At 71.6% G+C, this 56,065-nt stretch carries 54 protein-coding genes, 2 tRNA genes and 1 riboswitch (1 of these 57 cut by a window edge); of the genes, 32 read left to right on the forward strand and 24 right to left on the reverse strand.

Annotated elements, in window-relative coordinates; all coding sequences use genetic code 11:
• The first annotated feature begins 282 nt into the window (after positions 1-282).
• The 4 genes from ACIBCT_RS21765 (at position 283) to ACIBCT_RS21780 (ending at position 3,827) form a co-directional block, all read left to right on the forward strand.
• Positions 283-1,065 (forward strand): phosphotransferase enzyme family protein, encoded by a 783-nt coding sequence (locus tag ACIBCT_RS21765; protein ID WP_399191167.1) that lies wholly within the window; start codon positions 283-285, stop codon positions 1,063-1,065.
• 147 nt (positions 1,066-1,212) lie between these two features.
• A complete protein-coding gene (locus ACIBCT_RS21770) occupies positions 1,213-1,599 on the forward strand; it encodes a TraR/DksA family transcriptional regulator (protein ID WP_399191169.1) in 387 nt (128 codons plus the stop codon).
• A gap of 153 nt (positions 1,600-1,752) precedes the next feature.
• Positions 1,753-3,036, forward strand: coding sequence for an FAD-binding protein (locus ACIBCT_RS21775; RefSeq protein ID WP_399191171.1), 1,284 nt, complete (start codon positions 1,753-1,755; stop codon positions 3,034-3,036).
• Positions 3,037-3,275: 239 nt separating this feature from the next.
• The gene (locus tag ACIBCT_RS21780) at positions 3,276-3,827 is read left to right on the forward strand and encodes a hypothetical protein (RefSeq protein WP_399191173.1); all 552 of its coding nucleotides are present in this window, start codon (positions 3,276-3,278) and stop codon (positions 3,825-3,827) included.
• A gap of 105 nt (positions 3,828-3,932) precedes the next feature.
• Here ACIBCT_RS21780 and ACIBCT_RS21785 read toward each other — a convergent pair whose 3' ends face one another.
• Both ACIBCT_RS21785 and ACIBCT_RS21790 read right to left on the reverse strand, forming a co-directional pair.
• The gene (locus ACIBCT_RS21785; protein ID WP_399191175.1) at positions 3,933-4,100 is read right to left on the reverse strand and encodes a hypothetical protein; all 168 of its coding nucleotides are present in this window, start codon (positions 4,098-4,100) and stop codon (positions 3,933-3,935) included.
• 124 nt (positions 4,101-4,224) lie between these two features.
• Positions 4,225-4,926, reverse strand: a complete 702-nt coding sequence (locus tag ACIBCT_RS21790) for a TetR/AcrR family transcriptional regulator (protein ID WP_399191177.1) — start codon at positions 4,924-4,926, stop codon at positions 4,225-4,227.
• Positions 4,927-5,100: 174 nt separating this feature from the next.
• Here ACIBCT_RS21790 and ACIBCT_RS21795 point away from each other — a divergent pair, with 174 nt between their 5' ends.
• Positions 5,101-6,045 carry an NAD-dependent epimerase/dehydratase family protein gene (locus ACIBCT_RS21795; RefSeq protein WP_399191179.1) on the forward strand — a complete coding sequence of 315 codons (945 nt, stop codon included), beginning with the start codon at positions 5,101-5,103 and terminating at the stop codon, positions 6,043-6,045.
• A 114-nt stretch (positions 6,046-6,159) separates the two neighbouring features.
• Positions 6,160-7,047, forward strand: coding sequence for a Gfo/Idh/MocA family protein (locus ACIBCT_RS21800; protein WP_399191181.1), 888 nt, complete (start codon positions 6,160-6,162; stop codon positions 7,045-7,047).
• An 86-nt stretch (positions 7,048-7,133) separates the two neighbouring features.
• On the opposite strand, the gene ACIBCT_RS21805 is transcribed toward ACIBCT_RS21800, so the two are convergent.
• Positions 7,134-8,018 carry a DUF2382 domain-containing protein gene (locus ACIBCT_RS21805; RefSeq protein ID WP_399191183.1) on the reverse strand — a complete coding sequence of 295 codons (885 nt, stop codon included), beginning with the start codon at positions 8,016-8,018 and terminating at the stop codon, positions 7,134-7,136.
• A 634-nt stretch (positions 8,019-8,652) separates the two neighbouring features.
• On the opposite strand from ACIBCT_RS21805, the gene ACIBCT_RS21810 reads away from it, so the two are divergent.
• Positions 8,653-10,260 (forward strand): alkaline phosphatase D family protein, encoded by a 1,608-nt coding sequence (locus tag ACIBCT_RS21810; RefSeq protein WP_399191185.1) that lies wholly within the window; start codon positions 8,653-8,655, stop codon positions 10,258-10,260.
• A gap of 44 nt (positions 10,261-10,304) precedes the next feature.
• Here the strand turns inward: ACIBCT_RS21810 and rocD are convergent, their stop codons facing one another.
• From rocD to ACIBCT_RS21835, 5 genes are all read right to left on the reverse strand, one after another.
• Positions 10,305-11,516: an ornithine--oxo-acid transaminase gene (gene rocD / locus ACIBCT_RS21815; RefSeq protein ID WP_399191187.1), complete on the reverse strand. Its 1,212-nt coding sequence runs from the start codon at positions 11,514-11,516 to the stop codon at positions 10,305-10,307.
• On the reverse strand, positions 11,513-12,352 hold the full coding sequence (ddaH, locus tag ACIBCT_RS21820; protein WP_399191189.1) for a dimethylargininase: 840 nt from the start codon (positions 12,350-12,352) through the stop codon (positions 11,513-11,515). The genes rocD and ddaH overlap by 4 nt, the downstream gene beginning before the upstream one ends.
• A 133-nt stretch (positions 12,353-12,485) precedes the next feature.
• Entirely contained in the window at positions 12,486-12,983 is a 498-nt protein-coding gene (locus ACIBCT_RS21825) for an Lrp/AsnC family transcriptional regulator (RefSeq protein ID WP_399191191.1), read from the reverse strand.
• Positions 12,984-13,098: 115 nt separating this feature from the next.
• Positions 13,099-13,806 (reverse strand): DUF5941 domain-containing protein, encoded by a 708-nt coding sequence (locus ACIBCT_RS21830; protein WP_399191193.1) that lies wholly within the window; start codon positions 13,804-13,806, stop codon positions 13,099-13,101.
• Positions 13,803-15,380, reverse strand: a complete 1,578-nt coding sequence (locus ACIBCT_RS21835; RefSeq protein WP_399191195.1) for a CDP-alcohol phosphatidyltransferase family protein — start codon at positions 15,378-15,380, stop codon at positions 13,803-13,805. The genes ACIBCT_RS21830 and ACIBCT_RS21835 overlap by 4 nt, the downstream gene beginning before the upstream one ends.
• A 169-nt stretch (positions 15,381-15,549) precedes the next feature.
• Between ACIBCT_RS21835 and recO the strand changes: the two genes are divergently transcribed.
• Positions 15,550-16,287, forward strand: a complete 738-nt coding sequence (gene recO / locus ACIBCT_RS21840) for a DNA repair protein RecO (protein WP_399191197.1) — start codon at positions 15,550-15,552, stop codon at positions 16,285-16,287.
• Positions 16,284-17,099, forward strand: coding sequence for an isoprenyl transferase (locus tag ACIBCT_RS21845; protein WP_399191199.1), 816 nt, complete (start codon positions 16,284-16,286; stop codon positions 17,097-17,099). The genes recO and ACIBCT_RS21845 overlap by 4 nt, the downstream gene beginning before the upstream one ends.
• Before the next feature lie 134 nt (positions 17,100-17,233).
• Here the strand turns inward: ACIBCT_RS21845 and ACIBCT_RS21850 are convergent, their stop codons facing one another.
• The 6 genes from ACIBCT_RS21850 to ACIBCT_RS21875 all read right to left on the reverse strand — a co-directional run bounded on the left by ACIBCT_RS21850 (position 17,234) and on the right by ACIBCT_RS21875 (position 21,703).
• Entirely contained in the window at positions 17,234-17,782 is a 549-nt protein-coding gene (locus tag ACIBCT_RS21850) for a CGNR zinc finger domain-containing protein (RefSeq protein WP_399191201.1), read from the reverse strand.
• Between the two features lie 170 nt (positions 17,783-17,952).
• On the reverse strand, positions 17,953-18,363 hold the full coding sequence (locus ACIBCT_RS21855) for a Fur family transcriptional regulator (RefSeq protein WP_399191203.1): 411 nt from the start codon (positions 18,361-18,363) through the stop codon (positions 17,953-17,955).
• Positions 18,360-19,193: a metal ABC transporter permease gene (locus ACIBCT_RS21860; RefSeq protein ID WP_399191205.1), complete on the reverse strand. Its 834-nt coding sequence runs from the start codon at positions 19,191-19,193 to the stop codon at positions 18,360-18,362. The genes ACIBCT_RS21855 and ACIBCT_RS21860 overlap by 4 nt, the downstream gene beginning before the upstream one ends.
• The gene (locus ACIBCT_RS21865; protein WP_399191281.1) at positions 19,190-19,942 is read right to left on the reverse strand and encodes a metal ABC transporter ATP-binding protein; all 753 of its coding nucleotides are present in this window, start codon (positions 19,940-19,942) and stop codon (positions 19,190-19,192) included. Before ACIBCT_RS21865 ends, ACIBCT_RS21860 begins: the two co-directional genes overlap by 4 nt.
• A gap of 36 nt (positions 19,943-19,978) precedes the next feature.
• Positions 19,979-20,959, reverse strand: coding sequence for a metal ABC transporter substrate-binding protein (locus ACIBCT_RS21870; RefSeq protein ID WP_399191207.1), 981 nt, complete (start codon positions 20,957-20,959; stop codon positions 19,979-19,981).
• 354 nt (positions 20,960-21,313) lie between these two features.
• Positions 21,314-21,703: a DUF6703 family protein gene (locus ACIBCT_RS21875; RefSeq protein ID WP_399191209.1), complete on the reverse strand. Its 390-nt coding sequence runs from the start codon at positions 21,701-21,703 to the stop codon at positions 21,314-21,316.
• 140 nt (positions 21,704-21,843) lie between these two features.
• On the opposite strand from ACIBCT_RS21875, the gene ACIBCT_RS21880 reads away from it, so the two are divergent.
• From ACIBCT_RS21880 to ACIBCT_RS21935, 12 genes are all read left to right on the forward strand, one after another.
• Positions 21,844-22,179 carry an antibiotic biosynthesis monooxygenase family protein gene (locus ACIBCT_RS21880; RefSeq protein WP_399191211.1) on the forward strand — a complete coding sequence of 112 codons (336 nt, stop codon included), beginning with the start codon at positions 21,844-21,846 and terminating at the stop codon, positions 22,177-22,179.
• Between the two features lie 339 nt (positions 22,180-22,518).
• Positions 22,519-23,904, forward strand: coding sequence for a glycine--tRNA ligase (locus tag ACIBCT_RS21885; RefSeq protein ID WP_399191213.1), 1,386 nt, complete (start codon positions 22,519-22,521; stop codon positions 23,902-23,904).
• A 258-nt stretch (positions 23,905-24,162) separates the two neighbouring features.
• Positions 24,163-24,330 carry a hypothetical protein gene (locus ACIBCT_RS21890; RefSeq protein ID WP_399191215.1) on the forward strand — a complete coding sequence of 56 codons (168 nt, stop codon included), beginning with the start codon at positions 24,163-24,165 and terminating at the stop codon, positions 24,328-24,330.
• On the forward strand, positions 24,327-25,379 hold the full coding sequence (locus ACIBCT_RS21895) for an AAA family ATPase (protein ID WP_399191217.1): 1,053 nt from the start codon (positions 24,327-24,329) through the stop codon (positions 25,377-25,379). The genes ACIBCT_RS21890 and ACIBCT_RS21895 overlap by 4 nt, the downstream gene beginning before the upstream one ends.
• Positions 25,379-26,299, forward strand: coding sequence for a DUF58 domain-containing protein (locus ACIBCT_RS21900; RefSeq protein WP_399191219.1), 921 nt, complete (start codon positions 25,379-25,381; stop codon positions 26,297-26,299). Before ACIBCT_RS21895 ends, ACIBCT_RS21900 begins: the two co-directional genes overlap by 1 nt.
• Positions 26,296-27,234: a VWA domain-containing protein gene (locus ACIBCT_RS21905; protein WP_399191221.1), complete on the forward strand. Its 939-nt coding sequence runs from the start codon at positions 26,296-26,298 to the stop codon at positions 27,232-27,234. Before ACIBCT_RS21900 ends, ACIBCT_RS21905 begins: the two co-directional genes overlap by 4 nt.
• Positions 27,235-27,334: 100 nt before the next feature.
• Positions 27,335-28,150, forward strand: coding sequence for a S1C family serine protease (locus tag ACIBCT_RS21910; protein ID WP_399191223.1), 816 nt, complete (start codon positions 27,335-27,337; stop codon positions 28,148-28,150).
• A 168-nt stretch (positions 28,151-28,318) separates the two neighbouring features.
• Positions 28,319-28,990 (forward strand): response regulator transcription factor, encoded by a 672-nt coding sequence (locus ACIBCT_RS21915; RefSeq protein ID WP_344898446.1) that lies wholly within the window; start codon positions 28,319-28,321, stop codon positions 28,988-28,990.
• Positions 28,991-29,083: 93 nt separating this feature from the next.
• Entirely contained in the window at positions 29,084-30,361 is a 1,278-nt protein-coding gene (locus ACIBCT_RS21920) for a sensor histidine kinase (protein ID WP_399191225.1), read from the forward strand.
• A 236-nt stretch (positions 30,362-30,597) separates the two neighbouring features.
• Positions 30,598-33,240, forward strand: coding sequence for a pyruvate, phosphate dikinase (ppdK, locus tag ACIBCT_RS21925; RefSeq protein ID WP_399191227.1), 2,643 nt, complete (start codon positions 30,598-30,600; stop codon positions 33,238-33,240).
• 183 nt (positions 33,241-33,423) lie between these two features.
• On the forward strand, positions 33,424-34,656 hold the full coding sequence (locus ACIBCT_RS21930; protein ID WP_399191229.1) for a deoxyguanosinetriphosphate triphosphohydrolase: 1,233 nt from the start codon (positions 33,424-33,426) through the stop codon (positions 34,654-34,656).
• 61 nt (positions 34,657-34,717) lie between these two features.
• On the forward strand, positions 34,718-35,236 hold the full coding sequence (locus ACIBCT_RS21935) for a hemerythrin domain-containing protein (RefSeq protein ID WP_399191231.1): 519 nt from the start codon (positions 34,718-34,720) through the stop codon (positions 35,234-35,236).
• Between the two features lie 102 nt (positions 35,237-35,338).
• Here the strand turns inward: ACIBCT_RS21935 and ACIBCT_RS21940 are convergent, their stop codons facing one another.
• On the reverse strand, positions 35,339-36,217 hold the full coding sequence (locus ACIBCT_RS21940) for a peptidoglycan DD-metalloendopeptidase family protein (protein WP_399191283.1): 879 nt from the start codon (positions 36,215-36,217) through the stop codon (positions 35,339-35,341).
• Between the two features lie 166 nt (positions 36,218-36,383).
• Between ACIBCT_RS21940 and dnaG the strand changes: the two genes are divergently transcribed.
• From dnaG to ACIBCT_RS21960, 4 genes are all read left to right on the forward strand, one after another.
• A complete protein-coding gene (gene dnaG, locus ACIBCT_RS21945) occupies positions 36,384-38,234 on the forward strand; it encodes a DNA primase (protein WP_399191233.1) in 1,851 nt (616 codons plus the stop codon).
• Positions 38,235-38,419: 185 nt separating this feature from the next.
• Positions 38,420-39,523 (forward strand): RNA polymerase sigma factor RpoD, encoded by a 1,104-nt coding sequence (gene rpoD / locus ACIBCT_RS21950; protein WP_344898432.1) that lies wholly within the window; start codon positions 38,420-38,422, stop codon positions 39,521-39,523.
• A 335-nt stretch (positions 39,524-39,858) separates the two neighbouring features.
• Entirely contained in the window at positions 39,859-41,163 is a 1,305-nt protein-coding gene (locus ACIBCT_RS21955; RefSeq protein WP_399191236.1) for an MGH1-like glycoside hydrolase domain-containing protein, read from the forward strand.
• Complete coding sequence (locus ACIBCT_RS21960; protein ID WP_399191238.1) at positions 41,160-41,621, forward strand: hypothetical protein; 462 nt, start codon at positions 41,160-41,162, stop codon at positions 41,619-41,621. The genes ACIBCT_RS21955 and ACIBCT_RS21960 overlap by 4 nt, the downstream gene beginning before the upstream one ends.
• Positions 41,622-41,769: 148 nt before the next feature.
• On the opposite strand, the gene ACIBCT_RS21965 is transcribed toward ACIBCT_RS21960, so the two are convergent.
• A complete protein-coding gene (locus ACIBCT_RS21965) occupies positions 41,770-42,081 on the reverse strand; it encodes a YtxH domain-containing protein (protein ID WP_344898427.1) in 312 nt (103 codons plus the stop codon).
• Positions 42,082-42,253: 172 nt separating this feature from the next.
• Here ACIBCT_RS21965 and ACIBCT_RS21970 point away from each other — a divergent pair.
• From ACIBCT_RS21970 to ACIBCT_RS21980, 3 genes are all read left to right on the forward strand, one after another.
• A tRNA-Asn gene (locus tag ACIBCT_RS21970) sits at positions 42,254-42,329 on the forward strand.
• A 245-nt stretch (positions 42,330-42,574) separates the two neighbouring features.
• The gene (locus tag ACIBCT_RS21975; protein ID WP_399191240.1) at positions 42,575-43,795 is read left to right on the forward strand and encodes a nitric oxide synthase oxygenase; all 1,221 of its coding nucleotides are present in this window, start codon (positions 42,575-42,577) and stop codon (positions 43,793-43,795) included.
• Positions 43,796-43,931: 136 nt separating this feature from the next.
• Positions 43,932-44,705 (forward strand): enoyl-CoA hydratase, encoded by a 774-nt coding sequence (locus tag ACIBCT_RS21980; RefSeq protein WP_344898423.1) that lies wholly within the window; start codon positions 43,932-43,934, stop codon positions 44,703-44,705.
• A gap of 160 nt (positions 44,706-44,865) precedes the next feature.
• Here the strand turns inward: ACIBCT_RS21980 and ACIBCT_RS21985 are convergent, their stop codons facing one another.
• Positions 44,866-45,387, reverse strand: coding sequence for a DUF402 domain-containing protein (locus tag ACIBCT_RS21985; protein WP_399191242.1), 522 nt, complete (start codon positions 45,385-45,387; stop codon positions 44,866-44,868).
• A gap of 52 nt (positions 45,388-45,439) precedes the next feature.
• Positions 45,440-45,551, forward strand: a riboswitch (SAM riboswitch).
• A 35-nt stretch (positions 45,552-45,586) separates the two neighbouring features.
• Here ACIBCT_RS21985 and ACIBCT_RS21990 point away from each other — a divergent pair.
• A complete protein-coding gene (locus ACIBCT_RS21990; RefSeq protein ID WP_399191244.1) occupies positions 45,587-46,660 on the forward strand; it encodes a hypothetical protein in 1,074 nt (357 codons plus the stop codon).
• 102 nt (positions 46,661-46,762) lie between these two features.
• On the opposite strand, the gene ACIBCT_RS21995 is transcribed toward ACIBCT_RS21990, so the two are convergent.
• Positions 46,763-48,019: an MFS transporter gene (locus ACIBCT_RS21995; protein ID WP_399191245.1), complete on the reverse strand. Its 1,257-nt coding sequence runs from the start codon at positions 48,017-48,019 to the stop codon at positions 46,763-46,765.
• Positions 48,020-48,095: 76 nt separating this feature from the next.
• On the opposite strand from ACIBCT_RS21995, the gene ACIBCT_RS22000 reads away from it, so the two are divergent.
• On the forward strand, positions 48,096-48,689 hold the full coding sequence (locus ACIBCT_RS22000) for a MarR family winged helix-turn-helix transcriptional regulator (protein ID WP_399191247.1): 594 nt from the start codon (positions 48,096-48,098) through the stop codon (positions 48,687-48,689).
• 183 nt (positions 48,690-48,872) lie between these two features.
• On the opposite strand, the gene galK is transcribed toward ACIBCT_RS22000, so the two are convergent.
• A complete protein-coding gene (galK, locus tag ACIBCT_RS22005; protein ID WP_399191249.1) occupies positions 48,873-49,994 on the reverse strand; it encodes a galactokinase in 1,122 nt (373 codons plus the stop codon).
• Positions 49,995-50,155: 161 nt separating this feature from the next.
• Between galK and ACIBCT_RS22010 the strand changes: the two genes are divergently transcribed.
• Positions 50,156-50,229 (forward strand) — tRNA-Ile (locus ACIBCT_RS22010).
• A gap of 79 nt (positions 50,230-50,308) precedes the next feature.
• Here ACIBCT_RS22010 and ACIBCT_RS22015 read toward each other — a convergent pair.
• The 3 genes from ACIBCT_RS22015 to ACIBCT_RS22025 form a co-directional block, all read right to left on the reverse strand.
• Positions 50,309-51,433 (reverse strand): serine hydrolase domain-containing protein, encoded by a 1,125-nt coding sequence (locus ACIBCT_RS22015; protein WP_399191251.1) that lies wholly within the window; start codon positions 51,431-51,433, stop codon positions 50,309-50,311.
• Between the two features lie 74 nt (positions 51,434-51,507).
• Complete coding sequence (locus ACIBCT_RS22020; protein WP_399191252.1) at positions 51,508-52,197, reverse strand: DUF4097 family beta strand repeat-containing protein; 690 nt, start codon at positions 52,195-52,197, stop codon at positions 51,508-51,510.
• Between the two features lie 678 nt (positions 52,198-52,875).
• Positions 52,876-53,733 carry an SAM-dependent methyltransferase gene (locus tag ACIBCT_RS22025; RefSeq protein WP_399191254.1) on the reverse strand — a complete coding sequence of 286 codons (858 nt, stop codon included), beginning with the start codon at positions 53,731-53,733 and terminating at the stop codon, positions 52,876-52,878.
• Positions 53,734-53,968: 235 nt separating this feature from the next.
• On the opposite strand from ACIBCT_RS22025, the gene ACIBCT_RS22030 reads away from it, so the two are divergent.
• Positions 53,969-54,493, forward strand: coding sequence for a hypothetical protein (locus ACIBCT_RS22030; protein WP_399191256.1), 525 nt, complete (start codon positions 53,969-53,971; stop codon positions 54,491-54,493).
• Between the two features lie 98 nt (positions 54,494-54,591).
• Here the strand turns inward: ACIBCT_RS22030 and ACIBCT_RS22035 are convergent, their stop codons facing one another.
• Both ACIBCT_RS22035 and ACIBCT_RS22040 read right to left on the reverse strand, forming a co-directional pair.
• The gene (locus tag ACIBCT_RS22035; protein WP_399191258.1) at positions 54,592-55,359 is read right to left on the reverse strand and encodes a sulfite exporter TauE/SafE family protein; all 768 of its coding nucleotides are present in this window, start codon (positions 55,357-55,359) and stop codon (positions 54,592-54,594) included.
• 367 nt (positions 55,360-55,726) lie between these two features.
• A protein-coding gene (locus tag ACIBCT_RS22040; RefSeq protein ID WP_399191260.1) for a hypothetical protein crosses the window boundary here: on the reverse strand, positions 55,727-56,065 show its 3' end. 951 nt of this gene lie beyond the right edge of the window; the window shows 339 of its 1,290 coding nt (coding positions 952-1,290); the start codon falls outside the window, past its right edge; the stop codon is at positions 55,727-55,729.

Genomic DNA, 56,065 nt, shown 5'->3' on the forward strand with positions numbered 1-56,065 from the left:
CTCGCGAGGTCCTGATCGCCGTCCTGCCGCCCGCCCCCGCCCCGCCCCCGGCCCCCGCGCCGCCCCCCCCCCCCCCCCCCCCCCCCCCTTCTCCGCGACGGCCTTCTCCGCGACGGCCTTCTCCGCGACGGCCTTCTCCGCGACGGCCTTCTTTGCGAAGGGCCGGCCGCGTGCGGTCCCGCGGGTGCCCGGTGCGCCCGCGGGTGCCCGGCGTGATCGGTCTGGTTGCTGCAGAATCATCCGTGTACGCGAAAAGCGGGGAAACACGGAGGAAGGCGGCGGATGTCCGATCGGGAGGTTCTGACCGGCGGTGGCGTCAACGAGGTGGTGAGGATCGGCACGACCGTGCGCCGTCCGACCGGGCCGTGGTCACCCGCGGTCCACGGTCTCCTGCGGCACCTGCGGGCGCGGGGCTTCACCGCGTCGCCCGCGGTCCACGGGGTGACCGACGACGGCTTCGAGATCCTCGACTTCCTGCCGGGTGAGGTCAGCAACTACCCGGTCACCCCCGCGGCCGCGTCCACCGAGGCACTGGAGAGCGCCGCCGAGCTGCTGCGCTCCTACCACGACGCCACCGTGGATCACGCCCGCGACGTGACCGGCGGCTGGATGCTGCCCGCCCGCGCGCCCGTCGAGGTCGTCTGCCACGGCGACTACGCCCCGCACAACTGCGTCCTCGACGGCGACAGGGTGGTCGGGATCATCGACTTCGACACCGCCCACCCCGGCCCCCGGCTCTGGGACGTCGCCTACGCCGTCTACCGCTGGGCCCCCGTCACCGCGCCCGCCAACACCGACGGCTTCGGCACCGCGGCGGAACAGGCCCGCCGCGCACGCCTGTTCTGCGACCGCTACGGGCTCGACGCGGCCGGCCGGAGCGGCCTGGTCGACACCGTCATCGCCCGCCTGCACGCCCTGGTGGACTTCATGCGGGCCCGGGCCGACGCCGGTGACGCGGCCTTCGCGGGCCACCTGGCCGACGGGCACCACGTCCAGTACCTCGCGGACGCCGCCTACCTCGACGAGCAGCGGGCCGTCTTCGACCGCCTGCTCGGTCCCGGATGATCCCGGACCATGTCGGTTCCGTGGACCGCGATGTCCCTCGAAACCTCGTAAACTGCAGGGAGCCGCAGGTCAGCGGCTTTTCATCGGAGCCGGGCCGGTTCCCCAGGGAACCGGATCCGCATCGGGATCGGACGGGACGGGACGGCGATGGGCGAACCTCCTTTCGAAGCCGCGCTGTCGCCCGCGGAACAGGCCGCCATGGGCGAGCTGCTGGCCGCCGAGCGGGAGAGCACGCTCTCCCAGATCGCGGCGCTGACCCGCGACTGGGACGATCTCGTCGCCGCGTCGGCGATGGTGGCCAACGACGACGAGCACGACCCCGAGGGGGCGACGATAGCCTTCGAGCGCTCCCACCTGCAGGCCCTGCTCGACCGGGCCCACGCCCACCTCGGCGAGCTCGACGAGATGACCGAGCGGCTCCGCCGCGGCACCTACGGCGTGTGCGACGGCTGCGGGCGGCCCATCGCGCCGGAGCGCCTGCGGGCCCGCCCGGTCGCGCGCACCTGCATCCGGTGCGCGGGACGCGGACGCTGACCGGCCCCTCGCAGACGCGCCCGGGGGCCCCGTGCACGTCAGGCGGGCCGCGGGGTCCCGGGGACTCCCGGACCACCTCCCGGGGCACCCCCCCGCGCTCGCGGCACCGGCCGGGGGCGCATAGCCTTGCCTGAGTCGTAGGGAGGGCACATCTTGACCGGGCGGCCGACGAACTGGGCGGGCAACATCACCTACGGGGCGGCGCGGTTCCACCGCCCGGCGACCGTCGAGCGGCTCCAGGAGCTGGTCGCCTCGAGCGACGCGATCCGGGCGCTCGGCACCCGGCACTCCTTCAACGAGATCGCCGACCGTCCCGGCGGGGACCTCGTCTCCCTGGAGGACCTGCCCGGCACCCCGGAACTCGACCCGGCACGCGGCACGGTCACGGTCGGCGCCGGCGTGCGGTACGGGGAGCTGAGCCGGTGGCTGCACGGCGAGGGGTACGCGCTGCACAACCTCGGCTCCCTGCCGCACATCTCGGTCGCCGGCGCCTGCGCCACGGCCACGCACGGCTCCGGTGACGCCAACGGCAACCTGGCCACCGCGGTGTCCGGCCTGGAACTGGTCACCGCGGACGGCGAGATCACCGTTCTGGACCGGCGGCGGGACGGCGACCGCTTCGCCGGCGCGGTCGTCGGGCTCGGCGCCCTGGGCGTCGTCACCCGGGTGGTCCTCGACGTCGTCCCCGCCTTCGAGGTGCGGCAGTACGTCTACGAGAACCTGCCCTGGGCCTCCCTGGAGGAGCACTTCGAGGAGATCACCTCGGCCGCGTACAGCGTGAGCATGTTCACCGGGTGGAACGACCGCGTGATCGACCAGGTCTGGGTGAAGCGGCGCGACGGCGGGACGGGGTCGTGGGAGCCCTCGCCGCGCTGGCTCGGCGCCGTGGCCGCCCCGGCCGACCGGCACCCCCTGCCGGACATGTCCGCGGTCAACTGCACCGCGCAGATGGGCGTGCCCGGCCCCTGGTACGACCGGCTGCCGCACTTCCGCCTGGGGTTCACGCCGAGCAGCGGGGAGGAGCTCCAGTCGGAGTACCTCCTGCCGCGCCGGTACGCGCTCGCCGCGCTGCGCGCGCTGGACGGGATCAGGGAGACGGTGGCCCCCGTCCTGCAGATCTCGGAGATCCGCACCGTCGCCGCCGACGATCTCTGGCTGAGCCCCTCGTACGGACGGGACGTCGTCGCCGTCCACTTCACCTGGAAGCAGGACTGGCCCGCGGTGCGCCGGGTGCTCGCCGTGGTCGAGGAGGCGCTGGAGCCGTTCGAGGCCCGCCCGCACTGGGGCAAGCTCTTCCTCACGCCCCCCGGCCGTCTGGCCTCCCTGTACGAGCGGTTGCCCGACTTCCGGAAGCTGGCCGCAGACCTCGACCCCGCGGGCAAGTTCCGCAACCCGTTCCTGAACGATCACCTCTTCGCGGGGGACGTCCCCTCCTGAGGGAGGGTGCCGGGAGGCGGTGATCCCCGCGGGATCGGCCCGGCACCCCGGTCGGCAGCCGTCGACCGGCGACCGGGTTCACCGGTTCCTGACCGGTCACAGCCACAACCTTGATCTGCGCATCGGCGCATCAGCGGATCGCATGAGCAGATTCGGGTAGCTAACTCCCATCACGGTGGTAACAGCGCGATATCCACCATAGAGATCGCGAACGAACACGTGTGACGAGGGGGAAACGCATGAAACGCAATACCGTCGTGCGGGCGATGCACGACGTCGGACTGGCCGCCTGGTTCGGAGGCTCGCTGATGGGCGCGGTGGGCCTCAACGGCGCCTCCGGTGTGGTCAGCGACAGGAACGAGCGGCTGCGGGTGGCGAACTCCGGCTGGATGCGGTGGAAGCCGGTGAACGCACTGGGAATCGGCCTGCACCTGGTCGGCGCCGTCGGCCTGCTCGGGGCCAACAGCAGCCGGGTGGCGCACCAGAAGGGGGTGGGGGCGAGCACCGCGGTCAAGGGGGCACTGACCGTCGCGGCGCTGGCCGCGACCGCCTACAGCGGGGCGCTCGGCACCAAGCTGGAGAACGCGGGCGACGTACCGGCGGAGAGCGGGGTCAAGCCCGAGAAGGAGACCCCGCAGGACGTCGCCAAGGCACAGCAGCAGCTGCGCGTCATGCAGTGGGTCATCCCGGCCGTCACGGGGACGCTTCTCGTCCTGACCTCCCTGCACGGGGAGCAGCAGCGGCCCGGCGAGGTCCTCCGGGGTGTCATACGCAAGACGTTCACCAAGTAGGGCGAGGGGCCGCGGGCGGACACCCGGCCGTACCGGGCCACCCTCGATCGGAACGGCATGGCTCTCCCGGACAGGGGAGGGCCATGCCCGCCCGGGCGTCCCGGGTCACGGACGACGATCGGGGACGGGCCTGCCCGTCTCGTCCGTACGCGACGTCAGGCGCCTGCCCAGTCGTTGCGCGGGAGCCTCCACGAGACGCCAGGTCGGCGCGCTGAGCCCGAGCAGTGCCGCCACCACGGCCGCCAGGGCCGCCAGCCGCGCCCCCAGCGGCACGGCCTGCGGTTCGGGCCAGAAGCGTTCGGTCGCGGGCCGGAAGGACGGCTCGTCCGGGAGCCGCCCGTCTCATGTGTCACGGCGGACGCGTACGTGCTGCCCGTCGCGACGACATCGTGACGTATCAGGCGGGCAGTCCCAGCGTGCGCGCCTGGAGGCGCATGACGTGGTCGAAGGCGGCCGACCGGTCGAGGATCGTGTTGTCGAACTGGCCGAACATCTCGAAGCTGACCCAGCCGAAGAGCCCGGTCCAGGCGATCAGGCTGCGGACGATCACGTCGTCGGGCACGCCGGGCATGAGCTCGCGCACGCGTGCCGCGTCGTCGTGGAAGGACGCGGGAACGGGCGGCTGGTCTTCGTCCGGGGGGTTCAGGGCCCCGGCCCGATGGGCGTCGGAGACGATCCTCCCGTAGACGACGGTGTCGCGGATCGCGGCGGAGACGGTGTCCTGCGGCGCCTTGTAGCCGGGGACGGGGGAGCCGTACAGCAGGGCGTACTCGTGCGGGCGGGCCAGCGCCCAGTCCCGTACGGCGTGACAGACCGCCGTCCACCTGCCGGCGTGGTCCTCGCGCGGCACGGCCGCGTCGGCGTTCTCCACGGCCTCGCCGAGGGCGTTGTAGCCGTCGATGATCAGGGCCGTGAGCAGGTCGTCCCGTGAGGGGAAGTAGCGGTAGATCGCCGAGGAGGCCATGCCCATCTCGCGGGCGACGGCGCGCAGCGACAGGCCGCTCGCGCCGTCGACGGCCAGGTGCCTGCGGGCGACGTCGGCGATCTCGCGGGTCAGCTCGGCCCTGACCCTCTCTCGCGCGGTGCGACTCGAACTCATGCCCCGACCATATCAGAGCACCCGAAAGAAACGAGAGCACTGCTCTTGACGAACCATGCTCTTTTGAGAGAGCATTGCTCACAGAACGGAACACCAATCTCTGAAGAAGTCGTCCCCGGCTCGTCCGGACCCGGTGGGCCCGCACCGCCGATCATCAGTGAGGAAAGAGGCATCATGGCCAAGCACGTCATCGCCGGAGCCGGTCAGGTCGGCTCGGAGGTCGCCCGGCTGCTGGCCGGGCAGGGACACGAGGTCGTCCTTCTCAGCCGCTCGGGTTCGGGTCCCGACCTTCCGGGCGTCCGCAGGGTCGCCGCCGACGTGAGCGACCGCGAGCGGCTGACCGCCCTGACTCAGGGCGCCATGGTCCTCTACAACTGCGTCAACCCGCGTTACCACGAGTGGGCGCGCGACTGGCCGCCGCTCGCCGCGTCGCTGCTGGGAGCCGCCGAGACCACCGGTGCCGGGTACGTCATCCTCGGCAACCTCTACGTCTACGCGGCCCCCGACCGGCCGATGCGCGAGGACGACCCGCTGGAGGCGCCCAGCGCCAAGGGCGCGATTCGGGCCCGGGTGTGGCGACAGGCCCTGGCCTCGCACGAGGCGGGCCGTTCCAGGGTCACCGAGGTGCGCGGCTCCGACTACTTCGGCCCCGGCTGCCTCGACCAGTCGCACCTGGGGGAGAGGTTCGTCCCCGCCCTGCTGTCCGGCAGGCCCGTCCGCTTCGCCGGGGACCCCTCCCAGCCGCACAGCTGGACCTACGTGCCCGACGTCGCGCGGACGCTGATCGCGGCGGGCGAGGGCGACCGTGCCTGGGGCCGCGCGTGGCACGTCCCGACGAACGAGCCGATGACGGCACGCGAGGTCGCCGCGCGCCTGTGCGCGCTCGCCGGGGTCCCCGACCCGGGGGTCAGGGCCATGCCCCACCTGCTCCTGCGCGCCGCCGGGGTCTTCTCGCCGATGCTCAGGGAGCTGGAGGAGCTGCGCTACCAGTTCGTCCGCCCGTTCGTCCTCGACTCCACCGCGACCCGGGAGGCGTTCGGGATCGAGCCGACACCGATGGACGAGGCGCTGACCGCGACGCTGGCGTGGTGGCGCGCGCGCCTGGCCGCCGCGGCGTAGGACGGCGCGTGACCGGCCGCCGTGACGTAAGCCCGCGCGTGAGCGGTCGCGGTGACGCGGGAGCGCGTGACCGGCCGCCGCGGTGCCGGAAGGCGCACCCCGTACCCTCGGAGCATGAAGATCGCCGTCATCGGCCTCGGGGACATCGCGGAGAAGGCGTACCTGCCCGTCCTCGGCGCGACCCCGGGCCTCGACCTGCACCTGTGCACCCGCGACCGCGCCAGGCTCGACCGGCTCGGCGACGCCTACCGGATCGGGCGGCGGTTCTCCTCGGTGGGGGAGGTGATCGACGCGGGCGTCGAGGCGGCCTTCGTGCACGTGGCGACCGCGGCGCACCCGGAGGTCGTCGAGCCGCTGCTGCGCGCGGGCGTCCACGTCTACCTGGACAAGCCGATCGCCCACACCCTCGCCGAGTCCGAACGGCTGGTGGGGCTGGCCCGGGAGAACGGGCGGTCGCTGCTCGTCGGTTTCAACCGGCGCAGGGCACCGGGCTACGCCGCCCTGCGGGACCTTCCCCGCGATCTGGTGGTGATGCAGAAACACCGGGCCCGCCACCCGGCCGACCCGCGGACCGTCGTCTACGACGACTTCATCCATGTCGTGGACACGCTCAGGTTCCTGGTGCCCGGCGAGGTCGAGGAGACCGGCATCCGCGTCCGGGTCGTGGACGGGCTGCTGGAGCACGTGACGCTGGAACTCTCCGGGGACGGCTTCACCGCCTTCGGCATCATGAGCAGGATGAGCGGCTCGGCCGAGGAGACCGTGGAGGTGACCGGAGGCGGCACCAGGCGCCGGGTGGTCAACCTGGCGGAGGTGCTCGACCACTCCGGAGGCGAGACCCTGACCCGGCGGGGCGACTGGACCCCGGTCTCCCGGCAGCGGGGCATCGAGCAGGTCTGCCGGGAGTTCCTCGACGCGGTCGGTTCCGGCACCGTCGTGGACGCCGGTGACGCGCTGGTCACCCACGCGATCTGCGAGGACGTCGTCGCCGCCGCGACCTGACGGACGGGCGGGGCGAGGCGTGGCGGCCGGCCGCGACGGTCCGGGTCACGCCGTCCCGGTCTCCAGGTCCGGGACGGCGGCTTCCGTCAGTGGTCGCGGCCCGGCCGGCCGTCGCCCTCGTCGTCGAGGTCGACCTCCACGTGCTCCTTGCGGACCTTGCCGGAGACCCTCTCCTGCTCGGTCACCTGCTCCTTGCTCATGCGGATCTGCTCGACCGGCACCGCCTCGGTGGTGACGACCGGCCGCTCCGCGTGCAGGATGACCTCGTGCTCGGCCTCGGTGATGTCGGGGCCGCTCATCGCGTCGGCGCGGTTGGCGTCGGTGATGGGCTCACGCTCGATGCGCACCTCCTCGCGGGTGACGGGTACGGTGACCTGCTCCTCCTCGGTGACCACGTACTTGCGCAGCCGTGCCCGGCCCGTCTCCTGGGAGCGGGTGTCGACGTTGAGCTTCTCCTCGGAACGGGTCATCGCGTCGTCGTCGTGCCGGGTGTGTCCCTGCGAGCCGGTCATCGGACGGTCGGCCCCCGGACGGGGCCCCGGGCGCGGACCCGGGCCGGGAACCGGCGCGCGTCCGGTGTTCCCCTGCATGCCGGTGTTCCCCTGCATGCCCGCGTGGGTGCGGTCGCCCTGGCCGGGTCTGTCGTTCCCGCCCCAGCTGACGCCGTAGTACTCGTAGAGCCTGTGCTCCTCGTCCTGGGACAGGTGCCCGCCGGACTCGACGTCGACGTTGGGAGCGTCCTTGATGTGGGCCTTGTCGTACTCGACCTCCACGTGGTCGCCGACGACGGACGCCCGCTGGATGGGGACGAAGGTCTCCTTCATCCCGAACAGTCCGGTCTTCACGCACAGCCACTCGGGCTTGCCGGTGCTGTCGTCGAGGTAGACGTGCTTGATCTCGCCGACCTTCTGGCCTGCCGAGTCGTACAGCTGGTGGTCGATCACCATCGGGATCTGCTCTTGGGTAATCATTCGTTTTCTCCCCCTGTTGACTCCCTCACTGCCATACCTCTAAAAACACGGAAGAAACGAATCAAAGGGGCAAAAGCCCTAAAATACCTTAAAGCCGACATGGATCATCGGTGGGAGACGGAGCCGTCGCCGAGCCGGGGGACGCGGCCGGTGGGTCCCGCGGACACTCCGGCGGGTGACCTTGGAGGGGTTCGTACGGGCGTGGGAGGGAGTGCGAGGAGACAAGTGCGGATGTCACGCTTCGCCAGGTCGCGGGTAGTGTTGTGGTGCACCCGGAAATCCTGGACGGCGTCCATCCGGCCGCCCCCCGGCGGGCCGGGGCCGAGCCGGCGAACGGCGAGGAGTGGTGGGCATGGCACGCGGGCCACGGTCCGGCCGGTCGGCCGCGAGAACGGGTGTGATCGGACCGGGAGCGGGTGTGATCGGCCCGGAAGCGGTTCCCCCGCCCGTGAGGAGGCTCCCCGTGACGGCCGGTGTCACGTGCTCATGACCGATTCTCTGGCGCGTCGCGACCCCCCTACCGGGAGATACGTTGTTATCGACCGGCGTCTTCGGGCAATCGTGGAGGAACGCGCAGATCTGGCAGGGTCCGACGAGGGACGCCTGCCGTCCCGTAGTGACTGAGGGGATGAACGTGCCGGAACTTGTGGTCGGACCGATGCTGCGCTACGTCGACGAGGTGAGCGCGTCGGTGTGGATGGAGACGAGCGAGCCGTGCGAGGTGACGGTCGAAGTCGCCGGCGTGCGTTCGGAGGCCCGGACGTTCACCGTCCACGGTCACCACTACGCGATCGTGGACGTCCGCGACGGCGGGACCTACGAGGTACGCCTGGACGGCACGACGGTCTGGCCGCTGCCGGACCACCCGCCGAGCCGGATCCGCCTGCTCGGCCCCGACGGGCCGCAGAAGGTGATGTTCAGCTCCTGCCGCACCAGCGTGCCGCACGACACCCTGCACACGATCTCCCACGGGGTGGACGTGCTGCGTGCGTACGGGTGCACGCTGATGGAGGCCCCCGAGGAGCGCTGGCCCGACATGGTGCTGCTTCTGGGCGACCAGGTCTACGCCGACGAGCCGTCCTCGGAGATGCTGGAGTTCATCGCGAACCGCAGGGACAGCGACCCCAAGAAGGAGATCGCCGACTTCGAGGAGTACGCCGAGCTGTACCGGATCGCGTGGACCGATCCGGAGATCCGCTGGATCCTCTCCACCGTGCCCACCGCGATGATCTTCGATGACCACGACCTGCGCGACGACTTCAACACCTCCATCTCCTGGCGTACGGCGATGGAGAAGGTCCCGTGGTGGCGGCACCGGGTGATCTCCGGACTCGGCGCCTACTGGGTCTACCAGCACCTGGGCAACATGTCACCGGACGAGCGCGCCGCCGACGAGGTGCTGAGCAAGGTGTGCGCGGCCGAGGGGGACGGGGCCGAGATCCTGGACGCGTTCGCCGAGCACGCCTACGACGTGCCCGCCGACAGCCGGTGGAGCTACGCCCGCGACCTCGGGTCCACCCGCCTGATCATGCTCGACTCCCGGTGCTCCCGGCAGCTCGACCCGGGCGACCGGCGCATGCTCGACCCGGTGGAGTGGGAGTGGCTCACCGAGCAGCTGCGCAGGGAGGGCGCGGAACGTTTCGTGATCGGCTCGTCGGTGCCGTTCCTGCTGCCCGCGGGCATCCACCACATCCAGAACTGGAACGAGGCGCTGGCCCAGGGGGCCTGGGGCAAGGGCGTGGCGCGCGTGTCGGAGATGCTGCGCCAGGCCGTCGACCTGGAGCACTGGGCGGCCTTCCGCCGCTCCTTCGAGGACCTTTCCAGGCTGCTGGCCGGGCTGGGCAAGCCGGTGATCGTGCTCTCCGGCGACGTGCACTACTCCTACGTCGCCAAGGCCCGTGAGCTGCCCATCCACCAGCTGGTCTGCTCCCCGATCCGCAACCCGCTGAGCCGTACCCTCCGGCTGGCCAACATCTTCGCCCAGTTCGGCATCGCCAGCCTGGTCGGCCGCCTGCTCTCCCGGACGGTGAAGATCCCCAGGCCGCCCTTCAAGTGGCGCATCACCAACGGCCCGTGGTTCTCCAACGCGGTGGCCGTCCTGTGCCTGGACACCTCCCCGGTCTCGGTCCGGTGGGACACCGCCACCGGCACCGAGATCACCGAGATAACCACGGTGGAGCTGGAGGACGACACCCCGGCCCACCGGGCGCGGCCCCGCGAGGCCGGGCGCGTCGCGGGCTAGAGCTCCCCGGCGCCCGGTCCCGGATCGGCCGGGCGCCTGCGGGATCACCGCGCGAGCTCCTCCAGGACGGCGCCGAGCCTGCCGATCGCCCACCGCAGGTCGTCCTCGGAGACGACCAGCGGCGGGGCGAGACGGACGGTCGAGCCGTGGGTGTCCTTGGCCAGCACGCCGTGGGCCATCAGCGCCTCGGAGATCTCCCGCCCGCTCGCCAGGGACGGGTCGATGTCGACACCGGCCCACAGGCCGCGCCCGCGCACGGCCACCACGCCGTGGCCGATCAGGGCCCGCAGCTCCTCGTGCATGACCGCGCCGAGCTCCCTGGCGCGGGCCTGGTACTCGCCGGTGGCGAGCATCCCGACGACCGTGCTCGCGACCGCGCAGGCCAGCGGGTTGCCGCCGAAGGTGGAGCCGTGCTGGCCCGGACCGATCACGCCGAGCACGTCCGCGTTCGCGGTGATCGCCGAGACCGGCACCACGCCGCCGCCCAGCGCCTTGCCCAGCACGTAGACGTCGGGGACGACGCCCTCGTGGTCGCACGCGAAGGTCTCGCCGGTACGGCCGAGGCCCGACTGGATCTCGTCGGCGATCATCAGCACGTTCTCCGCGGTGCACAGCTCGCGGACCTGGGTGAGGTAGCCGTCCGGCGGGACCAGCACCCCGGCCTCCCCCTGGATGGGCTCCAGCAGCACCGCGACCGTGTCGGCGTCGATCGCCTCGCGGACCGCCTCGGCCGACCCGTACTTCACGATCCGGAAGCCGGGGGTGTACGGGCCGAAGCCGCCGCGGGCGTCGGGGTCGGTGGAGAAGCCGACGATCGTGGTGGTCCGGCCGTGGAAGTTGTCCTCCATCACGACGATGTTGGCCCGGCCGGGGGTCACGCCCTTGACGTCGTACCCCCACTTGCGGGCCACCTTGATCGCGGTCTCCACGGCCTCGGCACCGGTGTTCATCGGCAGGACCATGTCCTTGCCGGTGAGGTCGCCCAGCCCGGCGGCGAAGTCGGCGAAGCGGTCGTGGAAGAAGGCGCGGCTGGTGAGGGTGAGCCGGGAGAGCTGCTCCTGCGCGGCGGCGACGATCTGGGGGTTGCCGTGCCCGAAGTTCAGCGACGAGTAGCCCGACAGGCAGTCCAGGAACCGCCGGCCCTCCACGTCGACCACCCAGGCGCCCTGCGCCTCGCTGATCACGACGGGCAGGGGGTGGTAGTTGTGCGCGCTCCGGCGCTCGCTCAGCTCGATGAACTCGTTCGTGCCGGTCATGCGTCCACCCCTTCCGGGCCCGGGACCGCCGCGCCCGCGACGCGCTCCCTGATCTCCAGCGTGCAGCACTTGGGTCCGCCGCCGGCCTTGCGCAGTTCCGACAGGTCCACCGGGACGACCTCGAAGCCGCGGCGCTTGAGCTCCAGCTGCAGGCCCCCGGCCTCGGCGCTGATCACCACGTTGACGCCGTCGCTGACCGAGTTGAGGCCGAACGTGACCGCGTCCTCCTCGCTCGCCAGGACGGCGTCGGGGAAGAGGTTCCGCAGGACCTCCCGGCTCCCCGGGGAGAACGCCTCCGGGAAGTATGCCACGTTATGTCCGTTCAGCGGGAAGAGTGCCGTGTCCAGGTGGTAGAACCGCGGGTCCACCAGCTGCAGCGTCACCACCGGCCGGCCGAGGAACTCCTGCGCCTCCTTGTGGGCGGTGATGTTGGTACGGAAACCGGTCCCGGCCAGCACCAGGTGGTCCAGGGTGAGGAAGTCGCCCTCGCCCTCGTTGACGAAGGCCGCCTCGTGCACCCGCTCGTAGCCGTTTTCGGTGAACCACCTCAGGTACGCGGGTCCCTCGGCCTCGCGCTGGGGATAGGCGAACCGCGCGCCGTAGACCCGCCCGTCCACGACCAGCGCGCCGTTGGCGGAGAAGACCATGTCCGGCAGGCCTTCGAGCGGCTCGATCAGGCTGACGCGGTGCCCGAGGTCGAGGTAGACGTCCCTGAGCGTCTCCCACTGCCTGATCGCCGTCGCGCGGTCGGCACCGGCCTCCGGGTGCATCCACGGATTGATCGCGTACTCGACCGCGAAGTGGTCGGGCCGGCACATCAGGTAATGCCTCGTCATCGATAACCCCGTTACGAAAGGTCGTGGTGGCGGGCGCCGCCGGATCCCCGGCGGCGGCGTCATCAGCCTAGGAACGGCGTTACCGCAGGCCAAGGGGGCGTTCTTGCGTCACACCACAGGATTGCCGCGTCTGTCAGGCGAAGAACGGCGATTCGTTGTGCGGGGCGACGAACGGCTCACCGCGGGAGGTCACCAGCGGCGCCTCGATCAGCCGGGAGAGCACGATGGAGCTCTTGGTCCGCACCACGAACGGCTCGGCCGCGATGCGCTCGATCACCCGCTCCACGTGCCGCACGTCGGTCGCCCTGATGTGCAGCAGGGCGTCGGCCTCCCCGGTGATCGTGCACGCCGACACCACCTCGGGATGACGGCCGATCGCGACCCCTATCTCCGAAGGGGACGTCTTGCCCGCGCAGAACAGCTCCACGTACGCCTCGGTGGTCCAGCCGAGCGCCGCGGGCTCCACCCGGGCGGTGAAACCGGTGATGGCCCCGGTCTCGCGCAACCGGTCCACCCGGCGTTTCACCGCCGACGCCGACAGACCCACCCGCTGCCCGATCTCCGCGTACGTGGCGCGGGCGTCCTCGACGAGTGCCCCGATGATGTCGCGATCAAGCCTGTCCAGTTCCACGCAGACCTGTATACAGCCAACGGGCTCCGGGCCGTGCGGTCACCGGCCCGGGACGGCGAAGGCCGCCGGACGGATGATCCGTCCGGCGGCCTTCACAGGCTCGGGGGAGCGGGGATCAGGTCCGCTCGGCCTCGCCGGTGGCCTGCTCCTGCGCCTCCTCGGGGGAGGCCTCCAGGTCGTCGCCCGCCTGGGCGAGCGCGGTCTGCTTGTCCAGGCCGACCCAGCTCGTGATGCTCTCGACCGCGAACAGCACGCCCAGGTAGAGCGTGAGCGCGGCCAGCACCCACGTGAGCACGCCCAGCGCGGCACCCGCACCGATGATCAGGAGCCTCAGCTCCCAGCCCAGGCCCGCCCGGAACACCCAGGCGGCCGGCCAGATGCTCTGCCGCGTCCGGTACACCGTGTCGTAGGTGTGGTAGCCGATCACGTAGATCAGCACGTACAGCAGCCACTTGGGCGCCTCGGCCGCCAGGCCGATCAGGATGATCGTGAGGAACTCGGTCCCGCGGATCAGCGGCGGCACCAGCCAGTCGAGCCTGCCCAGGTGGTCGCGGGCGGCGGTGGGCAGCACCAGGACGATCATGACCAGCACCGGGGCGAGCAGGATCGGCCCGTCGTCGAGCATCCCGGTCACCGCCATGGCGACGACCGCGACCAGCGCGGCGAGCGAGGCGGGCACCGCGGGCAGGCCGGGCCCGACCCTGCCGCGCAGCAGCGTCACCAGCGGGCCGTCGTCGCGGTAGGCGAGCAGCCGCGCGGTCTGCATGCGCAGCCGCTCCTCGTACGGGTCCGGAGCGGGGACGGTCTGTGGCTGGGTGATCATGCGAAAGACCTCATCAGGCGTCCGGTGAGCGAGTAGGCGGCGCCGATGCCACCCCAGATGATCAGGGTCAGGAAGGTGATCCTGGCGTCGAACAGGGCGCTGACGATCGCGATGGCGGCGAACCGCTCACCGATGGGGAACACGATCATCTTCCGGGCCCAGTGCACGGCCCGGTACCTGCCGGCCCTGCCCCACATCCTCAGCAGGCTGCGGACCGCGCCGACCGGGGCGCTCTTGCGCTGCTCCAGCGCCTGGCGCAGGCCGGTGTCGGCGCTGACCGACAGCGACACCGAGGGCAGCGGGGACGGGGCCTTCCGCCGGTTGGCCGCGCCGTAGGAGAAGTCCAGCAGGTGCTTGATGGACTGCAGGCCGATCGCGATCAACGCCAGCGTCCAGACGTCGCCCACCCCGGAGACCGCCGCGCCGACCGCGAGGCCGGCGAAGACCACGTACTCCTTGAAGCGGTCGAAGGTGGCGTCCAGCCACGCCCCGAGCACGCCGAACTTGCGGGCGTACCGCGCGACCTGGCCGTCCACGCAGTCGAACACGAACGCGAAGTAGATCAGCACACCGCCCGCGACCATCCAGACCCGCTCGCCGGTGGCGAAGCAGAGCGCCGCCGCCACGCCCAGCGCGATCGAGATCAGCGTGACCTGGTTGGGGGTCAGCCCCCTGCGGGCCGCCCAGCGGGCGATGAACCGGGAGTAGGTGCTGACGAAGTAGGTGGTGAAGAAGCCGTCGGCGCCCTTGACCGCGTTGTTCAGCCGGGCCCGGTCCTCGTCGAAGGTGGACATCTCGGCCACGGCCTCGGCGGCCTGCGCGGGCTCGTACACCCGGCGGAAGAACAGGTCGCGGCGGCCTCGGATGCCGACCGAGACGCCCTTGCGCACCAGGCCCAGGACCAGCAGCTGGACCAGGTCGTCCTCGGGCCCCAGCAGGTGGGCCATGTCGGCCAGCTCGCGGGCGGCCTCGGCGAGGACCGGCGCGTGCCTGTGGTGCAGGTGCAGCGGGCCGAGCAGGACCGCGTTGGGCCGGGTCACCGCGTGGAAGGCCGAGCCCACCGAGATGACCCGGGACCTGCGGGCGCGGACCCGGACGGGCAGGCCCTCCAGCCAGCGGTCGCCGATCTCCGGCTGAGCCTCCTCGATCGGGACGTCGGCCACGATGACGTCGCCGTTCTCGTCCTCCTCCCGGGGCTCCTTGGTGATCAGGGCCAGGGCGCCGCGCTTCGACTTGGTGATCTGGTAGATCAGCTCGTCGTGGATCAGCGAGTTCGTCGGCAGGAACAGCAGGTTCTCGGTGGCGCCCTCGACCGCGTCGGCGATGGCGCGCAGGTCGCCCGCCAGGTCGGCGGTCTCCACCAGGAGACCGGGGAATCCCCGGTGGGCGGGGGCGTCGCCGGCGCGGACGATCGTCACCGGCTCGGGGTCGAGTGAGGCGAGCTGGCCGTGCAGCCTGCCGATCACCGTGGGGCAGCCGGGCAGCGCGGGCAGGGTCGACGCGGCGGGCGGCGTCGCCTGACCGGGAGCGGTATCGGGGCCGGGCGAAGAGCCCAGCAGGACCACGCGGGGCATGGCACCCTTTCGTGCGGAGACGGGTGTGAGGCGGTGTACCGGGGGTGGCATTTCGCCAGAGGCCAAAGTTTAGTGAGTTTTGGGTGAACAACACGCACCGGTGATCCGACCGTGTCGTTCGACCATGCTTCCACCTCTGCCGGCCCGGCGACCCCACTACACTGTGCGGGTGAGTCTGTACCGTGATGACGGCATCGTGCTGCGCACCCACAAGCTGGGAGAGGCCGATCGCATCGTCACCGTGCTGACCCGGCGGACGGGAAAGATCCGTGGTGTCGCCAAGGGCGTCCGGCGCACCATGTCACGATTCGGTGCCCGTCTCGAACCGTTCACCCACGTCGACCTCCAGCTGCACACCGGCCGCACGCTCGACGTGATCACCCAGGCCGAGACCATCCGGTCCTACGGCGGGCCGCTGGTGACCGACTACCCGCGCTACACGGCCGGCACCGCGATGCTGGAGACCGCCGACCGCCTGATCATGGGGGAGAAGGAGCCGGCGCTGCGCCAGTTCCTGCTGCTCGTCGGCGGCCTGCGCACCCTCGGCTCGGGGGAGCACGAGGCCAGGCTCGTGCTGGACGCCTACTTCCTGCGCTCCCTGGCCGTGGCCGGCTACGCCCCCGCCCTGGAGGCGTGCGCCCGGTGCAGGGCCGTCTCGGTACGGGCCTTCGCCATCGTGGCCGGCGGCGTGGTGTGCGGGACGTGCCGTCCCGCGGGCGCGGCCGTGCCCGAGGGGGAGACCCTGGCCCTGATGGCGGCGCTGCTGCGGGGCGACTGGGCCACCGCCGACGCCTCCCGCGGCCGGCACCGCGCCGAGTGCAGCGGCCTGGTCGCCGCCTATCTCCAGTGGCACCTCGAACACGGCATACGCTCTCTTCGACACGTAGAAAGGGAGCCCGTAACGTGAACGTCCGCCCGCCCGCCCCGCACCCCTCCGGCGCCGTCCCGCCCCCGATCCCGAGGGATCTCGTGCCCCGGCACGTGGCGATCGTGATGGACGGCAACGGCAGGTGGGCCAAGCAGCGCGGCCTGCCCCGCACCGAGGGCCACAAGGCGGGCGAGGCGTCGCTGTTCGACGTGATCGAGGGCGCGATCGAGCTGGGCATCCCCTACCTGTCGGCCTACGCCTTCTCCACCGAGAACTGGAAGCGCTCCCCGGACGAGGTCCGCTTCCTGATGGGCTTCAACCGCGACGTGATCCGCCGCCGCAGGGACGAGCTGCACGCGATGGGCGTACGGGTGCGCTGGGCGGGCCGCCCCGGGCGGCTGTGGCGGAGCGTCATCCAGGAGCTGCGCGACGCCGAGGAGATGACCGAGCGCAACTCCACGCTGACCCTGCAGTTCTGCGTCAACTACGGCGGCCGCGCCGAGATCGTCGACGCCGCCCTGCGCCTGGCCCAGGACATCGCCGACGGGCGGGTCAAGCCGGGACGGGTCCGCGAGGAGACCTTCGCCCGCTACCTGGACGAGCCGCAGATCCCCGACGTGGACCTGTTCGTGCGCTCCTCGGGGGAGCAGCGCATCTCCAACTTCCTGATCTGGCAGACGGCGTACGCCGAGATGGTCTTCCTCAACCGCCTCTGGCCCGACTTCGACCGCCGTGACCTGTGGGAGGCCTGCGAGACCTTCGCCAAGCGCGACCGCAGGTACGGCGGCGCCGTGCCCAACACGCTGCCCGACGACGGGCCCCGTGACCTGCCGGGCCCGGCGGCCCCGTAAGGACCCGTGGAACCCGAAGAACCCGTGGAGACCGGTGACCCGCCGGGTCCCGCCGGTCCTGCGGGCCCGTGATCCTGCGGGGCCCCGTGTCCCGGCGCCGGGGACCGCGGGGCCGGTTCTTCCCGCGGGCGGGCTCAGACCCGCCGTCGCGCCCGGTAGGCGGCGACGTGCATCCGGTTGCCGCAGGTGCGGCTGTCGCAGTAGACCCGCGAGCGGTTGCGGGACTCGTCCACGAAGACGTGCTCGCAGTCGGGGGCCGAGCAGGTGCGCAGGCGTTCCCACTCGTTCTCGACCAGCAGGTGGGCCAGGGCGACCCCGATGTCGGCCGCCAGGTGGTCGTGGAGCGAGGCGTCCGGGGCGAAGTAGTGGACGTGCAGGGGATGGCCGTCGTGCTCGGTCAGGCGCGGGGTGATGCGGGTCCGGCTGAGCAGGCTGTTCAGCCGGACGACCGCGGTGGGCTGGTCGGGGGCGGTGAAGACCTTGTGGAAGGCCTCGCGCAGGGCGCACACCTCGCCGAGGTCGGCGGCGCTCACCTCACCGACCCCGCTGATCTCCCAGCGTGCCACGAAGTCACCGAGTTCTCGCAGGTCGGTCAGGGTGTCCCGGCCCCCGGTGGAGGGGGAGGTGTTGACCAGGTCGACCGCGGTGGCGAGTGAGTGCACCATGTCATGTCCGAATGGCATGTTGCCTCCAGTAGAGGACGGTCGCGACGTGAGGACGCGTACGGCGGCTCGCCGTGTCGGAAGCGTATATCCCCGGCGGACCCGTGGCGCCCTCTCGCGCGTCACCCCCCGTCCACCTCCCGCCCACGCCCGTCCCACGCCTCGCGCGATCCCGGGCGGGAGCGGGGCCCTCAGGCGCGGCTCGGGGTCCGGGCCTGCCCGGCGGTGGCGGCCGAGCACGAGGCGCAGGTGCCGAAGATCTCCACGGTGTGGGTGACGTCGGTGAAGCCGTGCTCGGAGCCGATCGTCTCGGCCCACCGCTCCACCGCGGGCCCGGCCACCTCGACCGTACGGCCGCAGACGCGGCAGACCAGGTGGTGATGGTGGTCACCGCTGGCGCAGGCCCGGTAGACCGACTCACCGTCGTCGGTCCTCAGCGTGTCCACGCGGCCGGTGTCGGCGAGCGCCTGCAACGCCCGGTAGACGGTGGTCAGTCCGATCTTGGCGCCTTCCGCGCGCATCTCCGCGTAGACGTCCTGCGCGCTACGGAAACCCTCGCTCTGGCGGAGGACCGCGTGGACGGCATCACGTCTGTTGCTCATGGGCTGGACTCCTGAGGTCGGCTTCGCCGTACGAATCTACCGAGCCCGAGGGCGAGGACGAATCCCACCAGGGCGACGACCACAATGATCGCACCCGGCGGGACCTCGACGTAGAAGGAGGAGGTCAGGCCGCCGACGGTGGCGATCATCCCGAAGACCATGGACAGGAACATCGTGCTCATGAACCCCCGGGTGAGCTGCTGGCTCGTCGCCACGGGCACCACCATCAGCGCGCTGACCAGGAGCAACCCCACGACCCGCATGGCGATGACCACGGTCAGCGCGGCCGTGACGGCGATCAGCAGGCTGAGGAAGCGGACCGGCAGGCCGGCGGCCTTGGCCACCTCCTCGTCCTGGCAGAGCACGTACAGCTCCCGCCCGAACACGGCCACCACGCCGAGCACCGCCACCGCCAGCAGGCCGATCACCCACACGTCCTGGACGGTGACGCTGCTGATCGACCCGAACAGGTAGGACATCAGCGTGGCGTTGCTGCCGCCGGGGGCCAGCGAGATCAGCAGCACGCCCCCGGCGATGCCGCCGTAGAACAGCAGCGCGAGCGCCACGTCCCCGCTGGTCCTGCCGCGCGCGCGGACCAGCTCGATGGCCACGGCGCCGAGCACCGAGACCAGTACGGCGGTCAGCACCGGGGCGGTCCCGGTGAGGAAGCCCAGCGCCACCCCGGTGAGGGCGACGTGCCCGATGCCGTCTCCCAGCAGGGCCAGGCGCCGCTGGACCATGAACGTGCCGATGGCCGGGGCGGCCAGGCCGACCAGCAGGGCGGCGATCAGCGCCCGCTGCATGAAGTCGAAGCGCAGAAGCTCGATCACGACGTGGGCCTCCAGTCGAGCGGGCCCACGGGCGCCTGCTCGGCGTGCGGGTGTACGTGGTCGTGGCCGGGGAGCGCGTGCGTGCCGACCGCCCGCGGCGGGGGACCGTCGTGGCAGACGAACCCGTCCCGCAGGACCACCGCCCGGGTGATCAGCGGCTCCAGCGGGCCCAGCTCGTGCGCGACCAGCAGGACCGTCTTGCCCCGCGCGACCAGCACGGACAGGGTCTCGGCCAGGAGCAGCTGGCTCTCGGAGTCGACGCCCGCCGTCGGCTCGTCCATGACGTAGGTGTCGGGCTCGCCGGCGAGGGCGCGGGCGATGAGCACCCGCTGCTGCTGCCCGCCGGACAGCGACTGCACCGGGTCGGAGACGCGGTGGGCCAGGCCGACGGTCTCCAGCGCCCGCATGGTCGCCTCGCGGTCGGCCGCGCCGGTCGGGCGCAGGCGCCGCTGCCTGGAGATCCGGCCGGAGGCGACGACCTCCCGGATCGTGGTCGGCACGCCGCCGCCCACCGAGAGCCGCTGGGGGACGTAGCCGATCCGCCACCATTCGCGGAACCGGGCGGGAGGGCTGCCGTACAGCAGGGTCCGGCCGCCGGACAGGGGGACGAGGCCGAGCAGGGCGCGGACGAGGGTGGACTTCCCCGACCCGTTCGCGCCGAGAACGGCCACCGCCTCGCCGGGCTCCACGGACAGGTCGATCCCGCGAAGCACCGGACGGCGGTCCAGGTCGACCTGGCCGCCGTTCATGGTGAAAACCGCTGTAGTGGATGTCACATATGACCCTTACGAGCAGCCGAGCGCCGCTCGGAGTGTGGTGAGATTCTGCCGCATGGCGGACAGGTAGTCGCCGTTGGAGGGCCGGCTCTCGATCGGATCGAGGACCGCGGTCTTCGCGCCGACCTCCTGGGCGAGAATCTCGGCGACCTTGGGGCTGACGAGAGTCTCGGTGAAGATCGTAGTTATTTTCTGCTGCTTGGCCACTTTTGCCACCTCGGCGAGGCGGGCGGGCGAGGGCTCGGCGTCGGGGTCGAGGCCGCTGATGCCGATCTGCTGGAGCTTGTACCGGGCGGCGAGGTAGCCGAACGCGGCGTGGTTGGTGACGATCGCCCGCGAGGAGCAGGTGGCCAGGCCCTTGGTCAGCTCGCCGTCCAGCGTGGTCAGGTCGGCCGCGGTCCGGGCGGCACGGTCGCGGTAGGCCGCCGCGTGCGCGGGGTCGGTGGCGGCGAGCTTCTCGCCGAGCTGCGTGGCGACCGTCGCGAAGCGGGTCGGGTCGAGCCACAGGTGCGGGTCGTACTCGACCTCGTGGCCGTGCTCCTCCTCCTCGTGCCCTTCCTCTTCGTGCCCTTCCTCCTCGGTGGCCGGGAGGGTGGCGACCGCGGTGGCCGCGTCGAAACCGCGGTCGGCGGCGTGCTGCTCGACGGCCTCGTCCACGGCGGGCTGGACGCCCTTGATGTAGACGACGAGCCCGGTCTTCGACAACCCGGCGACCTGCGCGGGGGACAGCTCCAGGTCGTGCGGCTCGACCCCGGGCTCGGTCAGGCCGGTGACGGCGGCGTCGGTGCCCGCGACCTTCTCGGTGAGCCACTGCAGGGGGTAGATGGCCGCGGTGACGTCGGGCTTGCCGGTCGCGGACGGGCTCGAGCTCCCGGCGGAGCCTGTCGAACCGGCCTCGGCACCGCACGCGGTGGTGGCGGCGAGAAGGGCGGTGGACGCAACCAGGCTGGCGTTACGTATGAGGATACGTCGGGAGAACTCGGACATCATGCGGACAGTATGCCGGTAAATGAAAATGGTTGTCAAAATCGGCGAAGATCGGCCGGGTCACCGGGGGACTCGCGGGTGAGGACACGCGGGGCGGGCAGGCGGTGGGCGGACGCCGGGCGGACGCCGGGCAGGCGTCGGGCAGGGTGTCCCTGGTCATCCCTGGCGCGGGGACGTCCGGTGCGCGGCGTGACCGGCGGCCGCGGTCACGGGGAGGTCCGGAGAGCGGTGGGTGAGGCTCCCCGTGGGGACCGGGCGGACGGTCCATCGGGGTCGCACCGGAGACCTGGGTCGTACCGGCAGAGGGGCCGTACCCGGGAGAGGGGCTGTATCGGGGAGGGCGTGCCGCCGGGCGTGTCAGAAGGCGCCGAAGCGGTCGGCGGCGAGCAGGATCAGGAAGGTGAGCAGTGCGACGCGCAGGAGCCGGCCTCCGTTGCCCAGGGAGGGCCACGACATGTAGGCGAGCCAGCCGACGAATCCGATCACCGGGAGGACGGCCACCCCGCCCCAGAAGGAGGACACGGCGAAGCCGGCCAGCATGAGCACCACCAGCACCACCGGGGCGATCCACCGGGGGAGCTGGAACAGGAAGACGAGCGGGGCCGCGCTGCGCAGCTCGACCTTGCGCCGCAGCCCGGTCGCCCCCGGGGTGAAGAACTGCTCGCCCGCGGGCAGGGGTCGTTTGCCCCGCTGGGGACGGGACTGTGCCAGGGGGTGTGCGGGGCGTTCTCCGCGCTTGTCGGCCACGGGCCGAGCCTAACGCTCCGGGGCCCGCCGGTGACACCTCCGGTGCCCGGCCCGATCTCGGGGGCAACGGACCGGGCCGTCACGCAGGGACGCGGGCAGGTGGGGCGCGGGCGGGTACAGGGGGCAGGGGACACGGGGGCATGAGGGACACGGGGGACGCGGCCGGTGACGCGGGCGGGCTCTGGCATGCTGGGCGGATGCTCGCTCTCATCCGTTACTCGGTGCCGCAGGCCCGGACCGAGGAGTTCCTGGCCCGGGCCCACGAGATCGTGGACACGCTCGCCGCGCAACCGGGGTGTCTCCGTGGCCGGGTGACGAGGTCGGTGGACGAACCGGAGCTGTGGGCCCTGGTGAGCGAGTGGGAGGGCGCCGGGTTCTACCGCAGGGCGCTTGGCGCGGCGCGGATGGTGATGTACCCGCTGATGACACTGATGATCAACGAACCGAGCGCCTTCGAGGACGCCGACCGCCCCTGAGCCCGCGCCCCGGGATCGCGCGGGGTCCGAGATCGCGCGGGGTCCGGGACCGTGCGGGGCCCGGAGTCGTACGGGGCCGGGGATCGTGGAAGGGACCGCCCTGTTGGAAGGGCCGGGGATCGTGGAAAGGACCGCCCTGTTGGAAGGGCCGGCCCGGGATCGCGCGGGGACCGGACGCGGGATCGGACGCGGGACCGGGGCCTTCCGGCGGGGGCGGACAAGCTTTGCCCGGGGAGGTGGGCGGGATGGGTCATGCGAATGTCCCGGCGGCCCGTCTCCCCTAAGCTGGAGGCTCCATCACTTCCTCGCCGACCTCCAGCCGGATGGAGATTTTCCCTTATGGCACGCCGCACGGACATCATGGACACCATCGTCAGCCTCGCCAAGCGACGTGGTCTTGTCTACCCCTCCAGCGAGATCTACGGCGGCCTGCGCGCGTCGTGGGACTACGGCCCGCTGGGTGTGGAGCTCAAGAACAACGTGAAGCGGCAGTGGTGGAAGACCGTGGTGCAGGGGCGTGACGACGTGGTCGGCCTCGACTCCTCGGTGATCCTGGCCCGCGAGGTGTGGCAGGCCAGCGGCCACGTGGAGACCTTCACCGACCCGCTGACCGAGTGCCAGTCCTGCCACAAGCGCTACCGTGCCGACCACCTCGAGGAGTCGTACGCCGAGAAGCACGGCAAGCCCCCGGCGGGCGGTCTGGCCGACATCACCTGCCCCAACTGCGGCAACAAGGGCGCCTTCACCGCCCCCAAGCAGTTCAGCGGCCTGCTCAAGACCTACCTCGGCGCGGTCGAGGACGAGTCGGGCCTGGCCTACCTGAGGCCGGAGACCGCCCAGGGCATCTTCATCAACTACCTCAACGTGCAGCAGTCGGCGCGCAAGAAGATCCCGTTCGGCATCGGCCAGATCGGCAAGTCGTTCCGCAACGAGATCACCCCGGGCAACTTCATCTTCCGTACCCGCGAGTTCGAGCAGATGGAGATGGAGTTCTTCGTCAAGCCGGGCAGTGACGAGGAGTGGCACCAGTACTGGATCGACGAGCGCTTCCGCTGGTACACCGACCTGGGCATCACCCAGGACAACCTGCGGCTGTACGAGCACCCCAAGGACAAGCTCTCGCACTACTCCAAGCGGACCGTCGACATCGAGTACCGCTTCAACTTCACCGGCACCGAGTGGGGTGAGTTGGAGGGCATCGCCAACCGCACGGACTTCGACCTGACCGCGCACGGCAAGGCCTCCGGCACCGACCTCAGCTTCTTCGAGCAGGACAGCGGCGAGCGCTACGTCCCGTACGTGATCGAGCCGGCCGCCGGTGTGGACCGCGCCACGCTCACCTTCCTGATCGACGCCTACACCGAGGACGAGGCGCCCAACGCCAAGGGCGTCATGGAGAAGCGCACGGTCATGCGCCTCGACCACCGGCTCGCGCCCGTCAAGGTCGCGGTGCTCCCGCTCTCGCGCAACGCGGACCTGTCGCCCAAGGCCAAGGACCTGGCGGCCCAGCTCCGCCGCCGGTGGAACGTCGACTTCGACGACGCGGGCGCGATCGGCCGCCGCTACCGGCGCCAGGACGAGATCGGCACGCCGTTCTGCATCACCGTCGACTTCGACACCCTCGACGACCAGGCGGTGACCATCCGCGAGCGCGACTCGATGGCCCAGAAGCGCGTGGCCCTCGACCAGGTCGAGTCCTACCTGCGCCAGCACCTCAACGACTGAGACGGCTCGGCCCCGGTGATCGGGGCCACGTCCGCCCGGTGACGGCCGGCGACCCCGCACACGGGGTCGCCGGCCGTCGCGCTCTCCCGGTCGGCCCCGCCCCGGCCCGCTCCTGTCCCCGCCCTCGTCCCCGTCCGCCCCGGCGCCCCTTCGATGATCGACCGGAGCGAAAGACAACATAAAAACCCGCCTTACAGCGGTTTTCGGGGCCTTTTGATGACATCAGGGGGATCGTTCGTTCAACGAAGGGGGAGAACGATGACCCGCGTATCACCGTGGAAGGCCGTGCCGGGGGTCCTGGCCCTCGGCGGGGCCGTCTTCCTGCTCACCGGCAGCGCCGCTCACGCCGACCCGCGCCCCGGCGCGGTCGAGCTGCGGCTGCTCGTCGACGACTGCCCCTCCTCGACCTCCGCGACCGCCCCGTGACCGGCGACGTACACCAGGTGCCGCCCGGCACGGGCGACGGGGGCGGCACGGGTGACGACACCGGCAGGGTGCCGGAGAGCGCCGTGCTCGGGCGGGCGCTGTTCGAGGTCAAGCGTGTGATCGTCGGCCAGGACCGGATGGTCGAGCGCCTGCTCGTCGCGGTCCTGGCCCGGGGGCACTGCCTGCTGGAGGGGGTGCCCGGCATCGCCAAGACGCTGGCGGCCGAGACGCTCGCGGGGGTCGTGGGCGGCACGTTCGCCCGCATCCAGTTCACCCCCGACCTGGTGCCCGCCGACATCGTCGGCACCCGCATCTACCGGCCGTCCACCGAGGGCTTCGACATCGAGCTCGGCCCGGTGATGGCCAACTTCGTGCTCGCCGACGAGATCAACAGGGCCCCGGCCAAGGTCCAGTCGGCGCTGCTGGAGGTGATGGCCGAACGCCAGGTGAGCATCGGCGGGCGTACCCACCCGGTGCCCGCGCCGTTCCTGGTCCTGGCGACCCAGAACCCGATCGAGTCCGAGGGCGTCTACCACCTGCCCGAGGCCCAGCGGGACCGCTTCCTGATGAAGATCGAGGTGGGGTACCCGAGCGAGTCGGAGGAGCTCGCCATCCTCTACCGGATGAGCACCGACCGGCCCGTCCCGCGAGGGGTGCTCGACCCGCGGCGGCTGCTCGCGCTGCAGGCCGCCGTGGACGACGTCTTCGTCCACCACGCCGTCGCCGAGTACGCGGTCCGGCTGGTGTACGCGACCCGCGAGCCCGCCCGGTTCGGGCTGGCCGACGTCGCGCCGCTGCTGACCTACGGCGCCAGCCCCCGGGCGACGCTGGGGCTGGTGGCCGCTGCCCGCGCGCTGGCGCTGGTGCGCGGGCGCGACTACGTCCTGCCCGAGGACGTCGCGGACCTGGCCCGCGACGTGATCGCGCACCGGCTGGTGCCGTCCTTCGACGCGCTGGCCGACGACGTCTCCCCGCGGGAGATCGTGGACCGGGTGGTCGCGGCGATCCCGGTGCCCAGGGTCGCCCCCGGGCAGACCGAGGCGGCCTGATGCGGCACCTGCCGTCCGAACGGGTGCTGCGCAGGCTGGAGCTGACGGTCGTCAGGCGGCTCGACGGGCTGCTCCAGGGCGACCACCTCGGGCTGACCCCTGGCCCCGGCGGCGAGCTCGCCGAGGCCAGGCGGTACGCGCCCGGCGACGACGTACGGCGGATGGACTGGAACGTCACCGCCCGCACGGCGGAGCCGCACGTGCGTGACATGATCGCCGACCGGGAGCTGGAGACCTGGGTGCTGCTCGACGCCAGCGCCAGCATGGACTTCGGCACCGCGCTGATGGAGAAGAGGGAGCTCGCGCTCGCCGCCGTCGCGGCGGTCGGTTTCCTCACCGAGCGGACGGGCAACCGCGTCGGCACGCACATCCTGCACGGCGGCGAGGTCCGGCGCTTCCCCGCCAGGAGCGGGCGCGCGCACCTGATGGCGCTGCTCGGCACGATGTTCTCGCTGCCGCGCACCGAGCCGGGGACCCCGGCGCCGCGCCTCGGCCCGGCCGCCGACGACCTGCGCCGCGTGACGCGTCGGCGCGGGCTCGTGGTCGTCGTCTCCGACTTCCTCGACCCCCCGGAGAGCTGGGAGAGGCCGCTGCGCCATCTCGCGGTCCGCCACCAGCTCCTGGCGGTGGAGGTCGTCGATCCCCGGGAGCTGACCCTGCCCGACGTGGGCGTGCTCACGCTCGTCGACCCGGAGACGGGCCGGCGCCGGGAGATCTCCACGGCCGGTCCCCGCCTGCGCGAGCGCTACGCCGAGGCCGCCGCCGGTCAGCGGGCGGCCATCGCGGACGCCCTGCGCAGGGCCGGGGCCGCCCACCTGCGCCTGGGCACCGATCGCGACTGGGTCCGCGATCTGGTCCGCCACGTCATGGTCCAGCGCCGCCTGGCGCGGACGAGAGCCGTGAGAGGTGGTGTCGCGTGACGTTCCTTTCCCCCGTCTGGCTGTGGCTGCTGGTCCCCGCCCTGATGATCGCGGTCCTGTACGTGGTCATGTACCGGCGGCGCAGCCGGTACGCCCTGCGGTTCACCAACCTGGACCTGCTGGAGAAGCTGGCGCCCAGGACGCCGGGGTGGCGCAGGCACGTGCCCGCCACGGCCTTCATGGGAATGCTGGTGCTCCTCGTCGTCGGATTCGCGCGGCCGACGGCCGAGACGCGGGTCCCGAAGGAAGAGGCGACGATCATCGTGGCCTTCGACGTCTCCGCGTCGATGCAGGCCACCGACGTGGCGCCCGACCGGTTCACGGCGGCGCGCGAGGCCGCGCGGCGGTTCGTCGGGGACCTGCCCGCCCGCTTCAACCTCGGCCTGGTCACGTTCTCCTCCTCGGCCTCGGTGAGCGTGCCGCCCACCACCGACAGGGCGGCGGTGCTGTCGGCGATCGACCGGCTCACCACGGACTCCGGTACGGCCGTCGGCGAGGCGGTGTTCTCGTCCCTGGACGCGATCGACGCCCTGCGGAGCCGGGAGCGGCCGCCCGCCCACATCGTGCTGATGTCCGACGGGTCGAGCACCATGGGCAGGCCGCCCGAGCAGGCGGCCCGGGAGGCGACCTCCCGGCGCGTGCCGGTGTCCACCATCGCGTACGGCACGCCCGGCGGCACGATCCGGATGGGCACCCGGGAGACCCCGGTGCCGGTGGACGGCCCGGCCCTGCGGGAGCTGGCGCGCAGCACCGGCGGGGGCTTCTACGAGGCGGCCTCCGGTGACGAACTGCGGGCGGTGTACGACGACATCGGCAGCTCGGTGGGCTACCGGACCGAGCGGCAGGAGGTCTGGCCGTGGTTCGTCGGGATCGCGCTGCTCGGCGCGGTGGTCGCCGCCGGGACGTCCCTGTTCTGGTTCTCGAGGATCCTGTGAGGAGTCGATCATGGTGATGTCGCACGACCGGCCCCCCGGACTCGGACGGCCCCGGGGCCCCGGTTTCGCCCCGGGCCCCCCGCCGCCCGCGCCGCCGGAGATGCCTTCGCGGGCGGCCGGTGTGACCGCCGCCCCGGCCGTCCCCGTACGGAAGGGGAGCGGGCGTCTCCTGGCCGCCGCGGTGCTCGTCGCCGCGCTCACCGGAGGCGCGGCGGGCGTCGCGGGCGGCCGGCTGGCCGTCGGGGACGAGGCGGCTCCCGCGGCCCTGCCCCGCGCCGCCGCGGCCCCGCCCGTCCCGTCCGGCTCGCCCGGTACGGCGGGCGGCCTCAGCGGCACCGCCGCCAGGGTGCTGCCGAGCGTCGTGTCGGTCGAGTCGGGCCGGGGCGCCGGGTCGGGCTTCGTGATCGACGGCTCCGGCCACCTGCTCACCAACGCGCACGTCCTGGCCGGGAGCGCCGCGGGTGCCGGCGTCACCGTCGTGCTCGACGACGGGCGCCGCCTGCCCGCCGCCGTCGTGGGCACCGACGAGGCGTACGACCTCGCGGTGCTCAGGGTGGACGACGCCCGCGGGCTGACCGCCGCGGTGCTGGGCAGGTCCGCGGACCTCGCGGTGGGGGACCAGGTGCTGGCCGTCGGCTCCCCGCTGGGCCTGGCGGGCACGGTCACCGGCGGCATCGTCAGCGCCCTCGACCGCCAGGTGAGGCTGGGCGGGCGCGGGCAGACCGCGTTGCAGACCGACGCCTCCATCAACCCCGGCAACTCCGGCGGGCCGCTGGTCAACGCCCGGGGCGAGGTGGTCGGGATCAACACCGCGATCGCGACGCTCTCACGGCGGGGGACAGGTTCGATCGGCATCGGCTTCGCCATTCCCATCGACCGGGCGGTGCCCGTCGCCGAACGGATCATCCGGGGGTGAGCGGGGTGAGCGCGGTGGACGGGGACACGGGACGGCGGCGTCTGAGGATGACGGGGGTGACGGGGGTGACGGGGGTGAGCGGGGGTGACGGGGGTGAGCGGGGGGAACGAGAAGACGGGACGGCGGTGGCATCCGCGTTTCCGGCCGCCCACGACCTAGGTTCGTACCATGCGACTGCTCGTTGTCGAAGATGAGGAAGACCTGGTCGACGCCCTGCGCGTGGGGCTCGTCCGGGCCGGATACGCGGTGGACGTCGCCTACGACGTGGCCCAGGCGCGCGAGAAGCTCCAGGTCAACTCCTACGACCTGGTCCTTCTCGACCTCAACCTGCCCGGCGGGGACGGCTTCGAGGTGTGCCGGGCCCTGCGCGGCACCGACCAGGGCCAGGCCGTGCGGATCATCATGGTGACCGCGCGCGACCGGCTGGACGACCGGGTCAGGGGGCTGGACGAGGGCGCCGACGACTACCTGGTCAAGCCGTTCGCCTTCCCCGAGCTCCTGGCCCGCGTCCGCGCCCTGCTCCGCAGGGAGCAGGGCGGCGGGACGGCGATCCTGCAGGTGGGCTCGCTGCGGCTGGACACCTCCCGGGTGGAGAGCCACTCGAACGGGAGGGAGCTGGGGCTGACCCCCAAGGAGTTCGGGGTCCTGCACTACCTGATGACCCGTCCCGGGCACGTCGTCTCCGCCGAGGAGCTGCTGGAGCACGTCTGGGACGAGCACACCGACCCGTTCACCAACACCGTGCGGGTGACGGTGGGCAACCTGCGGCGCAAGCTCGGCACCGACGCCGTGATCGAGACCGTGGTCAGCAAGGGCTACCGGCTCAGGGAGGACACGTGAGGCCCTCTCGCATGCGCGTGAGCCATCGGCCGGAGGAGGACACGTGAGGCCCCCCGCCGCGCACGTGATCCGCCACCGCCCGCGGGAGGACGCGTGAGGTTCTCCTTCGTGCACACGATCCGCTTCCGGCTGACCGTGCTCTACTCCAGCCTGCTGTTCCTGCTCTCCGGGCTGGTCGTCGGCCTGCTGTACGTCGCGGTGGCCAGGAGCGCAGAGGAGCGCCCCTACACCGTGCAGCAGGCCAAGCTCTACAGCGTCGACACCGAGCGCTACATCGGCAAGGCCCCGGTCGTCGAGCTCGCCGAGGTCGAGAACGCGGTCAACCTGCTGACCCTGAAGACCATGCGCGACTACTCGCTCCTGACCCTGGGCGGGCTGTTCGTGGCGAGCTTCGGCATCGGCTGGGTGCTCTCGGGTCGGGTGCTGCGCCCGGTCCGCTCCATCACCAGGGCCGCCGCCGAGATCCAGGGCACGGACCTGTCGCGGCGGATCCTGCTCACCGGCCCCAAGGACGAGCTCCGCGACCTCGCCGACACCGTCGACACCATGCTCGGCCGCCTGGAGGGCGCGTTCCTGGCGCAGCGGCAGCTGATCGACGACGCCTCCCACGAGCTGCGCAGCCCGCTGGCCATCATCCGGGCCAACGTCGACGCCGTCCTGGCCTCCCCCGACAGCACCGAGGAGGAGCGGATGCGCGCGGTGGCCATCGTGGACCGGGCCACCACCCGCATGACGCGCCTGGTCGAGGACCTGCTGGCGACCGCCCGCCGTTCCGCGCCCGCGCTGGCCGACGCCGAGGTGGACGTGGGGACGCTGGCCGCCGAGGCGGCCGAGGAGTTCACCGCGCTCGCGGCCGGGCGCGGGCTGACGATCCGCAAGGCGCTGCCCTCCGGGCTGCGCGGGGTGGGGGACCACGACGCCCTGCGCCGGGCCGTGGGCAACCTGCTCTCCAACGCCGTACGGCTCGCCCCCGCCGGCAGCGAGGTCGTCGTGGCGGCGGGCCGCAGTGACGACTGGATCTGGGTGGCGGTGCGCGACGCCGGGCCGGGGGTGTCCGAGGACGACCACGCGCGGGTGTTCGACCGCTTCTGGCGCGGCAAGAGCGGCGGCGAGACGAGCGAGACCGGTGGCGGGACCGGTGGCGGTACCGGCCGCCGGGACCGGCACAGCGGCCTGGGCCTGGCGATCGTCCGCCAGATCGTGGAGTCCCACGGCGGCCACGTCCGCCTGTTCTCGCGGCCGGGCCAGGGGAGCGTGTTCGTGCTCTGGCTGCCGGCCGGGAACGGGCCCGCCGAGGGAGAGGTCCCCGACCTCAACCCCCTCGCGGACGCGGCCCCGATCACCCGCCAGGGCCGTCGTGAACGGGCGTGAATGCCGGTGGAATTGGTGTATACCAATTGGTGTAAACCAATTCTTGTGATGGTCTGAGTTGTCGTTCGTTCGATCTTAATTTGCATTGGATTAGACCGGTGAACATGTTCTGAACTGCGGCTATGTCGTTCCTGGTGATGGGTGCCGATTCATCGGCCGATTCGTCTGTAGAGTCCGGGGAGAGGCGGGACCATACGTCGTTTTTGAAGCCGTAGGAAGCCGTAGAAGGAGCGACCGTGCCCAAGTACGTTTACGACTTCACCGAGGGAAACAAAGATCTCAGAGACCTGCTCGGCGGCAAGGGGGCGAACCTCGCCGAGATGACCAATCTCGGGCTGCCGGTGCCCCCCGGCTTCACCATCACGACCGAGGCGTGCCGGAGCTTCCTGGCGAGCGGCGTCCTGCCCGAGGGGCTGGAGGAGGAGATCGCCGGGCACCTGGCCGCGCTGGAGACCGCGATGGGCCGCAGGCTCGGCCAGGCCGACGATCCGCTGCTGGTCAGCGTACGGTCCGGGGCCGCGTTCTCCATGCCCGGCATGATGGAGACGGTCCTCAACATCGGGCTGAACGACGACTCGGTCCACGGGCTGGCCAAGCAGGCCGGCGGCAACGAGCGCTTCGCCTGGGACTCCTACCGGCGCCTCATCCAGATGTTCGGCAAGACCGTCCAGGGCATCGACGGCGAGCTGTTCGACGACGCCCTGGAGCGGCTCAAGGACGGCCGCGACGACCTGGAGCTGGATGCGGCCGACCTGCGCGCCCTGGTCGCGACGTACAAGGAGATCGTCCGCGCGCACACCGGGGAGGACTTCCCCGCCGACCCGCACCTGCAGATGCGCATGGCGGTGGAGGCGGTGTTCTCCTCCTGGAACGCGCCGCGCGCCGTGCTGTACCGCCGCCAGGAGCGCATCCCGGCCGACCTGGGCACCGCGGTCAGCGTCTGCTCCATGGTGTTCGGCAACTGCGGCATGGACTCCGGCACCGGGGTCGCCTTCACCCGCGACCCCGGGACCGGCCAGCAGGGCGTGTACGGCGACTACCTGCAGAACGCGCAGGGCGAGGACGTGGTCGCGGGCATCCGCAACACCCTGCCGCTGCAGGAGCTCCGGACCATCGACCGCCCCGTCTACGACGAGCTCATGCAGACCATGCGCACCCTGGAGGAGCACTACCGCGACCTGTGCGACATCGAGTTCACGGTCGAGCGCGGAAAGCTGTGGATGCTGCAGACCCGCGTGGGCAAGCGCACCCCGGGCGCCGCGTTCCGCATCGCCGTGCAGCTCGTCGACCAGGGCGTCATCGACCTCGACGAGGCGGTGACCCGGGTCACCGGCGACCAGCTCGCCCAGCTGATGTTCCCCCGCTTCGCCGAGGACACCGGCAGCACGGTCATCGCCAGGGGGATGAACGCCTCACCGGGCGCGGCCGTGGGCAAGGCCGTCTTCTCCACCGACCGCGCCGTCGAGCTCGCCGCGCAGGGCGAGGCCGTCATCCTGGTACGCCGCGAGACCAACCCCGACGACCTGGCCGGGATGATCGCCGCCCAGGGGGTGCTGACCAGCCGGGGCGGCAAGACCTCGCACGCCGCCGTGGTCGCCCGCGGCATGGGCAGGACCTGCGTCTGCGGCGCCGAGGCGCTGGAGGTCTCGGCCGCCGACCGCACGTTCACCGCCCCCGGCGGCGTGATGGTCTCCGAGGGGGACGTCATCTCCATCGACGGCACCAGCGGGACCGTGTACCTCGGCGAGGTGCCCGTGGTCCCCTCCCCGGTCGTGGAGTACTTCGAGGGCTCGGGCGACCGGGACGACGAGCTGGTCCGCGCGGTGCACCGGCTCATGACCCACGCCGACGAGGTCCGCAGGATGGACGTGCGCGCCAACGCGGACACGGCCGAGGACTCGGCCAGGGCCCGCAGGTTCGGCGCCCAGGGCATCGGCCTGTGCCGCACCGAGCACATGTTCCTCGGGAAGCGCCGCAGCCTGGTCGAGGACCTGGTGCTGGCCGGCACCGACGAGGAACGGGACCGGGCGCTGGCAGCGCTGGAGCCGCTGCAGAAGGAGGACTTCACCGCCATCTTCCGGGCGATGGAGGGACTGCCGGTCACCGTCCGCCTGATCGACCCGCCGCTGCACGAGTTCCTGCCCGACTTCACCGAGCTGTCGGTGAAGATCGCCCTAGCGGGGGACGAGGCGCCGGAGAAGGACCGCAGGCTGCTGGTCGCCCTCAAGCGTCTCCACGAGGAGAACCCCATGCTGGGCCTGCGCGGGGTGCGGCTCGGTCTGATCATCCCCGGCGTGTTCGCCATGCAGGTCCGGGCGATCGCCGAGGCGGCCAAGGCCGTGCCGGGCAGCCGTCCCGAGATCATGATCCCGCTGGTGGCCGCGGTGCAGGAGCTGGAGCACGTCAGGGACGAGGCGCGGGCGATCCTCGCCGAGGCCGGCGTCGAGGCGCTGATCGGCACGATGATCGAGGTGCCGCGCGCCGCGCTGACCGCCGCCCAGATCGCCGAGGCCGCCGAGTTCTTCTCCTTCGGCACCAACGACCTGACCCAGATGACCTGGGGCTTCTCCCGGGACGACGTCGAGGCCGCGTTCTTCGCGAAGTACCTGGAGCTGGGCGTCTTCGGCGTGTCCCCGTTCGAGACGCTGGACACCGACGGCGTCGGCAGGCTCGTCGAGATCGCGGTGGAGCAGGGCCGGAGCACCCGTCCCGACCTCAAGCTGGGCATCTGCGGCGAGCACGGCGGCGACCCCGACTCGATCCACTTCTGCCACCGGGCCGGCCTGGACTACGTGTCCTGCTCGCCGTTCCGCATCCCGGTCGCCCGGCTGGAGGCCGCCCGCGCCACCCTGGCCTGCGCCGGGTCCGACACCCGCTGACCGGGCGGGCCTCCCGAGGCTCCGCCCCCTCTCGTCCCTCACCCGGCCCGGTCGCCCCCGTCCGGCCCGATCGCTTCCCGGGCCGGACGAGGGGGCGCTCGTGGCGCTCGTACCCCCGGTAACCAGGTGTTTTCTCGCCGTTCGGCATGAGGCGGGCCTTTCGCGGATAAAATCACTGCACGTATGCACCGTTATGACGAACACGATCAGGCCAGGTGGGTGCCGGAACCGCCCGGCAACCCGGGAAGAGGCCCGTTCCAGCGCGACCGGGCGCGGGTGCTGCACAGCGCCGGGCTACGGCGGCTCGCGGCCAAGACGCAGGTCGTCGGCCCGGGGGAGACCTTCGGCGGCGGCCAGCACATCCCCCGTACCCGCCTGACCCACTCGCTGGAGTGCGCACAGGTCGGCCGGGAGATGGGCGAGGCGCTCGGCCGCGACCCCGACCTGATGGAGACCGCCTGCCTGGCCCACGACCTGGGTCACCCGCCGTTCGGCCACAACGGGGAGACGGCGCTCAACGAACTGGCGAGCGGCTGCGGCGGCTTCGAGGGCAACGCGCAGAGCCTGCGCCTGCTGACCCGGCTGGAGGCCAAGGTCGTCACCGAGGACGGCCGCAGCGCCGGGCTCAACCTGACGCGGGCCTGCCTGGACGCCGCCGTGAAGTACCCGTGGACCCGCGAGCGGGGAGCCAAGTACTGCGTCTACGACGACGACATGCCGGTCTTCGAGTGGATCAGGCAGGGGGCGCCGGAGGGGCGGGTCAGCTTCGAGGCCCAGATCATGGACTGGGCCGACGACATCGCCTACTCGGTGCACGACCTGGAGGACGCCCTGCACTCCGGTGACGTGGTGCTGGAGGCGCTGCGCGACCCGGTGGAGCGCCGCGACGTCTGCGCCACCACCCGCGACTGGTACGCCCCCGACGCCGAGCCCGGGGAGCTGGAGGACGTCTTCGTCCGCCTGACCGCCCAGTCGCTCTGGCCTCGCCACTTCGACCGCTCGCTCGCCGACCTGGCCGCGATCAAGAGGCTCACCAGCTCGCTCATCGGTCACTTCTGCAGGTCGGCCGAGTTCGCCACCCGCGAGGCGTACGACCCGGCCGCCGGGCGCCACGGCGCGGACCTGATCGTGCCCAGGACCACCCGGCTGGAGTGCGCGCTGCTCAAAGGCGTCACCGCCCACTACGTGATGACCAGGGACGAGCACAACGCGAACCAGGCGCGGCAGCGCGAGCTGATCCACGACCTGGCCCACCAGATCATGCTGGGCGCCCCCGGCACCCTGGAGCCCGCTCTCAGGCCCGCGTTCGTCCGGGCGTCCGGCAACGCCGGGCGCCTACGCGTGGTCATCGACCAGATCGCCTCGCTCACCGACACCTCGGCGGTCGCCTGGCACCGCCGCCTGTCGGGCCGCTGACCGGCCGTCCGCTCCCGGCACCCCGCGAGGACCGGACGGATCCCCCACCCGAAGGACGAACATGAACGCACGCTCCGAGGCGGGAGGCCGTCTCACCGCCCTGGGCACCCAGCTGCTCGAGGTGCACGTCTGGCTCCGCGAGATGCTGGAGGACCTCGAGGACGGCATCGACGACTACTTCGACGGCAGGGGACTCCCGCCACGGGACCTGCGCGCGCACTGCCTGTCGTTCTGCACGGCGCTGACGCGCCACCACACCGGCGAGGACGGCGGCGCGTTCCCGGCGATCGCCGAGGAGTACCCCGAGCTGCGCAAGGTGCTCTCCGACCTGCGCACCGACCACAACCACCTGGACTGGCTGATGGGGAACCTGCGCAAGCTCCTCGACGCCCTGCCGGAGCGACCGGACCCGGCCACGGCCTCGAAGGTGCGCGAGGAGGTGGGAGCGCTGTCGGCGGTCATGCGGACGCACTTCATCTACGAGGAGAAGAAGCTCGTCTCCGTGCTCAACGCGATGGACGTCCCCGAGTGGCGCGAGAACCGGCCCGGCTTCCTCCTGACCGACGACGAGGACGACTAGGACGATCAGCGTGACGGGGACGGGGACGCGTTCGCCGGCGTCCCCGCGCACCGGCGGGACGACGCCCGCGCCACCCGCGCCATCGTGCCCGCGACGACCCTGTCAGCCGACGCCGCCGTCGCCGCCCAGGGTGATCTGCTCGGGCTCCTCCGGCGTCGGCGAGGGCCTGGGCTTCTTCTTGGCGGGCTGCGGCTTGGACGCGCACAGCGTGAAGCAGCGCGGGGCCGCTCCCGTCCGGTTCATCACGGCCTGCATCTCCTCCCGGGGCGAGAGCGTGGGGTTGCCCTTCAGCCACGCGTCCAGGTAGTTCCACGGGTTGACCATGCCGCGGCGGACCCACCAGAGCTGAGGGGAGGTCTTCCAGGAGATCGCGAAGTAGAGGTTGCTGGCGGTGGAGCGCGCGTTCCCGGAGTTGCCGATGCGGCCGAGCGTCTGCCCGGCGCCGACGCGCACCCCCGGCCTGATCCCGTCGGCGACCTCGTCCAGGTGGCCGCCCAGGTAGCGGACCCCGTCGTCGCCGACGACCGTGACGAACCGGCCCTCGCGGTCGGCGCCGCGGTCGGTGGAGGGCTTCCACCGGTTCTTGGTGTTGACCTCGTCGACCACCCCCGACACCGGTGAGACGAACGCGCAGCCCTTGCCCGCCCAGATCGTGGTCTTGGGCAGCACCAGCAGCCGGCTCTGGTAGTTGACCGAGCAGCCCTTGACCGGGAAGACGTAGCTGTACTTGGAGAGCTTCGGTGGCGGGACCCGCACCGGCGGGTCGGCCTTGGGGCGGTCGACCGCCGTCTGCGGGACGGGTGTCGGCGTCGAGTCCGGGATGGTCGCGGTGACCGAGCCGGGGGTCCCGGCGGCGCTCTCCGCCCCGGGCGTCGGGGGCGCCGTGCCGATGCCGGCCACCCCGCCCGGGGAAGCGCAGCCTCCGGTGACGAGCACCGCGCCGGTCACCGCGGCCAGTCGTGCCATGTGCCGCGATCGCATGATCTCCACCCGCGTACAGTATCGAGAATTCGCTCTTACCTTTGTAACCGACGTCATGGTTGGTCATGACCTCTTCGGGAAAGTCATCGTTCCTCCTGCCCCCGCCACCCCGTCCGTACCGTCCGGGCTGTCGGGGGCTGTCGGGGAGCCGGACTAGACTCGCGGCGTGGCAGGCCGGATCAGTGACGAGGACATCGCGCTCGTACGGGAGCGCTCACCGATCGCCGACATCGTGGGCGAGCACATCCAGCTCCGCAACGCGGGCGGCGGCAACCTGAAAGGGCTCTGTCCCTTCCATGACGAGAAGAGCCCGTCGTTCAACGTGACCCCCACCCGGGGGTACTGGTACTGCTTCGGCTGCGCCGAGGGCGGTGACGTCATCACCTTCGTCCGGCGCCTGGAGCACCTGTCGTTCGGCGAGGCCGTCGAGCGGCTGGCGAACAGGGCGGGCGTCCAGCTCCGCTACGAGCAGGGCGGCTACGTGCCCGGCCGCGAGCAGGGCGAGCGCAGCCGCCTGATCGAGGCCCACCGGGCGGCGGCGGAGTTCTACGTGTCGAAGCTGTCGGCCCCCGACGCCGCGCCCGGACGCCGCTTCCTGTCCGAACGGGGCTTCGAGCGGGTCGACGCCGAGCGCTTCGGCGTCGGGTACGCCCCGGCCGAGTGGGAGGCGCTGGCGCGGCACCTGATGGGCCGGGGCTTCACCGCCGCGGAGCTGATCAAGGGAGGGCTGGCCAAGGAGGGCCGGCGCGGCCCGATCGACCGGTTCCGGGGCCGGCTGGTCTGGCCCATCCGCGACATCACCGGCGACGTCATCGGGTTCGGCGCGCGGAAGCTGAACGACGCCGAGGACGGCCCGAAGTACCTGAACACCCCCGAGAGCCCGCTCTACCACAAGAGCGAGGTCCTGTACGGCATCGACCTGGCCAAACGCGAGATCTCCAAGCGCTCCCAGGCCGTGATCGTCGAGGGCTACACCGACGTGATGGCCTGCCACCTGTCCGGGGTGCCGACGGCGGTGGCCACCTGCGGCACCGCGTTCGGCGAGGAGCACATCAAGGTGCTCAGAAGGCTGCTGCTCGACCAGTCGGGCTCGCACGGCGAGGTGGTCTTCACCTTCGACGGCGACGCCGCGGGCCAGAAGGCGGCGCTGCGCGCCTTCGCCGACGAGCAGAAGTTCGTCACCCAGACCTTCGTCGCGGTGCAGCCCGACGGGCTCGACCCCTGCGACCTGCGCGTCCAGCACGGTGAGGCGGCCGTGCGCGACCTGATCGCGGCCAGGGAACCGCTCTTCGCGTTCGCCATCCGCAGCGTGATCTCCAAGTTCGACGTGAGCACCAACGAGGGAAGGCTCTCCGCCCTGGACGCCGCCGCCCCGATCGTGGCCGGCATCAAGGACAGGTCCCTGCGCCAGCTGTACGCCGTCGACCTCGACCGGTGGCTGGGGTTCAACAACGAGCGCTTCGTGATGGACCGGATCGCCGAGATCTCCACGGCGGCCCGGCCGCGCGCCGAACGCCCCACGGGCCCGCGCCGGGTCGCCGACCTCACCGACCCCGGGGTGCGGACCGAGGCCGAGGTGCTGCGGCTGGCCGTCCAGCGTCCCGCGCTGCTCGGTCCCCGCTTCGAGGCGGTGGGCCCGGAGGCCTTCACGCTCCCCGAGCACGTGGCCCTCTACCGGCTGATCGCCGACTGCGGCGGCACCGCCGCGGCCGGGCAGGGCGGCCGCGAATGGGTCGACCTACTGCTGGGCAGGGCCGAGGACTCCCTGCGCGGGATGGTCACCAGGTTCGCCGTGGAGGAGCTGCGGGCCGACCTGGCGAGCGAGGAGCGCTACGCCTCGGCCATGCTGGCCGCGCTGGAGCTGGTCTCGGTGGCGCGGGCCATCGAGCAGCTCAAGTCGAAGATGCAGCGGACGAACCCGGTCGAGGAGCAGCAGGAGTACAACCGGCTGTTCGGCGAGCTGGTCGCACTGGAGCAGCAGCGGCGCGTCCTGAGGGAGCGCACCGCCGCGAGCTGACGGCGTAATTTGCTTTAATGTCCATCCGCCGATTCCGCCAAACCTTAATAAGGTCTCGATCCGATAAGGAACAGGGCCTTACCTCCGGTGACAAAAATAGGTCTGCCATTTAGGGGATCCAATACAGCAGACTGTCTCCCGTGGGTGCATCGGTGCTGCCAAGTGGGCCGCCATCGGTAGACCAGGTGGCCGACCTCGTCGCGAAGGGAAGAGAGCGCGGAAGCGTCACGGTCGATGACGTGGCCGCCGCTCTCGACAGATCCGAGCTGCCGTCCGACGCGCTCGAGCGCGTCGTCCGCATGCTCGCCGAACAGGGTGTGGAGGTCCTCGAGCCCCAGGGCGACGAGGAACCCGCCCGACCCGATGAGGAGGATGTCGGTAAAAGGGCGCCGACCAGCGATCTCGTCCGCATCTACCTGCGGGAGATCGGCCGGGTGCCCCTGCTCACGGCCGAGGAGGAGGTGGAGCTCGCCAAGTCGATCGAAGCGGGCCTGTTCGCCGAGGACAAGCTGACCAGCGTCGTCTCACGCCTGGGGTTCCCGGAGTTCAGGGAGCTCGTCTGGCAGGGGACGCGGGCCAAGCAGCGGCTGATCGAGGCCAATCTCCGGCTGGTGGTGTCAATCGCCAAAAGATATGTGGGACGCGGCATGCTCTTCCTGGATCTCATCCAGGAGGGCAACCTCGGGCTCATCCGGGCGGTCGAGAAATTCGACTACACCAAGGGCTACAAGTTCTCCACATACGCCACCTGGTGGATTCGCCAGGCGATCACCAGGGCGATCGCGGACCAGGCGCGCACCATTCGCATTCCGGTGCACATGGTCGAGACGATCAACAAACTGGTACGCGTCCAGCGCCAGCTCCACCAGGATCTGGGCCGCGAGCCCGCCCCGGAGGAGATCGCCCTGGAGATGGACCTGCCGATCGACCGGGTGATCGAGATCCAGCGGATCGCCCAGGAGCCGGTCTCCCTGCAGTCCCCGATCGGGGAGGAGGACTCCGACCTCGGCGACTTCATCGAGGACGCGGACGCGGTCGTGCCGATGGAGGCCGCCGCCTTCATCATGCTGCAGGACCAGCTCGACGACATCCTCGCGACCCTGTCGGACCGGGAGCAGCGCATCATCCAGCTGCGCTTCGGGCTCGCGGACGGGCATCCCCGTACGCTGGAGGAGGTCGGCAGGGAGTTCGGGGTGACCCGGGAGCGCATCCGGCAGATCGAGTCGAAGACCCTCGCCAAGCTCCGCCACCCGACCAGGGCGCAGATGCTGCGCGACTATCTCGACTGAGGCACCGTCCCCGGTGCCCCGTCAGGGCCGGCGACCCGGCGTTCCGCCCGGTCGCCGGCCCGTCGTCGCTCGTCGCCCGGGGGCCTTCCGCGAGCCGCTCTTCCAGCAGTCCGGTCTTCCCGCGAGCCGCTCTTCCAGCTGCCCGGTCTTCCCGTGATCCGGGTCGGCCTTTCCGGGATCCGGGCCGGTCTTCCCGGGATCCGGGCCGGTCTTCCCGCGATCCGGGCCGGCCTTTCCGGGATCCGGAGCGGCGCCCCCGTGGTCCGGCGCGGTCCGGGCCGGTTTCCGGCCGTTCCGGGCTGTTCTCCCGGCCGATACAGGCGCAGACTGGGCGGATGGAGTCGCGAGCGGCGGTGGACGACGCGGCGCTGGGGCGCGAGGCATGGGCCGTGCTCGACGCGAACTGGACGGGGTCCGTCACCGTCCCCGCCCCCGGCCTCTACCCGCACCAGTGGAACTGGGACTCCACCTTCGTGGCGATCGGCCTGGCCCGCCGGGACACTCGCAGGGCCGGGACCGAGCTGCTCAGCCTGCTGGCGGGGCAGTGGGGCAACGGCATGGTGCCGCACATCGTCTTCCGGCCCGTCCGGGCGGAGGTCTACTTCCCCGGGCCGTCGGTGTGGCGCTCCCGGGAGCACCGCTCGGCCCCCAACGGGGTGGGCACCTCGGGGCTGACCCAGCCGCCCCTGCAGGCGCTGGCGCTGTGGTGGATCTGGCGGCACGCGGCCGACCGCGACACGGCCGCGGCCCTGGTACGGCGGCTCTACCCCATGCTGGTCGCCCAGCACGACTACCTCGCCACGGTCAGGGACCTCGGCGGGGCCGGGCTGGCCGCGATCGTCCACCCCTGGGAGTCGGGAATGGACGACAGCCCCGTCTGGGACGCCCCGCTGGAGGCGCTGCCGATGACCGGGGCCCCGTACCGGAGGGCGGGGGGATCCTGCGGCGAGGGGCGGCCGGGCGGCCACCACGACCCCTTCGTCACGCTCGCCCTGCGCTACCGCGACTCCGGCTACGATCCGGCCTACCTGCGCGACGAGCACCCGTTCGCGGTCGAGGACCCGATGTTCAACGGCATCTGGCTCGCCTCCTGCCAGGCCCTGGCCGAGCTGGCGCCGGTGGCCGGCGCGGACGCCGGGCCGCACCGGGCGGCGGTGGAGCGGATCCGCGCCGGACTGCTGGAACGCCTGTGGGCCGACGGCCTCTTCCGCGCCCGCGACCTGCGCGGCGGAGGGCTCAGCCCGGTCTGCACGGTCGGGTGCTTCGGGCCGCTGCTGGACCGGGAACTGCCCGCGGACCGGGTCGCGGAGCTGGTGGGGGTGCTGGAGTCGGCCCGCTTCATGGGGGCGGCCGGGTACCCGGTGCCCAGCTGCGAGATCCGCGCCCGGCAGTTCGACCGCTCCCGCTACTGGCGCGGGCCGTCCTGGGTGAACACCAACTGGCTGCTGCGCCGGGCCGCGACCGTCCACGACCTGACGGGGCTGGCCCGGATCCTCGGGGCGAGCACTCTGCGCCTGGTACGGCAGGCGGGTTTCCGCGAGTGCTTCGACCCCTTCGACGGCAGCGGCCGGGGCAGCAGGGACTTCTCGTGGTCGGCGGCGCTCACCCTGGACCTGCTCGCCGATACCGTGGAGGAATGAGGCTCTTCAACCGCATGCCCTCCGAGGTCCGCGCGGCCGTCGTCCCGGGTGACCGGGTGCTCACCTACGCCGGAGGGCCGGACGGCTACGTGATCGCCGCCGACCGGGCCCTGTACCTGGGGGACGTGCGCCTGCCCTGGTTCCAGGTGGACCGCGGCACGTGGGACGAGGAGGGGCTGACGGTCGTCACCACGGACGGGCGGTCGCACCGGGCGCTGCTGCCCGAGCCGGGCCGGATCCCCGAGGCCGTACGGGAGCGGGTGACGGCCTCGATCGTGGTCAACCAGTACGTCCCGCTGGACGCCCGCGGGGGAGTACGGCTGGTGGCCAGGAGGGCCGAGGCCGACGAGCTGGTCTGGGAGCTCGTCTTCGACGCCGGTCTCGACCCGGACGACCCGGGCCTGCGAGCCCTGGCCGAGCAGGCGCTGGAGGAGACGCGCCGCAGCTTCGGCGTCTGAACGGGACCCGGCGGGTCTCCGGCGTCCGGACCGGTCCTGGGACGCCCCACGGACCCGGAACGGCTCCGTACACGCGAAAAGGCCCCCGAGGGGGCCTTCGCACCTGCGGGCCGCTCCCGGCCCGAGGGTCCGGAAGCGGCGTCGGGGATCAGTACGGCGCGGAGGTCCGCTGGTTCTCCGGCCAGCCGGTGCCGGTCTCGTCCACCTCGTCGCCGTGCCAGCCGTTGGCCGACTTCAGGAACGGCAGCCGGTTCTTGGCCACGTCACTGACCTTGTCCTTCGCCACGCCGGTGGCCCTGGAGACCTTGGCGCCCACCAGACCGGCGGTCTCCTGCACGGACGGGTTGTCGGAGACCCGCTGGGCCATCCGCTTGATCTGCTCGTAACGCTCCCGTCCGGCACGGCTCCCCAGGACGTACCCGGCCGCGAATCCCACACAGAACATCATCCGATAACGCATGTCCACCTCCACAAGCTGTTCCGCCGGACCCCGTGATGCGATCACCTGCGGATCGCCACTCGTCCCGCCCCTACCCCGGAGTATCGATGCGACACACACCCATGGAGTGCGCTAATCTATTCCTGCGCCGCAAGGAACGGGGAACATCCGCTCCGACCAGCGCAAAGCGCGATCCCGTGTAGCTCAATCGGCAGAGCAGCCGGCTGTTAACCGGCAGGTTATAGGTTCGAGTCCTATCGCGGGAGCCATCACGAAGGCCCCGGAAGCCCCGCTTCCGGGGCCTTCGGCGTCTCGTATCCCGATTCAGCGGACAAAGCACGGCGAATCACAGAAAATGAGATCGCCGTGCCCGGGCCCCGTGATCGCAGCGGATGGACCGGCGCGCGGCTGCCGCGGACCACACCGATCGCAGCGGGGAAGGGCCGCCGCGTTCAGGGCACCGTGCCGCCCGGAACGGCCGTCGTGCCCGTGAGCCACATTGGGTGGTTTTGCTGTGCTCACCTGGCGAAGGTCCCGGCGTCATGCCCCGGATCCGGTCCATGTCGTCCCCGAGGCGCCCCCTGCCGTCGCGCGGACCCCGGCCGACGAGAGGGCCGCGGCCGATGTGGAGGCCGCGGCCGAGGACTATCTGAGGTTGTTCCACGCGGAGAATCCCGGGGCAGGTGACCCGCGGGAGCGCCTGCGCGAGGTCCGGCAGGAGATCGCCCGGACCGGCACGTACACGCACACTCCCAGCGAGCTGGTCTTCGGCGCCAGGGTGGCCTGGCGCAACAGCGGCAGGTGCATCGGCCGGCTGTACTGGCGCTCGCTACGGGTGCGCGACCGGCGGTACGTCACCACGGCCGAGGGCATCGCGGTCGAGTGCGTGAACCACCTGCGGGACGCGGCGCCGGCCCGCAGGATCCGCCCGACGATCACCGTGTTCCCCCAGGAGCGGCCGGGCGTCCCCGGGCCCCGGATCTGGAACGAGCAACTGATCCGGTACGCCGGTTACCGGACGGCGGACGGGTCCGTCGTCGGGGACCCGCGCTACGTCGCCTTCACCGAGATGCTGCGCGAGCTGGGCTGGCCGGGCGGTCCCGGGAGCCCGTTCGACGTCCTGCCGCTGGCGATCTCGGTGGGGGAGGGGCCGCCGCTGCTGTCCACGCTGCCCGGCGACGCCGTCCTGGAGGTCGCGCTCTCGCACCCGGTCCACGCCTGGTTCGAGGAGCTGGGACTGCGCTGGCACGCCGTACCGGTGATCTCGAACATGTGCCTGGAGATCGGCGGGGTCTGCTACCGGGCGGCGCCGTTCAACGGCTGGTACATGGGCACCGAGATCGGCGCCCGCAACCTGGCCGACACCGACCGCTACGACCTGACACCGTTGATCGCCCGGCGCCTGGGCCTGAACACCGGCACCGACCGCTCGCTGTGGCGGGACTACGCCATGGTGGAGCTGAACGCGGCGGTGCTGCACTCCTTCGAGCGGGCCGGGGTGACGATGACCGACCACCACACCGAGTCCCGGCGCTTCCTGATGCACCTGGAGCGCGAGGAGAAGGCCGGGAGGGTCTGCCCGGCCGACTGGAGCTGGATCGTTCCGCCGATGTCGGCCTCGGCCACGCCGGTGTTCCACCGCTACTACGAGGACAGGCGGCTGACGCCGAACTTCGTCCACCACCCCGACTCCCTGGAGCGCGGTCTCGGCCGCCCCGGCGGACCGGGAAGCTGATCACCGACCCGTCCTCCCTCCGGAGACCCCCGCCCCTGCTGACGCCGGGGCGGGAAAAGGTGTAGAACGATATTCTGTAACCTCGGGACGGAGGTTCTGACGCGGGTGCCCCGAGGGCTCCCCGGAGGGAGGCGGAATGCTCGACCTGGTGCTGTCGTCGGTCGAGGGGGGCGTGCTCACCCTGACGTTCAACCGGCCGGACCGGCTGAACGCCTGGACCGACGAGATGGGCAGGCGCTACTTCGACCAGCTGGCCGACGCCGAGAAGGACCCCGAGGTCCGGGTGATCGTCGTCACCGGGGCGGGACGGGGGTTCTGCGCGGGCGCGGACTTCCGGACGCTCACCGCCATCCAGGACGGCTCCTACTCCGGGGAGCCCGACCGGCGTCCCACCACCTTCCCGACCACGATCCGCAAGCCGGTCATCGCCGCCGTCAACGGTGCCTGCGCCGGGCTCGGCATGGTCCACGCCCTGGTCTGCGACCTGGTCTTCACCGCGGACGAGGCCAAGTGGACCACCGCGTTCGCCCGCCGCGGACTGGTCGCCGAGTACGGCCTGTCGTGGATCCTGCCGCGCCTGGCCGGCCAGGCCGCGGCCATGGACCTGCTGCTGTCGGGCCGTACCTTCACCGGGGCCGAGGCCCGCGAGCTGGGGCTGGCCGTCCGGTCGGTGCCCGGGGAGCGCCTGATGGAGGAGACCATGGCCTACGCCCGGGAGCTGGCGACCCACAGCTCACCGGCCTCGATGGCGGTGATCAAGCGGCAGGTCTGGGGCGACTGGCAGCAGAGCCTGGAGTCCTCGGAGTCGGCGGCCGTCCGCCTGATGGCCGAGTCCTTCACCCGCCCGGACTTCGTGGAGGGCGTGGCCAGCTTCGTCGAGCGCCGCGCCCCGGCGTTCCCGCCGCTGTAGACGGGCCCGCGCCGTGGACGGAGCCCTGCCGTGGACGGGCCCGCGCGGTCGTGCGGGCCCGCGCGGTCGTGCGGGTGTTCCACCAGGTCGCACGGGCCCTGGGTCGTACGGGCCCCGGCGGGTCGTGCCGGCCCTGCCGGGTCGTACGGCTCCGGCGGGCTCAGGTGACCAGGGAGAGCCAGTGCGGGGCGGCACCGAAGGGAGGGGTTCCTGCGGTGACGGCCTTCATCAGCCAGGCGGCCGAGTCACGGGCGTTCTGCACCACGTCGGGCGGGTACGCGTACCGGATCCGGTGCTCCTCGAACTCGTCCTCGTCGTCCAGGAAGATCCGCCTGGTGCGGCCCCTGAGCACGTCACGGCGGGTCCGGATCACGTCGAGGTCGAGGTCGATCATGGTGACCTCGCCGTCGCGCCACTCGGGCACCGTGGAGATGTCGCAGTAGATCTCGTGCTTGTTCGGGGCGGCGTTGAAGGCGGCCGTCCACCAGGCGTCGCGGGGGAAGAGCATCACGAAGGGCTGCGGCCAGGCGACGGCGGGGCCGTCCCCCTTGTGGCCGCTGGAGCCGGCCACGCAGCCCGTCCAGACCCCGTGCTCGTCCTCGCCGAGCAGCAGGCCGCGGTGGTGCCAGTGCAGCGATCCGTCGTACTTGCGGTAGACCACGTTCACGATCTCGTAGGACATCCTTCGACAGTAGGGCTTGACAATGATCCATGCATTTCCTACCTTTTAAATAGGTTAAACGCGTCGATGTGAGACCCCGGCCGGCTGACCGGCGCCCCTTCCGTCGCGAGGGGCGCCTCCGGGGAGAACCCGGCGGCACGGTCGGCGTGCCGCGGACGCGGCCCCCGCCGGGCCGCCGAGACGTGTACGGGAGTGCCACATGTCGCAGAGCGCCACACCGGAACCCGACCATCCCGAACCCCTCGCCCTCGACCCGGACGGCGTCCCGGCCGGGGAGCCGGTGATCGTCAAGGGGATGGGGCCGGTCCTGGCCGGCCTGCTGGTGCCGCTCACCTCGGGCAGGGGCGGCCGGTTCGCCCGCGGGTACGACGGGGAGCTGGTCTACCTGCCCGGCGGAGGCGAGCCCCTGCTGCACGTGGGGTCCTCGCGCGGCGTGCCGCACCACCGCGGGTTCGCCCACCCCTTCGGCGGCGCCGAGCCGCCGGTGCCGCGCTTCGTCACCCGCGGCACGCTGGGCACGGGGCCGTGGAACCTCCGCCGCGACCTGTGGCCCCTGGTGGCCAAGGAACTCGCCTTCGCGTACTACCACGAGCTCATCACCGCCCACCCGGAGCGGACGCGGTCGACCTGGGAGGAGTTCGAGGAGGCCTTCGCGGCCGAGGAGTGGAACAGCCCCGCGATGCGCAGGCTCGTCCGCGCCGCCGTCCCCCGGCACCCCGACCGGCTCGACCTCGACCGCCTCGACCGGCCGCTGCACGGCATCCGGTTCGGCGACCGGGCGGGGGTGCGCAGGTGGATGCGCGGCTACCTCGCCGCCGACCTGGAACGGCGCTCCGACCCGGCGCACAGCGCCGACCACGCCATGGTCCTCGCCCTGCTCTCCGTCCGCGCCGTCCTCGCCGAGGCCGGCGTCTCCGACCCCTGGTTCCGGGAGTTCTCCGACCATGTCGCCGGTGGCTCGCCCGCGTCGTACCTGGAGGAACTCCGCGCCCTCGCCGAGGCCGGGGTGGTCGTCTTCCTCGGCGCCGACCTGGTGATCGACCGGTACGAGGGACGCTGGCGGGCACAGAGCCCCACCGCCCCCGGGGCCGTGACCTCCACGGCCCTCGTCGACACCGGACGGCCCGCGTGGTCGCCGGACAGGACGGCGGTCCCGGCCTCCGGCGCGGACCCGTGGGCCAGGGCACCGCGCAGGAGACCGGCGCCCAGGACCGAGACGAGGTACTCCAGGATCCTCGCGACGACGCCGGTGTGGGGACGGCACCCCACCTGATCCCGCACGGCACGCCCCGCGGCCCCGGTCTCGCCCGCCACGGCCGCGGGAGCGGTCCCGCCCGTTCTCCGTGCGGGTCCCGCCCGGTCCCGTGCGGCACGGCTACGTCGCGGGGTGACTCGGCACGGCCTCGGGAACGGCGTCCGCGCTCCGGTGGCCGAGCCTGCGGATGTCGGGCAGGAGCAGCACGCCCAGGCAGGAGGCCGCCAGCAGCGCCGCCGCCCCGTACAGGGTGGGGGCGGTCCCCACGGCGGTGGCCAGCGGCCCGGCCAGGGCCATGCCGAGGGGCATCAGCCCGAGGGAGAGCAGCCAGTCGTACGCCGACACCCGGGAGATCGCCTCGGCCGGGATGTGCTCCTGCACCAGGGTCTCCCACATCGGGGCCATCAGCGCCAGACCACCGGTCATCAGCCCGTAGGCCACCGCGACCATCGGCGCGGACATCCCCGCGGCGAGCAGGACGAGCGGCAGCGCGCCGAGCGCCAGCACCAGGTTGGCTACGACCAGGGGCCGCTTCGGCCTCACCCGCAGGGTCAGCAGCGCCCCTGCCAGGGCGCCGATCGTGCCGCCCTGCACGATCGTGCCCCAGGCGAGCTCGCCGCCCAGGGTGGTGACGGCGAGCACCGGCCCGATGGTGATCAGGACGCAGCGGCTCAGGTTCCACATGGAGTGGCCGACCAGGTTGGTCCAGTACCACCGGTGCCGTCGCATCTGCGTCCAACCCTCGGCGAGCTGCCGCAGGAACGGCTCGTGCGGCGTGGGCGGGATCGGCGCGAGCCGGAGGCGGCCCAGCAGGACCGCGCTGGCCGCGAACGTCAGCGCGTCCAGGAGCAGTGCCCAGCCGGCGCCGACGGTCAGCGCCAGGGCGGTGGCGATCCCCGGGCCGAGCAGGATGGATCCCCGCTGGGCGATCGCCATGAGCGCGTTGGCCCGGGAGAGGTGCTCCGGGGCCACGGTGGCGGGCACCAGGCCGGTCGTGGCGGGCAGGAAGAAGGCGGACCCCGCGCCGGAGAGGGCGGCCAGGATCGCCAGGTGGGCGATGTCGACCGTGCCGGTGACCAGCTCGACGCCCATGGCCGCGTGGGCGAGACCGCGGACCAGGTCCGCGGCCACCATCACGCGGCGGCGCGGCAGCCGGTCGGCCCAGACCCCGCCGGGCAGCATGAGCGTCACCGTGGCGATCGACTGGGCGGCCAGCACGAGGCCCAGGTCGGTGGCCGAACCGGTCGTGGTGACGATCGCCAGCGCGAGCGCCACGGCGGTGATCGAGTCGCCGACGGCCGACAGGCTCTGCCCGGCCCACAGCAGCCGGAAGCGGGCGTCCCGCAGGGGGGACAGGGTGTCTCGCATGGGGGTCATGAGAGAAAAGTACTATGAAAGCAAAATATATGCATTCATAACTTTGGATCGCCGACGGGCGGCGTACCCTGTGGGCATGTCAGAGCCCGACTCCGTCGACCGTCACATCGCGCACTGGTCCCGGGAGCTGTCCGACCTCGACCCGCAGATCGAGGGGATGGTCACGCGCATGCAGATGCTCGTGCGGCTGCTCAAGCGGCACAAGGAGGAGTGGCTGGCCGCCGGAGGGCTCAAGCCGTGGGAGTTCCAGATCCTGCACCACCTGGTGGCCACCGGGCCGCCCTACCGGGCGACGCCCTCGACGCTGGCCGAGTGGCTCGACACCCACCCGGCCACATTGACGAACCGGCTCGACCGGCTGGAGAAGGCCGGGTACGTCGACCGCGCGCACGACCCGGCCGACCGCCGCCGCCTGCTCGTGGGGCTCACCCCGGCCGGCCGGGCCGCCTGGCAGGAGCGCATGGACGAGGGCGACCGGTCGGAACGGGCGTTGTTCGCACCGCTGGACGCGGACGAGCGGGAGCTTCTCGACGGCCTCCTGCGCCGCCTGGTCCGCGCGGCCGAGCAGGAGGGCCCGCCGCTGATGCCCGACTGGCCGGCCGGCCCGAAGGCGCCCGTCCCGCCGGGCCCGTCCTCCGGTCCGGCCTCGGGCGCGACGACCACGCGGTAGGGGCGGCCCCGGGCTCGGGCACGGCCACGGGCTCGGGCACGGCTGCGGGCTCGGACACGGCTGCGGGCTCGGACACGGGTACGGACGCGGGCCCGGACATGGACGCGCGCGGGCCCGGGCACGGACGCGGGCCCGCGCGGAACGCGGGCCCGGGCCGGGACGAGGCGTTCGAGCCGGAGGCGTTCAGGCCAGCCGGCGGGCTCCGGCCGCGGGCACCGCGGGATAGATCTCCGGTGCGGCCCAGCCGCGCTCGGCGTAGGCGCCGGTGACCGACGCGCGTACGGCCTCCACCCGGTCGTCGGCGACCAGCGCGATCGCCGACCCGCCGAACCCGCCACCGGTCATCCGCGACCCCCGGGCCCCGCCCCGGATCGCCGACTCCACGGCCACGTCCAGCTCGGCGCAGGAGACCTCGAACTGGTCGCGCAGCGACAGGTGGGAGGCGTTCAGCAGCGCCCCGATCTCCTCGACCTTCCCGGCTCGCAGCAGCCCGATCACGGCCTCCACCCGGTGGTTCTCGGTCACCACGTGCTGGGTGCGCCTGCGCTCGTCGCCACTGAGCCGCCCGAGGGCGTCCGCCAGGTCGGTGACGTCGCGGAGCGCGTCGACCCCGAGGTGCGCGGCGGCGTTCTCGCAGTCCCGGCGGCGGTCGGCGTACTCCCCGCCGGCGTGCGAGTGGTGCACGCCGGTGTTGACGATGAGCAGCTGCAGGCCCAGGCTCGCCAGGTCGAACGGGATGTTCCTGGTGCCGAGGCTGCGGCAGTCCAGGAACAGCGCCTGCCCCTCCTCGCCGAGGGCCGAGGCCGCCTGGTCCATGATCCCGCACGGCATCCCCACGAAGTCGTTCTCGGCCTTCTGCGAGGCGAGCGCGATCTCCATCTTGGTCATGCCGAGCCCGTACAGCTCGTTCAGCGCCGTGCCGACCGCGACCTCCAGGGCCGCGCTCGACGACAGGCCCGCCCCCTGCGGGACGTCCCCGTCGATCACCACGTCGGCGCCGCCGACCCGGTGCCCGGCCTCGCGGAGCGCCCAGAACACCCCGGCCACGTAGCGGGCCCAGCCCTGGGCCGCGTCCAGCCGCTCCAGCGTCACCGGCTCGTCCGCCGCCTGCAGCGACCAGAGCCGGACCACCCCGTCCTCGCGGGGCGAGACCGCCGCGTTCACCCCCCACGGCACCGCGAACGGCAGCACGAACCCGTCGTTGTAGTCGGTGTGCTCGCCGATCAGATTGACCCGCCCGGGAGCATGCCACACCCCCGCGGGCTCCACGCCGTACGACTCCCGGAAAGCTCCAACAACGCGCATGATCCAACACTCCTCAACAAGGTTCCCCAGTAGGGTAGCGAGTCCCCTGCCCCTCGGGTCCGCCCGCGGCCTCGCCGAAGGTCACATCTTGAACCCGGCCCGCCGGGCGGCGATGCGAACGGGCCCGACCTTTGGTTGAATGCCGCGTACGGCGTGCGCGAGGGGCGGTAGCTCAGCCGGTTAGAGCAGGGGACTCATAATCCCTGGGTCGCGGGTTCGAGTCCCGCCCGCCCTACCTCTCGTGAGCAGGAAAAGTGTTTCCGGCCTGCTCTTATGCGTCCCTGTTGATAGCTCGTGGATGTGCTCGGCCTCGGTCAGCGCCGTGACGCGGCCGGCCCGGTCTTCTCGCCGAAGACCTCTTCGATGAGCCTCTGGGTCGCCTTCTGGAAGGGCTCGCCCAGGGTCATCTCGACGTCCTCGACGTAGTTCAGCGAGGCGGTCAGGGTCGTGGCGCCGTCGGGGGTGCTGTACATCAGTGCCGCGTGGCCGGCCATGCCGCCGTTGTGGGAGATGACGGTGCCGCCCGGTGTGGTCAGCACGAACACTCCCAGGCCGTAGTCCATGCCGGGGGCGCCGGTCGGGTAGGGGGTGCACATCTGGGTCAGCAGCGGGGCCGGCAGGAGCTTTCCGCTCACCAGGGCGGAGATGAACGTGTGCAGGTCCCGGGTGGTCGAGATCATGTCACCGCCGCTGGAGATCCAGGAGGGGTTCTGGCGGGTGACGTCGACCGTCCTGTGCTCGCCGTCCTCGGCGTAGCGGTAGTAGCCGTGGGCGTGCGGCTGGGGGAGATCGGTCTCGGTGGTCGGCACCACGGTGCCCGACAGTCCCAGCGGATCCAGGATCAGCCGCCGCATCTCCTGGGCGACCGAGCGGCCGGTGATCTTCTCGATCAGCAGCCTGGCCAGCACGTAGTTGGTGTTGGAATAGCTCCACCCCGTTCCCGGCTCGAAGCGTGCCGGCTTGGACAGCGCCAGCCGTACCAGCTCCTCGGGCAGGTAGGTCTTGAACCGGTTGTCGACCCATTCCTGGCCCGCGGTCGTGGCGGGGATCCCTGGGACGTAACTTCCGTCGTCGTAGTACTCGCCGGTGAAGTTGAAGATCCCGCTGGTGTGCTGCAGCAGCATCCGCACGGTGATGCGCCGGTCCAGCCCGAACTCGGGCAGGTGGTCGTCGACCGGGCCGTCCAGATCGAGGACGCCCTCGGCCACCAGCTGCAGCACCAGGGTCGCGGTGAAGGTCTTGGTGTTGCTGCCGATCCGGACGTACCCGTCGATCGGCGGCTCGTCGGTTCCGCCCAGCTCGGCCGTGCCGGCGCTGCCGGCCCAGGCGCCGTGCTCGTCGTGTACGCGCATCGTCATCCCGGTGAAACCGGACTCGACGATCTCCTCGATGACCTTTCGCAGCTGCGGGCGGTCCTGGTCGGTGAGGGGGAGGGACATGGTGGTGTGCTCCTTGTGAAGTGGTGCGGGATCGGGGTGGTCACGCCTGGGAGGTGTCCCTGGCACGGGCTGCGCTACAGGCTGCGGGCGGTGATGTCGCCGTGGGAGGTGGTGGCGTGGATGGTCAGGTCGGCGCCGTCGGCACTGCCGGTGCCGCCGGTGCCGGTGTTGGTGAGGGCGTTGTGGATGCGGCCGTAGGTGGTGCCGGCGTCGAGGGTGGCGGAGGCTCCGCGGGTGGCGCCGATGTGGATGTCGCCGGAGTCGGTGCGCAGGGTGAGGGTGCCGCGGGTGGCCTCGGTGATGTGCAGGTCGCCCTTGTGGGTGCTGATGTGGGCGGGGCCGTTCAGGCGGCCGACGGTGAGGTCGCCGGCCTGCAGGGTGAGGCGGGCGGCGGTGGTCTCGTCGAGTTTGGCCGAGCCGTGGGCGCTGTCGAAGGTGACCTCGCCGAGTCGTCCGACGCCTCGCAGTTCGGCGCTGGCGGCGGTGGCCTTGATGTGGGAGCCGGCGGGTAGCTGGACGGTGACCTCGACGGCGCCGGGGGCGCCGAGGAGCTGGTTCTTGGCCTGCGGTGCGGTGATGTGCAGGACGCCGTCGGTGTAGGTGATCTCGGTCTGCTGGGCCGCCTTGACGTCGCGGTTCTTGGTGGTGTCGGCGGGCCGGACCTCGACGGCGGTGTCGGTGCGGTCGGCGGCGATGAGGTGGATGCGGCCGGCGGGGACGTCCAGGACGGCGGTCACGGGGGTGGGGGTGTCGAACTTCTGCATGGTGTCGTCCTTCGGTTCGTTGTTTCTGATGAGGGAAACACTACGTTGCATTTCTGGATGAGGCAACGTGTAAGTTGCGTATGAGACGCAAATATGCAGGTCAAGCTCGTTCAAGTGTTGCAATGGTCTTGATTTTAATGCAATGATCCCCATCGGGCTCGTTGCAATGGAATAAGAATGAACGCTATGGTGAGGACACCGCGCACCATGAGGAGGGGCCGCCGCGGTGCCGGGAGGCGGGCTCACCCGTCGAACCGTCGGCGGATCGCGCTGGGACCGGCCGACGGTCTGGTCCGCGCGGAGGTCGCCGGAGGTCTCGACCGTCCGGCCTCGACGAGCACGCGTGAGGCGATGCGCGACGGCGGCCCTGCCGCCTGAGCGCCGTAGGACGCGGATCGATCCCGTGATGACGGCGGAAACCTGAAAATGCCCCCGGCCCGGAGGCCGAGGGCATTTCTCGGAGGTGCCGCTCCCGCTGCGGGGTGGCGACGCGAACCGCGCCGGCACCGCGGGCCGGTTCCATGCGGGACGAGCAGGGCTCGTCGGTGGTGCGGAGGGTTGCCGTGCGGTCGTCCTCGGCGGCGTGGAGCGCGGCGTGCCGTATCCCTTCGACCGCACCGGCGACGCCCCGGTGGATCCGGTGGCGTACCGAAGGACCGGTGCTCGGCCGAGGTTCGTCTAGGGCTTGCGGGCCAGGCCGCCGTAGTAGGTGTGGTACAGAAGGGTGTTCTTCACGAAGAAGCTCGGCTCGGCGCGCCACTCGGGGAGCGGGACGAGGCCCGGTTCGACCAGCTCGAAGTCGCCGAAGTACCCCGTGATCTCGTCCGGGGTGCGCCAGCGGCCGGTGCCGAGGTTCTCGTTGAAGAGCTTCTCGGCCGCCGCGGCCTGCTGGGACGACGCCGGGTGCGCCTCACCGGGGTTGCAGAAGTGCGAGATGGCCACAAAGCTGCCGGACACCAGCGGGGCGCGCAGCCTGGCCGCCACTCCCGCGGGATCCTCCTGGTCGTGCAGATGGTGCAGGATGCTCAGCATCAGCAGCCCTACCGGCCTGCTGAAGTCGATGAAGTCCTTGACCTGGTCGTTCTCCAGGATCGACCGCGGGTCGCGCGCGTCCGCCTGGATGACCTTCGTGCTGCCGTCGGTGGCGAGCAGCGCCCGCCCGTGGACCAGCACCATGGGGTCGTTGTCCACGTAGACGACCCGGGTCGCCGGATCGACCTCCTGCGCCACCTGGTGCACGTTGCCCTGGGTGGGCAGGCCCGACCCGATGTCGATGAACTGCCTGACCCCCGCCTCGGCCGCCATGTGGTGCACGACCCTCCGCAGGAAGGCCCGGTTCTGCTGCCCGGCCTCCTGGGCTCCCGGGGAGACCTTCATGGCCGCCTCGGCGACCTGACGGTCGACGGCGAAATTGTCCTTCCCGCCCAGGAACCAGTCGTAGACCCGCGCGATGCTGGGTTTCGTCGTGTCGATCTCCGCGGGAAGCTGGCCCCTGTTCGGCATCGCCCCGGTCCCATCCTCGCTGCGCTCGGACACCTCGCCACCTTCGCTCCGATCGGGGTCCCGCTTGATCGCGGGGACTGGGCAGATAATAACCATGAATCCCTTTAACAGCAGATATGTAACGACAAGTTCACGCGCAAGCACCGGGGTCATGAGGTGCTGAAAGCTCTAAGAAAACCGCAAATCACTCAATCAGGTGGCTTTCCCCACGCGCGTCATCAGTCTCGGCACGATCGAGGCCATGGCGTCGCGACGGTACGGTGTGCCGGTGGGAGACATCTACGAACTCGTGCTGACCGTGGACGTCCGCGCCGACGTCACCGACGACGAGCTCGCCGAGCTGCGGTGGCACGTGGGGCAGGGGCCGCGACCTGAGCGGCTGCCGATCGGCACCGGCAGGTACGTGGAGACCTACCCGCTCGGTGACCCCGGCGACCCCGACTGCGAGTGGGAGGACGCGGAGCCGGCACCCGTGTTCGCCCAGCGCGGCGCCGCCCGCAGGGTGGGAGGCGCGCTCGTGGCCGAGCTGGTCGCGCGGGAGCACGCCGACGGCTGGGCGCTGACGGTACGCCAGGAACTCCACCCCGACGACTTCTACCGGTTGCGGGCGCTGCTGCACTGGCTCGGCCGGCGCTCGGCAGGCGCACATGCCGCCGGTGTCGAGTTCTTCGCCGGTCATCTGCGCTTCCACGAGAGCACCGAGATCGCACCACTCGTCCTCTCGGACGGACGGATTCGTGTGCCGGAGGACGTCGAATCGCATACCCCGCACTGGGAGGACCCCGAGGTGTGACCGGGCCGGCCCAAGATACGCACGAACCACCCTGAACGGGCGAATCAGGCCAAGCGGATCAAAGGCGCGAAAGACATTCAACGGGCTGGAGTCCCGTGTCAGCTCCACAACAGCTGCACGATGGCGGCGGTGCCGACCACCACGATGAGAACACGCAGCACCGTGGAACCGAGACGTCGGCCCACCCTGGCCCCGATCGGGCCGCCCAGGGCGGAACCGGCCGCGATGAGCACGACGGCCGTCCAGTCGAAGTCCGCGGAGAAGAGGAAGAAGAGCGCGGCGACGCCGTTCACGACGATGACGAGCACGTTCTTGGCGGCATTGAGGCGTTGCAGGGTCTCGTCGAGGAGCACGCCCATCAGGGCCACGTAGATGATCCCCTGGGCCGCGGAGAAGTAGCCGCCGTAGACGCTGGCGAGCGTCAGCCCGGTGAGGAGCAGGGGGCCACCGTCGGGATCTGCGGAGGCGCCGGTACGTTCGCGACGTCGCCGCGTGTTCTCGCTGATCCAGGGCTGGAGGACGACCAGGACGAGGGCGAGGCCCACCAGGGCCGGCACGATCCTCTCGAACGCCGTGGCCGGCAGGGCCAGCAGGAGCGTGGCGCCCGTGAGGCCGCCGATCAGGGCGCCGACGCTCATCCTCAGAAGGCGCCGGCCCTGGCCACGGAGCTCTCTGCGGTAACCGACGACCCCGCCGATGGAGCCGGGGATCACACCGAGAGTGTTGGAGACCGCGGCGGTGACGGGCGGCATGCCGGTGGCGAGCAGAACCGGAAAGGTGATCAACGACCCGGAGCCGACGACCGCGTTGACGATACCGGCGCTGATGCCCGCCGCGAAGACGGCGACCATCTCCCACGGCGTCACGCCACCTCGTCTCCCGCGGAGCCGGTGCCCGCGCCAGATCGGATGCTACGCGGGAGCCGTGCTCCGCGCCGTACCGGCCCGGGTGGCTCCGGAACCGGTGATCCGATCGGCGGTGGGACGGAGGTGACGGCTGTTGCGGTAGGGCAGGTGATTCCGCGTGACGGCCGGCGTTCGGAGAGGTTCTCACGCGGCCGACGCTGCTGAAGTTGAATCTCCAGGCTTGGGCCGGTTCGGCGAAACTGTGTCGCTCGCCTTTGCGGTCCCTGTGCAGCCGGATCCGGTAGATCGACCAGCTGTGCCGACCGGGCTCGCGACAGGCAGTCGGGTGCTCAGTGCCGTTGGGCATCCGTAAGGGATCGATGGTTGATCATTTCTTCTCGGTTTCCGAAGAGGCACCTTGTTCTCTACTTTTCCAAACGGCTTCGTCTTCTTTCCAGCCGTGAGCAGAGGCGACGGAGACCACTAAACCCGCTATCGCAGCGCGAACGTACGCGTCTTGTACCAGACGCCAACCTCCTTCGGTCATCTTCCAAATGACCCCGGTTGAATCCAGCTCGTCCGGTCGCTCTCTCCAGAATTCTTCCGCGAGGGCCAGGACGGCTCTCGGCTGGTGCATGCTGAGATAACAGCACATTTTATTGTATATATTTATGGCGTAAGGCTCGTAACCCATGCGTGCGGCGTTGTTTAAATGAATCAAGGCTTT

The sequence above is a fragment of the Streptosporangium sp. NPDC050855 genome, assembly GCF_044456585.1.
GTDB classification, from domain to species: domain Bacteria; phylum Actinomycetota; class Actinomycetes; order Streptosporangiales; family Streptosporangiaceae; genus Streptosporangium; species Streptosporangium longisporum.

Excerpts from the sequence above, each read along its gene's own strand:
- ACIBCT_RS21885 (WP_399191213.1), top strand. The coding sequence starts at position 22,519 with ATGGCACGCCGCACGGACATCATGGACACCATCGTCAGCCTCGCCAAG.
- ACIBCT_RS22015 (WP_399191251.1), bottom strand. The coding sequence starts at position 51,433 with ATGTCCCTCCCCCTCACCGACCAGGACCGCCCGCAGCTGCGAAAGGTC.
- ddaH (WP_399191189.1), bottom strand. The coding sequence starts at position 12,352 with ATGACGAGGCATTACCTGATGTGCCGGCCCGACCACTTCGCGGTCGAG.
- ACIBCT_RS21850 (WP_399191201.1), bottom strand. The coding sequence starts at position 17,782 with ATGCCATTCGGACATGACATGGTGCACTCACTCGCCACCGCGGTCGAC.
- ACIBCT_RS22000 (WP_399191247.1), top strand. The coding sequence starts at position 48,096 with ATGTCAGAGCCCGACTCCGTCGACCGTCACATCGCGCACTGGTCCCGG.
- ACIBCT_RS21900 (WP_399191219.1), top strand. The coding sequence starts at position 25,379 with ATGCGGCACCTGCCGTCCGAACGGGTGCTGCGCAGGCTGGAGCTGACG.
- ACIBCT_RS21980 (WP_344898423.1), top strand. The coding sequence starts at position 43,932 with ATGCTCGACCTGGTGCTGTCGTCGGTCGAGGGGGGCGTGCTCACCCTG.
- ACIBCT_RS21880 (WP_399191211.1), top strand. The coding sequence starts at position 21,844 with ATGAGGGACACGGGGGACGCGGCCGGTGACGCGGGCGGGCTCTGGCAT.
- ACIBCT_RS21865 (WP_399191281.1), bottom strand. The coding sequence starts at position 19,942 with ATGAACGGCGGCCAGGTCGACCTGGACCGCCGTCCGGTGCTTCGCGGG.
- ACIBCT_RS21890 (WP_399191215.1), top strand. The coding sequence starts at position 24,163 with ATGACCCGCGTATCACCGTGGAAGGCCGTGCCGGGGGTCCTGGCCCTC.
- galK (WP_399191249.1), bottom strand. The coding sequence starts at position 49,994 with ATGCGCGTTGTTGGAGCTTTCCGGGAGTCGTACGGCGTGGAGCCCGCG.
- ACIBCT_RS21995 (WP_399191245.1), bottom strand. The coding sequence starts at position 48,019 with ATGACCCCCATGCGAGACACCCTGTCCCCCCTGCGGGACGCCCGCTTC.
- rocD (WP_399191187.1), bottom strand. The coding sequence starts at position 11,516 with ATGACCGGCACGAACGAGTTCATCGAGCTGAGCGAGCGCCGGAGCGCG.
- ACIBCT_RS21940 (WP_399191283.1), bottom strand. The coding sequence starts at position 36,217 with ATGCGATCGCGGCACATGGCACGACTGGCCGCGGTGACCGGCGCGGTG.
- ACIBCT_RS21835 (WP_399191195.1), bottom strand. The coding sequence starts at position 15,380 with ATGCCCCGCGTGGTCCTGCTGGGCTCTTCGCCCGGCCCCGATACCGCT.
- ACIBCT_RS21930 (WP_399191229.1), top strand. The coding sequence starts at position 33,424 with ATGCACCGTTATGACGAACACGATCAGGCCAGGTGGGTGCCGGAACCG.
- ACIBCT_RS21830 (WP_399191193.1), bottom strand. The coding sequence starts at position 13,806 with ATGATCACCCAGCCACAGACCGTCCCCGCTCCGGACCCGTACGAGGAG.
- ACIBCT_RS21955 (WP_399191236.1), top strand. The coding sequence starts at position 39,859 with ATGGAGTCGCGAGCGGCGGTGGACGACGCGGCGCTGGGGCGCGAGGCA.
- ACIBCT_RS21795 (WP_399191179.1), top strand. The coding sequence starts at position 5,101 with ATGGCCAAGCACGTCATCGCCGGAGCCGGTCAGGTCGGCTCGGAGGTC.
- ACIBCT_RS21915 (WP_344898446.1), top strand. The coding sequence starts at position 28,319 with ATGCGACTGCTCGTTGTCGAAGATGAGGAAGACCTGGTCGACGCCCTG.
- ACIBCT_RS21965 (WP_344898427.1), bottom strand. The coding sequence starts at position 42,081 with ATGCGTTATCGGATGATGTTCTGTGTGGGATTCGCGGCCGGGTACGTC.
- ACIBCT_RS22020 (WP_399191252.1), bottom strand. The coding sequence starts at position 52,197 with ATGCAGAAGTTCGACACCCCCACCCCCGTGACCGCCGTCCTGGACGTC.
- ACIBCT_RS21855 (WP_399191203.1), bottom strand. The coding sequence starts at position 18,363 with ATGAGCAACAGACGTGATGCCGTCCACGCGGTCCTCCGCCAGAGCGAG.
- ACIBCT_RS21990 (WP_399191244.1), top strand. The coding sequence starts at position 45,587 with ATGTCGCAGAGCGCCACACCGGAACCCGACCATCCCGAACCCCTCGCC.
- ACIBCT_RS21780 (WP_399191173.1), top strand. The coding sequence starts at position 3,276 with ATGAAACGCAATACCGTCGTGCGGGCGATGCACGACGTCGGACTGGCC.
- ACIBCT_RS21985 (WP_399191242.1), bottom strand. The coding sequence starts at position 45,387 with ATGTCCTACGAGATCGTGAACGTGGTCTACCGCAAGTACGACGGATCG.
- ACIBCT_RS21790 (WP_399191177.1), bottom strand. The coding sequence starts at position 4,926 with ATGAGTTCGAGTCGCACCGCGCGAGAGAGGGTCAGGGCCGAGCTGACC.
- ACIBCT_RS21805 (WP_399191183.1), bottom strand. The coding sequence starts at position 8,018 with ATGATTACCCAAGAGCAGATCCCGATGGTGATCGACCACCAGCTGTAC.
- ACIBCT_RS21910 (WP_399191223.1), top strand. The coding sequence starts at position 27,335 with ATGCCTTCGCGGGCGGCCGGTGTGACCGCCGCCCCGGCCGTCCCCGTA.
- ACIBCT_RS21960 (WP_399191238.1), top strand. The coding sequence starts at position 41,160 with ATGAGGCTCTTCAACCGCATGCCCTCCGAGGTCCGCGCGGCCGTCGTC.
- ACIBCT_RS21935 (WP_399191231.1), top strand. The coding sequence starts at position 34,718 with ATGAACGCACGCTCCGAGGCGGGAGGCCGTCTCACCGCCCTGGGCACC.
- ACIBCT_RS21770 (WP_399191169.1), top strand. The coding sequence starts at position 1,213 with ATGGGCGAACCTCCTTTCGAAGCCGCGCTGTCGCCCGCGGAACAGGCC.
- ACIBCT_RS21800 (WP_399191181.1), top strand. The coding sequence starts at position 6,160 with ATGAAGATCGCCGTCATCGGCCTCGGGGACATCGCGGAGAAGGCGTAC.
- ACIBCT_RS21765 (WP_399191167.1), top strand. The coding sequence starts at position 283 with ATGTCCGATCGGGAGGTTCTGACCGGCGGTGGCGTCAACGAGGTGGTG.
- ACIBCT_RS21870 (WP_399191207.1), bottom strand. The coding sequence starts at position 20,959 with ATGATGTCCGAGTTCTCCCGACGTATCCTCATACGTAACGCCAGCCTG.